The sequence below is a fragment of the Actinosynnema sp. NPDC004786 genome, from assembly GCF_053601135.1.
The window spans coordinates 57,672-115,342 of the sequence record NZ_JBSGBG010000025.1; the positions used below are offsets into that span (position 1 = coordinate 57,672).

The window sequence follows — 57,671 nt, forward strand, 5'->3', positions numbered from 1 at the left end:
CGGAGCCCGCCGGCGAGCCGCTGCGCAAGGCCGTGGTCGCCGGGTTCCGCTTCGTGCGCGGGGTGCCGTTGCTGCTGCGCCTCTCGCTCACGGTGGTGGCGTTCATGGCCGTGGTCGGCCTGCTGGAGACCGCGATCTTCGCCGCCAACGAGGGCCTGGGCCAACCGGCCGCGTTCCTGGGCGTGATCACGTCGTTCCAGGGCGGCGGCTCGGTCGCGGGCGGGCTGCTCGCGGGCGGCGTGGTGAAGCGGTGGGGCGAGATCCGGTCCACCTGCGCCGGTTACGCGCTGATCGCCGCCGGCCTGCTGCTGTGCCTGCTGCCGGGCGTGCCGTTCTTCCTGGCCGGCGTGATCCTGTTCGGGCTGGGCCTGCCGTTCGTGATGGTCGGCCTGGGCACCGCGCTGCACCTCTACACCCCCGCCCGCATGCAGGGCCGGGCCAACGCGGCGGTCAGCAGCGTCACCGACGCCGTGCAGGCGGTGTCCATCGCGGCGGGCGCGGCGCTGATCGGCGTCCTGGGCTACCAGGCCATGTACGCGATCATGGCGGCCGTCGCGGTGCTGTGCGCGGCCTCGCTGGTCGTGCGACGCCTGCCGGTGCCCGAGGTCGCCAAGTCCGTGGCGGACCAGGACGACGAGAGCGCGGACGACACGCCGGGCGTGCCCCGGGGGGTCGCGGTCACCGACGGCGTCGCCGTGGCCGAAGCCGCCGACGCCGGTCCGGGCCCCGAACCGAAGCTCAACCGGTAGGGGAGGAGGAACCGTGCACCCCACCGCACCCCGCCCGCGCGCCGGCGGCTGGATCGTCGGCCCGCCCGCCGGGCGACCGCCCGCCCTGCGGCTGTTCTGCCTGCCGCACGTCGGCGGCGCGGCCTCGGCCTACGAGCCGTGGCGCGGCGCGCTCGGCGAGGACGTCGAGGTCTGCCCCGTCGAGCTGCCCGGTCGGCAGACCCGGCTGCGGGAGCGGCCCGTCGACCGCCTCGGTCCGCTGGTGGACGCGCTCGCCTCGGCGCTCGGGGACGAGCTGGACGTGCCGTACGCGGTGTTCGGCCACAGCCTGGGCGCGCTCGTCGCGTTCGAGCTGGCCCGGGAACTGCGCCGGCGCGGCGCGGGGGAGCCGCGGGTGCTGTTCGCCTCCGGCGGCGCGGCGCCCCGGCTGCCGAGGCTGCGGCGACCGGTGCACGACGCGCCGGACGACCGGGTGATCGCCCTGCTCAAGACCCTGGGCGGGCTGCCGGACGACGTGCTGGACGAGCCGGAGCTGCTGCGGCTGTTCCTGCCGACGATCCGGGCGGACTTCGCGGTGTTCGAGACCTACGGGTACCGGCCCGAGCCGCCGCTCGCCTGCCCGGTGGTGGTGTTCACCGGCCGTGAGGACGTCGAGGTGCCCCCCGCCCGGGTCGCGCCCTGGTCGGCCGAGAGCACCGGCCCGTTCGCCTCGCACGTGCTGCCCGGCGGCCACTTCTTCGTCCACACCGCGCGGCCGGCGCTGCTGGACCTGGTCCGCGCCGCGCTGGCCGAGCACGCGCCGCGCCCGCTGGACGCCCACGGAGCCACCCACCAGTAAGTGCCCCGCACGGGCGCACGCGGAGGAGTCACCCAGATGCCGGACTATTCGATCACCCTCTCCCCGGAGGTCCCCGGGAGCATGGCGGAGGAGCTGGCCAAGCGCGTCTACTACGCCGCGGCCGAGATCCACCGGTTCAGCCTCGTGCGCGGACCGGGCGGCGAGGTGCGGGAGGTCGAGGTCTCCACCGCGGACGGCGCCGACCCGGACGAGATCGGCCGCAAGCTGAACCTGGTGGTGCGGCGGGACGTGCTGCCCCAGGGCGAGGTCGCGGACGTGCCGGTGGTGTGGCAGTCCATGGCGATGCCGCGCCCGTCGCGCGTCACCTTCGCCGACGTCGAGGACGCCGGGCTGGTGACCCGCATGGGCGACGGCGCCTACGCGGCGAGCGGCGCGCTGGCGCGGCTGCTGTCCGCGCTGGACGAGCGGGTCCGGGCGCTCGCCGTCGACCGGTTCGGCGCGGTCGAGAACCACTACCCGGCGCTGATCCCCACCGACGTGCTGCACAGGGCCGGCTACTTCGACTCGTTCCCGCAGTTCCTCATGACCGCGGGCCGGTTCCACTCCGACGCCGACGTGTACCAGGGGTTCGCGGCGCAGTTCGAGGCGGCCGACGACAAGGCGGCGTTCATGGACGGCCGCACCGGGCACACCGGCTACTGCCTGTCGCCCACGGTCTGCTACCACACCTACCACCAGCTCGCCGGGACGCGGCTGCCCGCCGAGGGCCGCGTGCTCACCGCCTCCGGCAAGATCTTCCGCTTCGAGTCCCGCTACCACCGCACGCTGGAGCGGCTGTGGGACTTCACCATGCGCGAGGTGGTGTTCCTCGGCAGCCGCGGCGCGGTCGCCGAGCTGCGGCAGGCCCTCGTGGACGCGGTGTGCGCGCTCGTGGACGACCTCCGGCTCGCCGGCCACCTGGAGGTGGCGAACGACCCGTTCTTCAGCAACGGCGCGACCGCCAAGCGGGTCATGGTGCAGCGGGCCCTGAAGATGAAGTACGAGCTGCAGATGCCGGTGGTCGAGGACCGGACGATCGCGGTCGGCTCGTTCAACCTGCACGGCGCCAAGTTCGGCGAGGCGTTCGGCATCACCACGCCGGACGGCTCGCCCGCGCACTCCGGCTGCATCGGCATCGGGATGGAGCGGATCGCCTACGCCTTCCTGTGCCGCCACGGCATCGACCCGTCCGGCTGGCCGGAGATCTGAGGCGCACACCCCCGCGCCCACGCCGATCACGTCATGGAGGACCCCGACATGGTGCACCCAGCGTCCCGGAGAGCACGCACGTCCGCGCGGACGGCGGGCAACGGCCCGACCGTGCCGTTCGTCGTGGCCGGGGTCCACGGCGCGATCGACCTCGCGGCCGGGATCCCCGGCCGTCCGGGGACCTCCGGGCCGCCGGTGGAGGCCGCCGCGCCGGCGCGGCGCGAAGCCGAACGCCGCACCACGGCATGACCGCGAACACCGCAGCGGAGAGGAGCACGCGAGTGGGACAGGAGCACGGTGTCGACCACCTGGGGCCGCTCCCCGCGTTCATGGCGCCGGGTGACGGCGGCGTCATCCCGATCGTCACCCCGGTGGGGGACAAGATGTGGCTGGTCCGCGACTACGCGCTGGGCCGCCGGCTGCTCGCGGACCAGCGGTTCAGCCGGGCGGAGGCGACCCGGCCGCACGCGCCCCGGTTCAACGACGCCCAGCCCGCCGCGGACGCGTTGATGAGCATGGACGGCGCCGAGCACGCCCGGCTGCGGCGGATCGTGAGCGGCGCGTTCAGCACCCGGCGGGTCGCCGCGCTGACCGCGTCCGTCGAACGCCTCGCCGACGACCTGCTGGACGCGCTGGCCGCGGCCGGGCCGGGCGCGGACCTGGTCGAGGGCCTGGCCAACCCGCTGCCGATGTCGGTGCTGTGCTCGATGCTCGGCGTGCCGGCCGAGGACGCGCCGGCGTTCCGCGACCGGGTCGAGGTGCTGTTCGACATCTCCGCGAGCACGCCCAGGGAGAAGTCCGGGCGTCGCCTGGAACTGGTCGAGTACATGGGCGAGCTGATCGCGCGCAAGCGGCGGGCCGACGACGAGGACCTGCTGACCGACCTCATCGCCGCGCAGGACGAGGGCAGGCTGTCCCCGGGCGAGCTGCTGACCCTGGGCCTGACCCTGCTGATGGCCGGGTACGAGACCACGGTCGGCCAGATCGCCCTGTCGGTCCTCGCGCTGCTGTCCGAACCCGGCGCGTGGGAGAACGCGCGGGACCGGCCGGACCTGCTCGACCCGCTGGTGGACGACCTGCTGCGGCTCACGCCCTCGACGCCGCTGAGCTTCCCGAGGGTGGCCGTCGAGCCGGTGCAGCTCGGGGCCGTCACCGTCCAGGCCGGCGAGGCGGTGGTCGTCTCGCTGCTGCACGGCAACCGCGACCCCGGGACCTGGGCGCGGCCGGACCGGCTGAGCCCGGAGGAGCACGGCGAGGTGCACCTGACATTCGGGCACGGCGTGCACCGCTGCCTCGGCGCGCCGTTGGCCAGGCTGCAACTGCGGATCGTCCTGCAACGCCTGCTCGCGCGCTTCCCCGCGCTGCGCGTCGCGCCCGGACCGGAGTCGGTCGTCTGGAAGGAAGGGCTGTCGATCCGCGGCCTGGCCCGGCTGCGGGTGCGGTGGTAGCGCACCCCGCGCCGGACGACCGAAGCGAGTGAGGAGTCAAGCCGTGAACACGCCCCACGTCCCCCAGCAGTCGGCCGTCGCCGTCGTCGGTTTCGCGTGCCGCTTCCCCCGTGCCGCCGGCCCGGCCGAGTTCTGGCGGTTGCTGGCGGACGGGGCGAGCGCCATCGGCGACGCGCCGAGCGGCCGGTGGGAGGGCGTCCCGGGGCCGCGGCGCGGCGGGTTCCTCGAGTCGGTCGGGGAGTTCGACGCGGAGTTCTTCGGCATCTCGCCCCGTGAGGCGGCGGCGATGGACCCCCAGCAGCGGCTCGTGCTCGAACTGGTGTGGGAGGCCGTCGAGGACGCGGGCGTGCCGCCGGAGGCGTTGCGCGCCACCCGCACCTCGGTGCACGTGGGCGCGTTGCGCGACGACTACGCGGCGCTGGTCCACCAGCGCGGCGGGGACGCCGTCACCCAGCACACCATGACCGGCGTCAACCGGGCGATCATCGCCAACCGGGTCTCCTACCACCTGGGGCTGCGCGGGCCGAGCGTGTCGGTGGACACCGCGCAGTCGTCGTCGCTGACCGCCGTCCACCTGGCCTGCGCCGGGCTGCGCGGCGGCGAGGCGGACCTGGCCATCGCCGCCGGCGTGAACCTGAACCTGCTGCCCGGCAACGTGGTGGCGGAGCAGCGCTTCGGCGCGTTGTCGCCGGACGGCGCCACCTACGCGCTGGACGCCAGGGCCAACGGCTTCGTGCCGGGCGAGGGCGGCGGCGTGGTGGTGCTCAAGCCGCTGGACCGGGCGCTGGCCGACGGCGACCGGGTGCACGGCGTGATCCTCGGCAGTGCGCTGAACAACGACGGCGCGACGCCGGGCCTGACCGTGCCCAGCGCGGACGCGCAGCAGGCCGTGCTGCGGGAGGCTTGCGCGAAGGCCGGGGTCGCCGCCGACGCGGTGCAGTACGTCGAGCTGCACGGCACCGGCACCCCGGTGGGCGACCCGATCGAGGCCGCCGCCCTGGGCGCCGCGCTCGGCGCGGGCCGGGCCGCCGGTGAGCGGCTGCGGGTGGGGTCGGTCAAGACGAACATCGGCCACCTGGAGAGCGCGGCCGGCATCGCCGGGCTGATCAAGGTCCTGCTGAGCATCCGCCACCGCACCCTCCCGGCCAGCCTGAACTTCGACACCCCCAACCCCCGGATCCCGCTGGACCGGCTGGGCCTGGAGGTGCAACGGGAGCGGACCGCCTGGCCGCACGACGACCGCCCGCTGGTGGCCGGGGTCAGCTCGTTCGGCATGGGCGGCACCAACTGCCACGTCGTGGTGGGCGAACCGCCTCCGGCCGGCGGCGACGCGAGGGCCGTCGAACGGCCGGCGTCGGCGCACGCTGCGACCGAACCGGCGACGCTCGGCCCGCAGGCGTCGGAGCCCATCGCGGGCGGCTCGGCGGCAGGGCAGCCCCCGGCGGTTCCGGGCGCGGGCCGACCCGAGTCCGCGGTGCCGGCGGCAGGGCAGCCCTCGGCGGAACCGGCGGTTCCGGGCGCGGGCCGGGCCGAGTCCGCGGTGCCGGCGGCGGGGCGTCCCCCGGCCGAGCCGGCGGCTTCCGGCGCGGGACCTGCCGTCCTGGTGTGGCCGGTGTCCGGGCACACGCCGGCGGCGCTGCGGGCGCAGGCGGAGCGGTTGCGGGAGTTCGTGGTCCGGCACCCCGAGCACTCGGCGGACGCCGTCGGTCGGGCGCTCGTCACCACCCGTGCGACGTTCGACCACCGCGCCACCGTCGTCGCGACCGACCGCGCCGGCCTCCTGGACGGCCTCGCCGCGATCGCGGCGGGCACGCCGGCGGCCGGTGTCGTGTCCGGCGTGGCCGAACCCGGACGGCTCGGGTTCGTGTTCACCGGGCAGGGCGCGCAGCGCGCGGGCATGGGCGCCGGCCTGTACGCCGCCTTCCCCCGCTACGCCGAGGCGTTCGACGCGGTCGCCGCGGAACTCGACCCCCACCTGCCCCGACCCCTCGCCGACGTGATCGCCGAAGGCGGCGCGGAACTCGACCGCACCGGCTACACCCAGCCCGCCCTGTTCGCGGTCGAGGTCGCGTTGTTCCGGCTCCTCGAATCCTGGGGCCTGCGCCCGGACCACGTCGCCGGCCACTCGATCGGCGAGATCGGCGCCGCGCACGTCGCCGGCGTGCTCACGCTGCCCGACGCGGCCCGCCTGGTCGTCGCCCGGTCCCAGCTGATGCAGGCCCTGCCGGAGGGCGGGGCCATGGTCGCCGTGCAGGCGACCGAGGACGAACTGCTCGACCTGCTGCACGCCGAACCGGACCTGGCCGTGGCCGCCGTCAACGGCCCCGACGCCGCGGTGGTCTCCGGTGACGAACAGGCCGCGCTCCGCGTCGCCGCCGCACTCGCCGCACGCGGCCGCAAGACGAAGCGGCTCGACGTCAGCCACGCCTTCCACTCGCCGCGCATGGACCCGATGCTCGACGCGTTCCGCACCACCGCCGCCACCCTGGCCTACGCCCCGCCGACCATCCCGGTCGTCTCCACGGTGACCGGCCGGGTGGCCACCGCCGACCAGCTCACCTCGCCCGACTACTGGGCCGAGCAGGTCCGCCGCCCGGTGCGCTTCCTCGACGCCGTCCGCACGCTGGCCGCCGAGGGCGTCACCACCCTGCTGGAACTGGGACCGGACGGCGTCCTCTCGGCGCACGCGCCCGCCGGGGTCGTGGCCGCGCCGCTGCTGCGCGCCGACCGCCCGGACGTCACGGTGGCGGTGGAGGCGGTGGCCCGCGCCCACGTGCGGGGCCACGCGGTCGACTGGACGGCGGTGCCGGGCGACCACCCGACCCCGGCCCGCGTCGAGCTGCCCACCTACGCCTTCCAGCGCCGGCACCACTGGTTCGACGCGGAGACCACCACCCGCCCGGCGGGAACGCCCCACGACGCCGGACAACTGGTCCGCGCCCACATCGCCGCCGTGCTCGGCAGCGGTCCGGGCGAGCGGGTCGCCGAGCACAAGACGTTCACCGACCTGGGGTTCAGCTCGCTGATGGCCACCGAGCTGCGCACCGCCCTGGCCGCCGCCACCGGCCTGCCGCTGCCCGGCGGACTCCTGTTCTCCTGCCCCACGCCCGCCGCGCTGACCGCGTTCCTCGCGGCCGAGTTGACCGGAGCCACGCCCGAGACCCGCCCCGTGGCCCGCGCCCGGGAGGACGACCCGGTGGCGATCGTGGGGATGGCGTGCCGCTTCCCCGGCGGGGTCGCCTCGCCGGAGGACCTGTGGCGGCTGGTGGCCGACGAGGTGGACGCGGTGGGCGACTTCCCCGCCGACCGCGGCTGGGACCCCGGCCTGTTCGACCCCGACCCCGGCAAGCCGGGCCGCAGCACCGTGCGGCACGGCGGGTTCCTGCGCGACGCCGGCGGGTTCGACGCCGCGTTCTTCGGCATCTCGCCGCGCGAGGCCGAGGCGATGGACCCGCAGCAGCGGCTGCTGCTGGAGACGGCCTGGGAGGCGGTCGAGCGGGCCGGGGTCGACCCGCGCTCGTTGCAGGGCACGTCCACCGGCGTCTTCGTCGGCGCGACGGCCCTGGAGTACGGGCCGCGGATGGCCGAGGCGTCCCGGCACGCGCACGGGCACGTGCTCACCGGCACGACCACCAGCGTCGCGTCCGGCCGCATCGCCTACCAGCTCGGCCTGCACGGGCCGGCGATCACCGTCGACACGGCGTGCTCGTCGTCGCTGGTGGCGCTGCACCTGGCCGTCCGGTCGCTGCGGTCGGGGGAGTGCGACCTCGCCCTGGCGGGCGGCGTCACGGTGATGTCCACGCCCGGCATGTTCGTGGAGTTCTCGCGGCAGCGCGGGTTGGCCCCGGACGGCCGCTGCAAGTCGTTCGGCGCGGGGGCGGACGGCACGGGTTGGTCCGAGGGCGTGGGCCTGGTCCTGGTCGAACGGCTGTCCGACGCGCTGCGGCAGGGCCACCGGGTGCTGGCCCTGGTCCAGGGCAGCGCGGTCAACCAGGACGGCGCGTCCAACGGCCTCACCGCGCCCAACGGCCGCGCCCAGGAAGCGGTGATCCGCACCGCCCTGGCCGACGCGGGCCTCGCACCGTCCGATGTGGACGTGGTGGAGGCGCACGGCACCGGCACCGTGCTGGGCGACCCGATCGAGGCCGAGGCGCTGGCCGCGGTGTACGGCGACAGGCCCGCGGATCGGCCGCTGTTCGTCGGTTCGCTGAAGTCCAACATCGGCCACGCGCAGGCCGCCGCGGGGATCGGCGGCGTGATCAAGGTGGTCGGCGCGTTGCGCACCGGCGAGCTGCCGCGCTCCCTGCACGCCGACGAACCCACCCCGAGGGTGGACTGGGACGCGGGCCGCCTGGCGCTGCTGCGCCGCGCGCGGCCGTGGCCCGAGGTCGACCGGCCGAGGCGGGCGGGCGTGTCCTCGTTCGGGATCAGCGGGACGAACGCCCACGTCATCCTGGAGCAGGCCCCGGAGCAGGCACCGGACCCCCGGACCGGCGACGCGCCCGGCACACCCGTCCCGTGGGTGCTGCACGCCCGCAGCGGGACCGCGCTGCGCGCCCAGGCCGCCCGACTGCGCGCCCACCTCGACACGTCCGGCGCGGACGCCGCCGACATCGGCCTCGCCCTGGCCACCACGCGCACCGCGTTCGAGCACCGCGCGGTGGTCGTCGGCCGCGACGCCACCGACCTGCGCGCCGGCCTGGACGCCCTGGCCGCCGGGCTCGACGCGCCGACCGTGCACCGGGGTTCGGCGGCCGACGCGGGCCGCACCGCCTTCCTGTTCACCGGCCAGGGCGCGCAACGCGTCGGCATGGGCCGCCGGCTGCACGCGGCGCACCCCGTCTTCGCCGCCGCGTTCGACGAGGTCTGCGCCGCCTTCGACGGCCTGCTCGACGTGCCGCTGCGGGACGTGGTGTTCGCCGAACCGGGCACCGACCACGCCGACCTGCTGCACCGCACCTCCTACACCCAGCCCGCCCTGTTCGCCGTCGAAACGGCGCTCGTCCGGCTGCTGGCGCACCACGGCGCCGTCCCCGACCTGCTGGCCGGGCACTCGATCGGCGAGGTCGGCGCGGCCCACGCCGCCGGTGTGCTGTCGCTGACCGACGCGGCCCGGCTCGTCGCGGCCCGCGGCAGGCTGATGCAGGCGGCCCCGGCCGGCGGCGCGATGATCGCGATCGAGGCCGAGCCGGACGAGGTGCGGGACTCGCTGGACCGCCTGTCGATCGCCGCCGTCAACGGCCGCCGCTCGGTGGTGGTCTCCGGTGACGCGGACGAGGCCGAACGCGTCGCCGCGCGGTGGCGCGAGGCCGGCCGCCGGGTGCGCCGCCTCACCGTCAGCCACGCGTTCCACTCGCCCCACATGGACGGCGTGCTCGCGGAGTTCCGCGCCGTCGTCGCCGGGCTCGACCTCCGCGCGCCCACCATCCCGATCATCTCCACCGTCACCGGTGAGCGCGCCACCGCCGACCGGATGACCTCGCCCGACTACTGGGCGCGGCAGATCCGCGACACCGTCCGGTTCGCCGACGCGGTGCGCACGCTCGCCGCGCTGGACGCCACGGTGTTCCTCGAGATCGGCCCGGACGCCGTCCTCGCCCCGGCGGCCGCGGGCCTGCTGGACGACGGCGTCACGGTCGTGCCGCTGCTGCGCGCGGGCCACGACGAGGTGGAGACGTTCGGCGCGGGCCTGGCCACGGCGTACGCGCACGGCGCGCCGTTGCGCGCGGACACCTTCTTCCCCCGCGCGACCCCGGCCCCGCTGCCCACGTACCCGTTCCAGCGCGAGCGCTTCTGGCACGTGCCGGCCGCGCGGACCGACGCCCGCGCGTTGGGCCTCGACCCGGCCGACCACCCGCTGCTGACCGGTGTGCTGGACCGCGCCGACGGCGTCGCCGACGTGCTCACCGGCCGGATCTCGGCGTCCGAGCACGCCTGGCTCGCCGACCACGCGATCGGCGGCGCCACCCTCGTGCCCGCCACGGCGCTGCTCGACCTGGCCGCCGCCGCGGGTGACCGGCTCGGCGTCCCCCGGGTCGGGGAGCTGACCCTGGAGACGCCGCTCGACCTGTCCGCGCACGCCTCCCTGCGGCTCCAGGTGGTGGTCGCCGAGGCGGACGCGCACGGCCGCCGCGCCTTCACCGTCCACGCCCGCCCGGACACCGGGGAGACGTGGACCCGCCACGCCACGGGGATCCTCGACCCGGCCGGCGACCCGACCGGCGCCTCCGACCCCTGGCCGCCCGCGGACGCGACGCCCGAACCCGTTGACGACGCCTACGCGCGCCTGGCCGAGCGCGGCTACCACTACGGCCCGGCCTTCCAGGGCCTGCGCGCGCTGTGGCGGTCCGGCACGTCCACGTTCGCCGAGATCGCCCTGCCCGAGCCGCTGCGCGCGGACGCCGACCGCTACCGCGTGCACCCGGCCCTGCTGGACGCCGCGCTGCACGCGCTGGTGCTGCACGCCGAGGCCCCGGACGACCGGATCCTGCTGCCGTTCAGCTGGAACGACGTGACCCTGCACGCGACCGGCGCGACCGGGCTGCGGGTCCGCAGCACGCCGAACGACGACGGCACCACGACCCTGGAGCTGGCCGACCCCGGCGGCGCGCCCGTGGCCACCATCCGGTCGCTGGCCCTGCGCCCCGTGCCCCGGGCCCGCCTCGGCACGGCCGGCGTGGCCGACGCGCTGTTCACGGTCGAGTGGCCGGTCGTCACCCCGGCCGAACCCGCCACCGCCGCCATCACCCCGGCCGAACCCGCCGCCACCGCCGGATCCGCCGCCACCGCCGCCACCTCCGGGACTGCCGGGACTGCCGGGACCGCCGTGACCACCGCCGCCGCTGGCGTCGACGTCGTGACCATCCGCGCCGACCGGCCCGACGCGATCCGCCACGTGCTGCACCGGGTCCGGGAAGGGCTGGCCGGGGACCGCACGCTGCTCGTGGTCACCCACAACGCGGTCGCGGCCCGTCCCACCGACGAGATCGACCTCGACACCGCCGGCGTCTGGGGACTCGTCCGCTCCGTGCAGTCCGAGCACCCCGGCCGGGTGCTGCTCGCCGACACCGACGACCCGGCGGCCGACGTCCTGGCCGCCGTCGCCGCGGGGGAGCCCCAGGTGGCGATCCGGGACGGCGCGATCCACGTCCCCCGCCTCGTCCGCCGCCGCCCGGCCACCACACCCGCGCCCCGGCTCGACCCCGCCGGCACGGTGCTGATCACCGGCGGCACCGGCGGCCTCGGCGCGCTCCTGGCACACCACCTGGTCACCGCGCACGGCGTGCGGCACCTGCTGCTGGTCAGCCGGAGCGGTGGGGCCGCGCCCGGCGCGGACCGGCTCACCGCCGAGCTGACCGGGCTGGGCGCGACGGTGACCACCGCCGCCGTGGACGTCGCGGACCGCGACGCGGTGGCCGCACTGCTCGCCGGCGTCCCCGCCGAGCACCCGTTGACGGCCGTGGTGCACGCCGCGGGCGTCCTGGCCGACGCAACGGTCGACACGCTGACCGACCGGCAGCTCGCCGACGTGCTGCGCCCCAAGGCCGACGCCGCCCGCGTCCTGCACGAGCTGACCGCGGACCTCGACCTGACCGCGTTCGTCCTGTTCTCCTCGGTGTCCGGCATCGTCGGCGCCGCGGGCCAGGCCAACTACGCCGCCGCCAACACCGTGCTCGACGCCCTCGCCCACCACCGCGCCTCCCGCGGCCTGCCCGGCGTCTCGCTGGCCTGGGGCCTGTGGGACGGCAGCCACGGCATGGGCTCCCGGCTGACCGGCGCGGACCTCGACCGGTGGGACCGGGCCGGTGTCCGGCCGCTGACCCCCGACCAGGGCCTCGCCCTGTTCGACGCCGCCCTCGCCACCGGCGACCCGCTCGTGGTGCCCGCCGCCCTGTCGCCGGCCCGGCTCGGGCGCGCCGGCACGCCGGTCCCGCACCTGTACCGGGCGCTCGTCCGCACCCCGGCCCCGGCACCGCCCGGCGGGTGGGCAGGCCGGGTCGCGGCACTGACCGGGTCCGCCCGGTCCGACGCCGTGCTGGACCTGGTCCGCGCCGAGACCGCGGCCGTGCTGGGTCACCCGGACGGGAGCACGGTCGACCCGCGACGCACCTTCAACGACCTCGGCCTCGACTCGATGGCGGGCGTGGACCTGCGCAACCGGCTGGGCACGGCCACCGGCCTGCGGCTCGCCGCCACCGCGATCTTCGACCACCCCACGCCGACCCGGCTGGCCGCGCACCTGCTGTCCCGCGTCACCGAGGAGACCCCGTCGCCGGCCGCCAGCCCCGCGACGCGGGCGCGGGAGGACGACCCGGTCGTGATCGTCGGGATGGCGTGCCGCTTCCCCGGCGGCGTGTCGTCGCCGGAGGAGCTGTGGCGGCTGGTCGCCGACGGGGTCGACGCGGTGGGGGAGTTCCCGACCAACCGCGGCTGGGACCTCGGCCGGCTGTACGACCCGGACCCGGAGCGGATCGGCACCTCCTACACCCGCGAAGGCGGGTTCCTGCACGACGCGGACCTGTTCGACCGCGAGCTGTTCGGTCTGTCCCCGCGCGAGGCCGCCGCCACCGACCCCCAGCAACGGCTGCTGCTGGAGACGGCCTGGGAGGCGTTCGAGAGCGCGGGCATCGACCCGGAGTCGTTGCGCGGCAGCAACACCGGGGTGATCACCGGCGCCATGTACGACGACTACGCGTCCCGGCTGCCCCGCACCCCCGGCGAGTTCGAGGGGTTCCTCCTCGCCGGCAACCTGTCCAGCGTCCTGTCCGGACGGCTGTCCTACACCTACGGCCTCCAGGGACCGGCGATCACCGTCGACACGGCGTGCTCGTCGTCGCTGGTGGCGCTGCACCTGGCCGTCCGGTCGCTGCGGTCGGGGGAGTGCGACCTGGTGCTCGCGGGCGGCGTGACCGTGATGAGCAGCCCGAACACCTTCGTCGAGTTCTCGCGGCAGCGCGGGTTGGCGCCGGACGGCCGCTGCAAGTCCTTCGGCGCGGGCGCGGACGGCACGGGCTGGTCCGAAGGCGTGGGCCTGGTCCTGGTCGAACGGCTGTCCGACGCCCGGCGTCGCGGTCACCGGGTGCTGGCGGTGCTGCGGGGGAGCGCGGTCAACCAGGACGGCGCGTCCAACGGCCTCACCGCGCCCAACGGCCCCGCGCAGGAAGCGGTGATCCGCGCGGCCCTGGCCGACGCGGGCCTCGCACCGTCCGATGTGGACGTGGTGGAGGCGCACGGCACCGGCACCGTGCTGGGCGACCCGATCGAGGCCGAGGCGCTGGCGGCGGTGTACGGCAAGGGCAGGCCCGCCGACCGCCCGCTGTTCGTCGGTTCGCTGAAGTCCAACATCGGCCACGCCCAGGCCGCCGCGGGGATCGGCGGCGTGATCAAGATGACGGCGGCCCTGGCGGCGGGTGTGCTGCCGCGCTCGCTGCACGCCGAGCCGCGGTCGCCGCACGTCGACTGGGACGCCAGTGGGCTGTCCGTGCTGTCCGCCCCACGGGAGTGGCCCGCCGTGGAGCGGCCCCGACGTGCCGGCGTGTCGTCGTTCGGCATCAGCGGCACCAACGCGCACCTCGTCCTGGAACAGGCGCCGGACGCCGACCAGGAACCCGCCGGGGTCGTGGGCGCGGTGCCGTGGCTCGTGACCGGGCGGACCGAGCAGGCCGTGCGCGCCCAGGCCGCCCGCCTCGCCCGGCACGTCGAAGCCCACCCGGAGCTGTCCGCCGCCGACATCGGCTACACGCTGGCCGCCGGCCGGGCCCTGCTCGACCACGGCGCCGCGGCCGTCGGCGCGGACCGCGCATCGCTGCTGCGTGGCCTCACGGCCATCGCCCGCGGCGACACCGCGCCCGGCCACCGCGACGGGGCGGCGAAGACGGCCTTCCTGTTCACCGGGCAGGGCAGCCAGCGGCCGGGCATGGGCGCGGACCTGTACGCGACGCACCCCGTGTTCGCGTCCGCGCTGGACGAGGTGTGCCGGCACCTGGACCCGCGCCTGCCCCGCCCGCTGCGGGAGGTGCTGTTCGCCGAGGCGGGCACGCCCGGGTCGGAGCTGCTGGCGCGGACGGAGTTCACCCAGGCCGCGCTGTTCGCCGTCGAGGTGGCGCTGTACCGGGTGTTCGAGCACTGCGGGATCACCCCGGACTTCCTGCTGGGCCACTCCGTCGGCGAGGTCGCGGCGGCGTGCGCGGCCGGCGTGCTGTCCCTGCCCGACGCGTGCGTGCTGGTCGCCGAGCGCGGCAGGTTGATGCAGGCGGCCCGCGCCGGCGGCTCCATGGTCGCGGTCGAGGCCGACGAGGAGGCGGTGCGGGACTCGCTCACGCCGCACGGCGGCCGGGTCGTCGTCGCGGCCGTCAACGGGCCGCGTGCCGTGGTGATCTCCGGTGACGCCGACGCGGCGGCGGAGGTCGCGGCGGCGTGGCGGGAGCGGGGTGTCCGCACCTCGGCCCTGTCGGTGTCGCACGCCTTCCACTCGCCGCACATGGACGAGGTGCTGGACCGGTTCCGCGCCGTCGTGCGCGGGTTGGCGTTCCACGCGCCGCGCATCCCCGTCGTCTCCAACCTGACCGGCGCGCCCGGCGCGGACCTGACCTCGCCCGACTACTGGGTGCGGCACGTGCGCGAGGCCGTGCGGTTCGCGGACGGCGTGCACCACCTCGCCGAAGCGGGCGTCACGACGTTCGTCGAGCTGGGCCCGGACGCGGTGCTGACCGCGCTGGCGCGGGAGTGCCTGGCCGGCCGCGCGGCGGAGTTCGTCCCGACCCTGCGCCGCAACCGGCCCGACGCCGAGGCCACCGCGCGGGCGCTCGCCGCGCTGCGGCTGCGCGGCGCCGACCCCGACTGGCGGGCCGTCTTCCCCGGCGCGCGGCTGGTGGCCCTGCCCACGTACGCGTTCCAGCGCGAGCGGTACTGGCTCCAGGCCGAGGAGGGCGCGGTCGACGCCGACGGGCTCGGCACGGGCCACCCGCTGCTGGGCACCGCGGTGCACCTCGCCGACCGGGACGTCCACGTCTTCACCGGACGGCCCGCCACGCACACCCACCCGTGGCTCGCCGAGCACGCGGTGGGCGGCGACGTCCTGCTCCCGGCGACCGCCGTGGTGGAGTTGGCCGCCTGCGCGGGCGGGCACGCCGGCACGCCGGAGGTCGCCGAGCTGACCCTCTCGTCGCCCCTGCTCCTGCCCGCCTCCGGCGCGGTCCAGGTCCAGGTCGTGGTGGGCGAGGCCGACGACGCCGGGCACCGCGGGTTCACCCTGCACGCGCGGCCCGACGACGGCCCGTGGACCCCGAACGCGACGGGCACGCTGGCCCCCGCGTCCGCCGACGCCGGCGAGTGGCTGACCTCCTGGCCGCCCGCCGACGCCGCCGAGGTGCCGCTGGACGGCCTCTACGACACCCTGGCGGACGCCGGGTACGGGTACGGGCCGGCCTTCCGCGGCCTGCGCCGGGTGTGGCGTGCCGGCGACGAGCTGTTCGCCGAGGTCGTCCTGCCCGAGCAGGTGCGGCCGGAGGCGCGCCGCTACGCCGTGCACCCCGCCCTGTTCGACGCGGCGCTGCACCCCCTGCTGCTCGACGCGGGCGTGGAGCCGCCTCGGGTGCCCTTCGCCTGGACCGGCGTGCGCACGCACGCCCGCGGTGCCGCCGTGCTCCGCGTCCGGCTCCGGGTGCGGGGCGACGAGGCGTCGCTGACGCTGGCGGACGGCACGGGAGCGCCCGTCGCCGAGGTCGGGTCGCTGCTGCTCCGACCGCTCGGACGCCGGGCTCCGCGCACCGACGGCCTGTTCCGCGTCGAGTGGGTCGGTGTCGACCTGCCCGCTTCGGACGCCGTTTCGGCGCACACCGACGACCTGACCGGGTTCTTCGCCTCGGTGGACGCCGGCGCGCCGGTCCCCGGGACGGTGGTGCTGGCCGCCGTCTCCGGTGAGGGCGACGTCCCCGTGGCGGCGCGCGTGGTGCTGGGCCGGACGTTGCGCGCGGTGCGGGCGTGGCTGGCCGACGAGCGGTGCGCCGGCTCGACGCTCGTCGTCGTGACGCGCGGCGCGCTGGCCACCGCCGGCGAGGACGTGACGGATGTGGCCGCCGCCGGTGTGTGGGGCCTGGTGCGCACGGCCCAGACCGAGAACCCCGGCCGGATCGTCCTGGCCGACCTGGACACCGACACCGTGCCCGCCGCGCTCGCCTCCCCGGGCGAACCACAGCTCGCCGTCCGCGCCGGCCGGGCGCTGGCACCCCGTCTCGTCCGGGCCGACACATCGCGCGAGGCGGTGCGTGACGGTCGGGCGCAGGTTCCGGCCGATACGTCGCCTGCGGCGGTCCGGGACGGTCGGGCGCAGGCGCCGGCCGACGCCTTGCCCGAGGCGGTGCGTGGCGGTCGGGCGCAGGTGTCGGCCGATGCGTCCCCCGAGGCCGTCCGATGGGACCGGGGCACGGTGCTGATCACCGGCGCGACCGGGGCGCTGGGCGCCGTCCTGGCCCGCCACCTGGTCGCCGCGCACGGGGCGCGCCGACTGCTGCTGGTCTCCCGGCGCGGCGCGGACGCGGCCGGAGCCGACCGGCTGGCCGCCGAACTCGCCGAGCTGGGCGCGGGAGTCTCCTTCGCGGCCTGCGACGTGGGCGACCGCGACGCGCTGGCGGCCGTGCTCGCCGCCGTCCCGGCCGAACACCCGCTCAGCGCGGTCGTGCACGCGGCGGGGGTGATCGACGACGCGGTGCTCACCGACCTGACCGAGCAGCGCCTCGACGCGCCCCTCGCCGCGAAGCTCGACGCCGCCTGGCACCTGCACGAGCTGACCCGGGACCTCGACCTGTCCGCGTTCGTGCTCTACTCCTCGGTCGCCGGCCTCCTCGGCACCGCGGGCCAAGCCGCCTACGCGGCCGCCAACAGCTTCCTCGACGCCCTCGCCCAGCACCGCACCGCGCTCGGCCTGCCCGCCCGGTCCCTGGCCTGGGGGCTGTGGGCGGAACGCGGTGAGCTGAGCGGCCACCTCGCCGAGACCGACCTGCGCCGGCTGGCCCGGATCGGCCTGCGGCCGCTGCCCACCGCCGACGCCCTCGCCCTGTTCGACGCCGCCGTCCCCGCCGGGGACGCCGTCCTGGCCGTCGCCCGCCTGGACACCGCCGCCCTCCGCGCGGGCGACCACCTGCCGCCACTGCTGACCGGCCTCGCGCCGCGGCCCCGCACCGCCACGTCCGACCCCGGCGCCACGGTCGCCGCCCTGCCCGAGACCGAGCGCGAGCGGGTGTTGACCGACCTGGTGCGCGGGCACGTGGCGACGGTCCTCGGCCACGGCGACCCCGCCGCGATCGCCGTCGACCGGCCGTTCCGCGACCTCGGCCTCGACTCGCTCACCGCGGTCGAGCTGCGCAACCTGATCGGCCGCGGCACCGGGCTGCGGCTGCCGCCGAGCCTGGTCTACGACCACCCCACGCCCGCCGCCGTGGTCGGGCACCTGCGCGAGCTGATCGCCGCCGGGACCACCGCCCCGGCGCGCGACTCGCTCGCCGCCCGGCTCGGCGACCTCACCACCGCCGTGCGGGAAGCGGCCGCGGACCCCGCCGGGTTCGAACGGGTCACCGCGGAACTGCGCGCCCTGCTCGACGCCGCCGAGGCCGCCGCGGGCCGACGCGCACCCCGCGACGAGGAGGCCGACCCTCGCGCACGCCTGGAGTCCGCGAGCGACGAGGAGCTGTTCGCCCTGGTCAACGACTTCACCTGACCCACGCGCCACCGACCACCGAACCCGGACGGGCAGCACGACGCCGGAGAGCTGAGATCCACATGGCTGACGAAGAGGAACTGCGGGCCTACCTGAAGAAGGCCATCGCCGACGCGCAGGGCTACCGCGCGCGGTTGCGCGAGGCCGAGGAGAGGGATCGCGAGCCGATCGCGATCGTCGGGATGGCGTGCCGCTACCCCGGAGGGGTCGCCTCGCCGGAGGACCTGTGGCGGCTGGTCGCCGACGGGGTGGACGCGGTCGGCCCGTTCCCGGACGACCGCGGCTGGGACCTGCCCGCGCTCTACGACCCGGACCCCGACGCCGTCGGCACGTCGTACGCGCGGGAGGGCGGCTTCCTGCACGACGCCGCCCACTTCGACGCCGGGCTGTTCGGCATCTCTCCGCGCGAGGCGCACGCGATCGACCCGCAGCAGCGGCTGCTGCTGGAGGTCGCGTGGGAGACGTTCGAGCGCGCGGGCCTGGACCCCGCGTCGCTGCGGGGCAGCCGCACCGGCGTGTTCGTCGGCGCGATGTACGACGACTACGCGTCCCGGCTCCAGCCCGCGCCCCGCGACTACGAGGGGTACCTGAGCGCCGGCAGCGCGGGCAGCGTCGCCTCCGGGCGGATCGCCTACACCTTCGACCTCAAGGGCCCCGCCGTCACGGTGGACACGGCGTGCTCGTCCTCCCTGGTGGCCCTGCACCTGGCCACGCGGGCGCTGCGGCGCGGCGAGTGCGGCCTGGCGCTCGTCGGCGGCGTGACGGTCATGGCCACGCCCACGTCGTTCATCGAGTTCAGCCGCCAGCGCGGCCTGGCCGCCGACGGCCGCTGCAAGGCGTTCGCCGAGTCCGCCGACGGCACCGGCTGGGCCGAGGGCGCGGGGCTGCTGCTGGTGGAACGCCTGTCCGACGCGCTGCGCAACGGCCACGAGGTGCTGGCCGTCATCCGGGGCTCGGCGGTCAACCAGGACGGCGCGACCAACGGCCTGACCGCGCCGAACGGCCCGGCCCAGGAGCAGTTGATCGAGCAGGCGCTGGCCGACGCGGGGGTGTCCGCCGCGCAGGTCGACGTGGTGGAGGCGCACGGCACCGGCACCCGGCTCGGCGACCCGATCGAGGCGGGCGCGCTGCTGGCCACCTACGGTCGCGCCCACACGGCGCAGCGCCCGCTGCGCCTGGGCTCGCTGAAGTCCAACATCGGGCACACCCAGGCCGCCGCCGGGGTCGGCGGCGTGATCAAGATGGTGCAGGCGCTGCGGCACGGCGTCCTGCCCGCGACCCTGCACGCCGACCGGCCGACGCCGCTGGTGGACTGGTCCGAGGGCACGGTCGCGCTGCTGACCGAGCGCGTCGCGTGGCCCGACCACGGGCAACCGAGGCGGGCGGCGGTGTCGTCGTTCGGCATCAGCGGCACCAACGCCCACGTCATCCTCGAACAGGCGCCCGCGCCCGCCGACGCCGAGCCGTCCGCCCCGCCGTCCGCCCCCGCCGACGCCGAGCCGTCGGCTTCGCTGCCCGTCGTGCCGGTCCTGCTGTCGGCGGGCAGCGCCGAGGCATTGCGGGCCCAGGCGGAACGGCTGCTGGACCACCCGACCGAAGACCTGACGTCGTTGGGCTTCTCCCTCTCGACCACGCGCGGCGGGCTGCGCCACCGCGCGGCGGTGCTCGCGGCCGACCACGCGGGCCTCACGGCGGGCCTGCGGGCCATCGCCGCCGACGAGCCCGCGCCCGACGTGTTCCGCGGCGCGGCCGGCGAGGGCAGGACGGCGTTCCTGTTCGCCGGCCAGGGTTCCCAGCGCCCCGGCATGGGCCGGGAGCTGTACCGGGCGTTCCCCGCCTACGCCGCCGCGTTCGACGAGGTGTGCGACGTCCTGCGCCCGCACCTCGACCGCCCGCTGCGCGACGTGGTCTTCGAGGGGGCCGCGCTGAACCGGACGGAGTGGACGCAGCCGGCGGTGTTCGCCTTCGAGGTCGCGTTGTCCCGGCTGCTGGGGTCGTGGGGCGTGCGGCCCGACGCCGTGCTCGGGCACTCGGTGGGCGCCATCGCCGCCGCCCACGTGGCGGGCATCCTCTCCCTGGACGACGCCGCCGCGCTCGTGGCCGCCCGGGGCCGCGCCATGGGCCGGCTGCCCGAGGGCGGCGCGATGGCGGCGGTGCGGGCGAGCGAGGAGCGGGCCGCCGCCCTCATCGCGGGCCGTGAGGACGTGCTGGCCGTGGCGGCGGTCAACGGGCCGGAGGCGACCGTGCTCTCCGGTGACCGCGACGCGCTCGCCGCCGTCGTCGCCGACTTCCGGGCGGGCGGCGGCACGGCGACGTGGCTGCGGGTCAGCCACGCGTTCCACTCGCCCCTGGTCGACCCGGTGCTCGCCGAACTGCGCGAGGTGGCCTCGCGCATCACTCCCCGCGCACCGCGGCTCACGTTCGTGTCCGACCTGACGGGGGAGCGTGCCGAACCCGGTGACCCGGACTACTGGGTGCGCCACGCCCGCGGCGCCACCCGCTTCCGGGACGGCATGGCCGCCCTGGTCGCCCTGGGCTGCACCCGCTTCCAGGAGGTGGGCCCCGGCGGCGACCTGGCCGCGCCCGCCGCCGAGTGCCTGGCCGCCGCGGGCGCGTCGGGCACCCCGGTGCCGTCCCTGCGCCCCAACCGGCCCGAGGTCGGGACGGTGCTCACCGCGGTGTCCCGGCTGCACGTGGCCGGCCAGGCGGTCGACTGGGCGGCGGTCTTCGCCGGCCGCGGCGCCCGGCGCGTGCCGCTGCCCACGTACGCGTTCCAGCGCGAGCGCTACTGGCTGCCCACGCCGAAGTCGTCCGGGCCCGCCGACGTCCGCGCGGTCGGCCTCACCCCGACCGGGCACCCGCTGCTGGGCGCGCTGGTCGAGCTGCCGGGGTCGGGGGACGTCGTGCTGGCCGGCCGGCTGTCGCTCGCCGAGCACCCGTGGCTGGCCGACCACCGGGTCGCGGGCGCGGTCGTCGTGCCCGGCACGGCCTGGCTGTCGGTGGCCGGCTCGGCGGCCCGGCAGGTGGGCTGCGACCTGGTCGAGGAACTGGTCCTGGAAGCGCCGCTCGTGCTGGACGAGGACGCGGACGTGCAGTTGCGGGTGACCGTGACCGCGTCGCGCGCGTTGACCGTGCACGCCCGCCGCGCGGGCGAAGCGGAGTGGACCCGGCACGCCACCGGCGCGCTCGCGACCGGGCCCGCCGAACCGCCCGCCGACCTGCGCGCCTGGCCGCCGGACGCCGAACCCGTGGCGCTGGACCACCTGTACGCGGACCTGGCCGCGAAGGGGTTGGCCTACGGGCCCGCGTTCCGCGGCGTCCGCGCCGTGTGGCGTCGCGGCCGGGAGGTCTTCGCCGAGGTGACCCTGCCCGCCGACCGCCCGCACGACTACCCGGTGCACCCGGCCCTGCTCGACGCCGCCCTGCACCCGGTCGCGCTGGGCGGGTTGGCAGACGACGACGGCACGCTGCTGCCCTACGCCTGGTCCGGCGCCCGCGTGGCGGCGCCGGCGGGCGAGACCCTGCGCGTCCGCCTGACCCCGGCCGGGCCGCGGGCGATCTCGATCGAGGCGGCGGACGACACCGGGCGCCCGGTCGCCTCCATCCGGTCCCTGGCGCTGCGCCCCATGCCCGGCAGCCGGGCCGACGGCCTGCTCTTCCCGTCCTGGACCGCCCTGCCGGACCTGCCGGCCGCCGCCCCCGGCCGGTGGGCGGTCATCGGGGACGACGGCCTCGCCGCCGCGCTGCGTGCCGCCGGCTGGACCGTGGACGTCCACGCCGACCACTCGACGGTGGCGGACTCCCCGACACCGGACGGCATCCTGCTGGCCTGCCCCGCCGCCGGCCCGGACGCCGTGCGCGAGGCGCTGCACCACGTCCTGCCGGTCGCCCACCTGATCACCTCCGACGACCGGTCGGCGGACGCGCGGCTGGTCGTGCTCACCCGCGGGGCCGTCGCCGTGCACGGCGACCAGCAGCGGGACGGGCTGGCGCACCGGGCCGTCTGGGGTTTCGTGCGGGCGCTACACGCCGAGCACCCCGGTCGGTTCGCCCTGGTGGACGTGGACGACGAACCCGCCTCCCGCCACGCCCTCGCCGCGGCGCTCGCGACGGGGGAACCGCAGCTCGCCCTGCGCGCGGGCACCGCCCACCGGCCGACGCTCACCGCCGCCGAACCCGGCGCGCTGCCGACACCGCCCACCGGGCACTGGCGGCTGGACCACGTCGGCCGGCGGACGTTCGCGGACCTGGCCCTGACGCCGTGGCCGGAGGCCGGCGAACCGCTCGGACCCGGCCGGGTGCGCGTCCGGCTGCGCGCGGCCGGGCTGAACTTCCGGGACGTCCTGCTCGCCCTCGGCGTGATCCCGCCGTCGGTCGACCCGGACGCCACGTCCTCCGGCCACGGCGGCGAGGGGGCCGGCGTGGTGCTGGAGGTCGGCGCGGGCGTCACCGGGCTGCGGCCCGGCGACCGGGTGATGGGCCTGTTCGCGGGCGTCGGCCCGGTCTCGTTCACCGACCACCGGCTGCTGTGCCGGATCCCGGACGGCTGGACGTTCGAGCAGGCCGCCGCGGTGCCCGTGGCCTACCTGACCGCCTATCACGGCCTGGTGGACCTCGGCGGGCTGCGCCGGGGCGAGTCCGTGCTGGTGCACGCCGCGACCGGCGGGGTCGGCACGGCCGCCGTGCAGCTGGCCCGCCACCTCGGCGCCGACGTGTTCGCCACGGCGAGCCCCGGCAAGTGGGACGTGCTGCGCGCCGCCGGGCTGCCCGACGACCACATCGCGTCGTCGCGGGAACCCGGCTTCGAACCGCGCTTCCTCACCGCCACCGGCGGCCGGGGCGTCGACGTGGTGCTCAACTCCCTGGCGGGCGAGCACATCGACGCCTCGCTGCGCCTGCTGCCGCGCGGCGGGCGCTTCCTGGAGATGGGCAAGACCGAGCGCCGCGACCCGGACGCCGTCGCGGCCGCCCACCCCGGCGTGGCGTACCGCGCCTACGACGTGCGCGACCCCGGCCCCGACCGGATCCGCGACGTGCTCGCCACCCTGCTGGACCTGTTCGAGCGGGGCGTCCTGCGGCCGCCGCCCGTGTCCACCTGGGACCTGCGGCGGGCGCCCGACGCCTTCCGCCACCTCGCCGAGGCCCGGCACGTCGGCAAGGTCGTGCTCACCGTCCCGGCCGACGACGTGTGGGACACCGCCCGCGCCGTGCTGATCACCGGCGGCCACGGGCAGCTCGGCCGGCTCGTCGCCCGGCACCTGGTGGCGGAGCACGGGGTGCGGCAGGTGGTGCTGATGGGCCGCCGCCTCCCGGAACCGGGCGACCCGGCGGCGGTGTTCGCGGAGGAGCTGGCCGGGTCCGGCGCGGACGTGCGCACGATCGCCTGCGACGCCGCCGACCGCGACGCCCTGGACGCGGCACTGCGCGACCTGGCCCGTGACGGCGTGCGGATCGGCGGTGTGGTGCACGCGGCGGGCGTGCTGGACGACGGGGTGCTGGCGTCGCTCACGCCGGACAAGCTCGACCGGGCGCTGCGGCCGAAGGTGGACGCGGCGCTCAACCTGGACGCCGCCACCCGGGACCTCGACCTCGACGCGTTCGTCGCCTTCTCCTCGCTGGCGGGCACCCTCGGCACCGCCGGGCAGGCCGGTTACGCGGCCGGCAACGCGTTCCTCGACGGCCTGGTCGAGGCGCGGCGCGCGGCGGGACGACCGGGCGCCTCCGTCGTGTGGGGCCTGTGGCAGGGCGGCATGGCGTCCGACCTGACCGCCGCCGACACCGCGCGGATGGCCCGCACGGGCGTGCTGCCGCTGTCCGACGAGCGCGGCCTGGACCTGCTCGACGCCGCCGTGCGCCGCAACGCGCCGGTGGCCGTGGCCGCCGAGTGGGCGCTGGACGGCCTGCGCGACATCCCGCCGCTGCTGCGCGACCTGGTGGCCGCTCCGGCCGCCCCCGCCGCGCCGACCGGGGGACCGACCCTGCTGGACACGGTCCGCCACGAGACCGCGATCGTCCTGGGCCACGCCTCCGGCCAGGCGATCGACCCGCTCGTGCCGTTCGACCGGATCGGCCTCGACTCGCTCGCCGCGGTCGAGCTGCGCAACCGCATCGACGCCGCGACCGGCATCCGCCTGCCCGTCACCTTCATGTACGACTGGCCGACACCGACCCACCTGGGCGAGCACCTGAGCGAGCTGGTCGGCCCCGCACCCGAGGACGTGACCTCATGACCCTGGCCGAGAGCACCCCGGTGCGCGCGCTGCGACCCAGGACCGACCCGACCGTCCGGCTGGCCTGCTTCCCCCACGCGGGCGGAGCCGCGGACGCCTTCACCGCCCTGTCCGCCGCCCTGCCCGAGGACGTCGAACTGCTCGCCTACCAGTACCCCGGCCGCCGCGAGCGCCGGGCCGACCCGGTGGCCGCGGACATCACGACCCTGGCCGGGGAAGCCGCCCGCTTCCTCGCCCCGTACACCGACCGGCCGCTCGCCCTGCTCGGGCACAGCATGGGCGCGCTCGTCGCCTTCGAGACCACGCGGCTGCTGGAACAGCGCGGCACGGTCGCCCGCCTGTACGTCTCCGCCGCCCGGCCGCCCGACGAGGACTGGGCCGAGCCGGACCTCGACACCCTGACCGACGACGACATCGTCACCGAGCTGCGCCGACTGGGCGGCGTGCCCGAACCGCTCCTGCGGGAACCGGACGTGGCCGCCGAGATCATCCGCCTGCTCCGCGCCGACCACCGCGCCCTGCGCCGCTACCACCCCGCTCCGGGCACGGGGGTGCGCGCCCCGATCACCGTGCTGCTCGCCGACGCCGACCCCAAGAACACCGCCGAGCAGACCCGCGGCTGGGCCCGCCACACCACCGGCGGCTGCCACACCGACCTGCTGTCCGGCGGCCACTTCGCCCTCACCGCCCGCGATCCGGCCGTCGGACACCTGATCACCCGCACCCTCACCCCGCCGCCGCCTCCCGCCACCCTGGTGCGGGATATCTACGTGTCCGGCGCCGCGCCCCGCCTCACCACCGACCTGACCGCCCTGGAGGCCGCGGCGAGCACCGCCATGACCCCCACCGCACGCGGCTACGTCGTCGGTGACGCGGGCGTGGGCGACACCGGCCGCGCGAACCGCGAGGCGTTCGCCCGCCACCGCCTGGTACCGCGGATGCTGCGCGGCGCGGCCCGCCGCGACACGACGGTGACCCTGTTCGGACAGCGACTGGCCGTCCCGGTCCTGCTCGCGCCGACCGCCGCGCAAACCGTCGTCCACCCCGACGGCGAACCGGCCACCACCCGCGCCGCCGCGGACGTCGGCGTGCCGTTCGTCCTTTCGACCGGCTCGTCCCACAGCATGGAGGACGTCGCCGCCGAATCCGGCCCGCAACCGCGCTGGTTCCAGCTCTACTGGCCCGCGGACCGCGCCGTCGCCGCCTCCCTGGTCCACCGCGCCGAGCGCAGCGGCTACACGGCGATCGTCCTCACCGTGGACGCCCCGACCTTCGGCTACCGCCCGACCGACCTGGACCAGGGCTACCTGCCGTTCCTGCACCGGGCCGGCATCGCCAACTTCACCAGCGACGCCGTCTTCCGCGCCGCCCTGCCCCCGGACGCGGACGACCGCACGGTCGTCCAGCACTGGGCCCGCGTCTTCGCCAACCCCGCCCTGACGTGGGACGACCTCCCCTGGCTGCGCACCGTGACGTCGCTGCCGATCCTCCTGAAAGGAATCCTGCACCCCGACGACGCCCGGCACGCCCTGGACCTGGGCGTGGCCGACGGCATCATCGTCTCCAACCACGGCGGTCGCCAACTGGACGGGACCGTCGCGGCCCTGGACGTCCTCCCCGCCGTCCGCGCCGCCGTGGGCCCGGACGTCCCCGTCCTCTTCGACTCGGGCGTCCGCACCGGCAGCGACATCCTCAAAGCCCTGGCGCTGGGCGCCGACGCGATCCTCTACGGCCGCCCGTTCCTGTACGGCCTGGCGCTGGACGGGCAACGCGGCGTCACCCACGTCCTGCGCTGCCTGCTGGCCGACCTGGACCTGGCCATGGCGCTCACCGGCTGCCCCACCATCGGCGACATCACCCCGGACCTGCTGGCCTGATGCGGCACGGGTTCACCGGTCGGGCCGACGGCCGCCCGTGACGTCGGCGGCTCGAACCGGTCAACGACCTGCTGCGCACCGCGTCCGGCCGGCCGGTTTCCCTCGCGGTGGCGGTGCGGCGGTGGGGTTCCGCGCGACCTGGGCGGAGCCCGACATCGGCGTTGTCCTGTCGAGCCGGCGTGGCGGTGCGGCGGGTTCCCCGTGCTCCGGCATCCTGTACCGCCATGGGATGGCTGACCTATGGCATGAACGTCTCGGTGGACGGCTACATCGCCGACGCGAACGGCGACCTCGGCTGGAGCACGCCGGACGAGGAGTTGCACCAGTTCTGGAACGACCGCACCGGGCAGGTCGCGCTGTCGCTGTACGGGCGCAGGCTGTACGAGCTGATGGCGGCCCACTGGCCGACCGCCGGCGAGGCGCCCGACGTGTCCCCGGTGGAGGCCGAGTACGCGCGGCTGTGGCTCGCGATGCCGAAAGTGGTCTTCTCCAAGACCCTGGACTCGGTCGGGTGGAACTCCCGGCTGGAACGGGGTGACGTGGTCGAGGCCGCCAAGAGGCTCAAGGCCGAGACCGACGGCCTGATGGAGGTCGGCGGCGCCACGCTCGCCGCGCCCCTGGTCCGAGCCGGTCTGGTGGACGAGTTCCACGTGCTCGTCACACCGGCCGCGATCGGCGGCGGCACGCCGTTCTTCCCCTCGCTGGACAGGTGGCTGACCCTGGAACTGGTGGAGAACCGCGCCTTCCGATCGGGCGCTGTCCTCCTGCGCTACAAGTCCGTCCGCGACTGACGGACACCGGCGACCGACCCCGCCGGGCCCGCACGCGACTGCCACCGCGCGTCCGCCGCTCCCGCGGTGACGCCGGCCGTCATCGGTGCGGGCCTCGGCGGTCGGGTCCATCCAAGACCAAGACGTGTGCACCCGCGGCTCTGGCGCACTTCCGGTGGTGACGGTGAGTGGCCGGTCGGTTCGTGATCCTCTTATGGATGTCGACCCTCTTGCGGGGACGGTATTTCCGACTGCCGGTTCCGGTCGTCGGGTGCATGGCGGAGGGCGTCGGTCGCGGTCCGCATCCGGGTCGTGGTCGTGCCGCCGGCGCTGCGATGACGAAGGCGTCGACAGCCCGAAAGCACCTCCCCGGCAAGCGGATCGATCTCCACCGCAAGGTCGAGGCCGCGACCGGCTACTCCGTCAGCACCGAAAGTGCGCCAGAGCCGATCACGAGGTAGACCCCTCTTCAGGGGCGTCCTCTGCGACCGTGGCACTGCCGTGGACATCGACGCCGATGTCCTTTGTGACTCCGGCGCCGATGTCCTCTGTGACTCCGATGCCGATGTCCTCTGTGCCGACGGTGATGGCGCCCGCGTACTCGTCGTCCTGGCCGCGACTGCGGTGGTAACCCGAACGGTCGGTCATGGCTGCTCACTTCCCGCGCTGGATACGGGACGTCCCTGCCCGACGTGACCGCAGGCATCGCGTCTCGTGTGCCCTTGATACCCGTCCGTCTCCCTGCCGTAGCGCGCGAATCCGAAAACCACTCGAAAGAGACGTCCACACCGTTCGGCGTGGGCCGCCGTCTCCGCTCGGCTCGTCGGGCCGGGCACCGGCGACCGCTCGATGGCCACCCGGATCGGACCGAGGGCACGGACGCGCCGGATTCGACCTCCTCCGCCACCGCATCCTCCTACCCTGACAGATACCGGCGTCACCACCGACTACGGGCCAGAGCCCACCCGCAGGTGTATTCGCGGGCGTTGAAGAGCGGACATCCGGCACGCTCGGTAGCTACGACGGCGACGGCCAACCGGTCTCAGTCCCCGATGGAGTCACAAGAGTGTCCTGTCGGGTCACACACCCTGCGGGAGCCTCGCGAGCACCCCCGTTCCTGCGAGCATCGACCGGTGGTCGGCGCCGGGTCGACCGGGACGGGGACGAAGAGCCTTGACGCTGCAGGAGTCGCGCACCGGGACAACGACGGACCTCGGCACCTCCGAGGCGCCGGACCTGTTCGCCGCCGAGGACGGTCCCGTCGGGCACGACGTGTGGCGGCACGTGCAGCGTGGGCTGATCTACCCGTCGCCGTACGCGGTGTTCGCGACGTTCTGGCGGGCCGGGGACGGTCGGGCGCCGACGCTGCCCCAGCTGTCCGCGGTCCTCGCGGAGTTGCGCCACGAGATCCACGCGGACTTCGGCAGCGCCCACACCACCGTCGTGGCCGGCGTGGGTTTCCGGCTGTGGCACGAGTGGTGCCTCCAGGAGGACATGACGCCGCCCAAGGGGATGGCGCTGCGCTTCCCCACCGGCGAGCGAGGGGTGGACGCGGGATTCGCCCCGTCCAAGGTGTTCGAGCGCTCCAACGGCACCTTCGTGGACTCCGGGGCGGACCTGTGGTTCCACATCAAGTCCGCCAACGAGGACCACTGCCCCGCGGTGTTCGCACGGCTCAGCGCGAAGTTGGCCGCCACCGGCGGCATCGACGCCACCAGGACCGTGAGCCAGCAGGCCGCGACGAAGTCGGTGCGCGAGGACAAGCGCGGCGGCAAGGTCGTGGGCTGCCGGTTCTCCGAGAACCTCAACAACCCCACCAGCCCGGTCAGCTTCCAGAAGCACACCCTCGTCGGCCTGGACGACCCCGACTACCTCGGCGCGTCGTTCGTGCTGGCCCAGCGCTTCACGATCAACTGGTCGAACCTGCTGAACATGAACCCCGACCAGATCGAGGACCTGGTCGGCCGCACCGCCGACGACATCATCATCCCGTCCCGGGACGACCGCAGCCACATCAGCCGCTCGCGGGCGCAGGACGAGGCGGGCGACACCACCCCGTTGTTGCGGCTGAGCCTCCCCTACGGCACGTCCACCGCCCTGGGCGACGAGGACCTGCTCGCCAAGGGCGCGAGCCGCCGTGACGAGAAGGGCATCTACTTCGCCGGCTACGCGAACTCGGTCGCGGTGCTGGAGAAGATCATGGACCAGCAGATCGGGTCGAACGACGGCTTCATGGCCGACCGGTTGCTGTCCAACGTGCGGTCCGACCTCGGCGGGTTCTACTTCGTCCCGAGCCAGCTCAACCTGCGGCTGGACCCCACCCCGGTGCCGGACCTGGCGCGGTCGTGGGACGACTTCCCCGGCGTGGACTGGGAGAGGTTGGACCGGCACTTCGACCGGCGCTCGCGCAACGGCTACATGTACTACAACCACCACGACTACCTGCACCGCATGTCCACGATCCCGGCCGACCAGCGGGAGCACTGCCGACCGCCCTCGGGCCGGGTGCTGCGGCTGCTGGAGAACATGTTCTCCCGGTGGCAGGACAGCTGGTACTTCGACCGCGCGCAGCAGGAGTTGGAGCACCTGTCGGTCTACCTGGACCGGTACGTCGGGGAGCAGCGGTCCCGCGAAATCATGGCCCTGCCGGTGGTCGAGCGCATGGGCTGGGCCATCAAGATCGGTCTGGGCAAGGTGTTCGCGGGTGACGACTACGGGTTCCGCGGCCGGCGGCACGAGCACGGCAGGACGATCAACGGCGCCGACACCTACCACGTCGAACCGGCCGAGCTGATCGTCGGCGGGATGCCCAACCTGGGGCTGGGCCAGGGCAAGTACGTCATCGACTACACGCGCGAGGACGAGCAGCTGCAGAACTTCTTCCGCGGCCTGAGCGCGGCCTCCGGCGTCGGCCACGTCGTCCCGGACTACCAGCGCCTGCTGGACAAGGGCCTGGACGGGCTGATCTCCGAGGTGAGCGCCAAGCTCGCCGCGACCGGCGACGAGGGCAAGCGGCAGTTCTACCGCGCCATCGTCCTGGCCCTGGAGGGGGTCGGCGACCACTGCCTCGCCTTCGCCGAGCTGGCCGCCCGGCTGGCCCACGACACGCCGCCCTCCCAGCAGGCCGAGCTGGAGAACCTGCTGGCCGTCCACGCCCGGATGCGCAAGCTGGCCCACCAGCCGCCGGACACGCTCCTGGAAGCCGCCCAGCTGATCTTCAGCGTGCACTCGTGCCTGCACCTGGTGGGCGAGCCGACCGCCATCGGCCGCCTGGACCAGCTCCTGGAGCCCTTCCGGCGACAGGACCGCGACCTCGGCCTGATCACCGACGAGCAGGCGCAGGAGATCATCGACTGCCTGTGGGTCAAGCTCGGCGAGAAGGTCCTGTGGAACCGGACGTTCGTGGAGGACCACCAGCCCTACGGCAACATGGCGATGGGCGGCTTCAGCGGCAACTACCCCCAAGGGGCCGCCACCAACCAGTGGGTCCAGCAGATCACCGTCGGCGGAACGCTCGCCGACGACACGCCCGACGAAGGCGCGCCGGCCTACAACGCCACCACGATGTTGTGCCTGCTCGCCGCCCGCCGGCTGCCGCTCAACGCGCCGTGCCTGTCGCTGCGCGTGCGGCCGGACATGCCCCGCGAGTTCGCCGAGGAGGCCGCCCGCGCGCTGCTCAGCGGTGGCGCGCACCCCATCCTGCTCAACGACGCCAAGATCATCCCCGGGCTGGTGCGCAGTGGCGAGCACATCGGCGACGGCGGGCCCGACCCCACCGAGTTCACCCCCGTGCGGGAGAAGGCGGGGGACAGGTGGCGCAGCGAGGTGCCGCTGGAGGTCGCCCGCGACTACGCCTGCGACGGCTGCTACGAACCCCAGTTCGTCGGCAGGAACTGGTTCACGCTCGGCCAGGTCAACATGCTGCACGTGCTGGAGGCCACCCTCAACCAGGGCAAGGCGTGGCTCACCGCCGGACCGATGTACTTCCGCGGCCAGCGGGTGTCGTTCACCTCGGCCAAACCGGTGGAGCTGACCACGTTCGAGCAGGTCGTGGAGCTGTACTTCAAGCACCTGCGGTGGATGTACGCCAAGCAGGTCGACGGCCAGCTGGCGGCGTTCGGCCAGATGAGCGACGTGTGCCCCTCACCGCTGCTGTCCTGCTTCATCGACGACTGCGTCGAGACCGGGCTGGACTACTACGCCGGAGGCGCCCGGTACAACGTCATCGCGCCCGGCCTGATCGCCCTGCCCAACGCCATCAACTCGCTCCTGGCGATCAAGCACCTCGTCTACGACCCCACCACCGCCGCCACCTCGCTGCCCGAATTGGTCGAGGCCCTGATGTGCGACTGGGGCGAGTCCATGGCCGAGCCCTTCGTCAACTCGACGGTGGGCGCCGGCCGCATCGCCGCCCGGGCCGAGCGCTTCCGCGACCTGCGCAAGGCCGCGCTGGCGCTGCCGCGCTACGGCCGAGGGCACGAGTCGGTCGACGACTTCGGCAACCGGTTCCTGCGCCGCGTCTCCGACACCGTGGTCTCGGTCCTCACCGACCCCGCCCCGCCCACCGCCCGCACCCTGGTCAGGCTGGCCAACGACATCGGCACCCCCGACCACCCGTTCGGCGTCCAGCTCCAGCCCGGCGTGGGGACGTTCGAGAACTACCTGGAGTTCGGCGCGGCCAACGGCGCCTCCCCCGAGGGACGACGACGCGGCGAAACCCTGGCCTCCGACCTCAGCCCCACCCCGAGCCCGGTCGACAAGCCCGTCGACCTCCAGGAGCGGGGGATCATCGCCTCGCTGCGGGGCTTCACCGGCGACGGCGCGGAATCACTCTGGGACGCCGCGCCCACCGACTTCAACATCCGCGAGGACTTCCCGCACGCGGCGCTGGTGGAGGTCATCGAGGAGTTCGCCCGCGGCACCGGCTCCAACCTGCTCACCGTCACCTGCGCCGACCCCGCGACCATGGCCGCCGCCCGCCGCGACCCGGAGCAGTACGACCTGCTGCGCGTCCGCATGGGCGGCTGGAGCGAGTACTTCATCACCCTGTTCCCCGACCACCAGCACCAGCACCAGCGCCGCCCGATCAGCACCCCCGACGTCACCCCGATGCCGACGCCCTCGGGGTGACGTCCCGGGCGGTGGCGAGGCGGCCCGACGACGGAGGGCCGCCTCGCCCGGAGGCGTTGCCGCGCGTGACCCGTTCCGGGGCGCGGCGGCGCCGTCCCGGGTTCCGGTGTGCCGCTCGGCGACCGCCCGGTGCTGCCGGCGGCAGCCGGTCACAGCCTCCCCGGTCCCGACCCGCGGCCGAGGCGGCCGAGGAAGCCCAGCACCTTGACCAGGACGACGATGACCAGGATGACGACGGCCACCCGGATCAGGACGTCGACCGGATCGGTGTCCTCGTCCGGGTTCGGGTCGAGTTGGCGGGGGCCGAACTCCTCCAGCAACTCGTCCCTCGTGGCGGACCGGGTGGTGCCGTTGAGGGTGATCGCGACCTGGTCCACCTCCTCCGCGTACGTATGCCAGACGAGGCGGGCTATCTCGACGCCGTTGTCGTCGGCCGCCGGCTTGGTGGCCTCGACCTGCACGAGGTCGTACCCGTTGGTGTTGACGTGGCCGACGCCGATCTCGGTGTAGCCGGCCTCCTGGAGACGTGCTCCCAGCGCTTCCGTCTCCGCGCCCCACGAGCACCCCGCGGCCAGGAGGACGCCGAGCAGCGCGGCGAGCGGCAGCGGCAATCGCGCACGGGCCCGATCCCTTGCGCGGTTCATCCGAACCCCCGTCGAAGCACGGCGGGGAACGGTGACGCCGGACTGCCCTCCGGCGTCGGCCCGCTTCCCCCGCCCGGTTCCCGCCACGTCGCCACCTTGCTCGACCGAACGAACGAAAACCTGCGGGAAACCTGCAACCGCCGGACGCCCCTGCTAGACCGGTACCTGGGGGCCGGTCGTCGAGGGGAGTCCCGTGGTGGCGGTCGAGTTCCGCGTGTTGGGGCCGGTGCGGGCGACCATCGGGGAACGACCGGTCGACCTGGGCCACGCCCGGCAGCGGTGCGTGCTGGCGGTGCTGCTGATCGAGGCCAACCAGTGGCTGTCCGCCGACCAACTGCTCGACCGGGCGTGGGGCGACCGGGTGCCGCACGGTGGCCGGAACACCCTCTACGGCTACCTGTCGCGCCTGCGCCGGGCGCTGCGGGACACCCACGAGGCCCACATCGTGCACCGGGCGAACGGGTACGAGCTGGTCGTGGACGAGGACGCGGTGGACGTGCACCGGTTCCGCCGGCTCGTCGCCCTCGCGCGCGCCGAGACGGACCAGGCGCGGGCACTCGAACTGGCCGAGCGGGCGTCGGCGTTGTGGCGGGGCGAGGCGCTGCTGGGGCTGGACACACCGTGGACCACCACGGTGCGCAACGCGCTGGAGCGGGAGCGGTTCGCCGCCGACACCGACCGCCTGGACCTGGCGCTGCGGCTCGGGCGGCATTCCGCGCTGCTGCCCGAACTCACCGACCGCACCACCGCGCACCCGCTGAACGAGCACGTGACCGCGCAGCTCATGCTCGCGCTCTACCGCGCGGGCCGCCAGGCCGAGGCCCTGGACCAGTACCGGCGCCTGCGCGCCCGGCTGGCCGACGAACTGGGCGCCGAGCCCGGGTCGGAACTGCGGCGGCTCCACCAGCGGATCCTGTCCGCGGACCCCGACCTGACCGCTCCGGAGGAGGACCGGTCACCGGTGACGCCGCGCCAACTGCCCGCCGCTCCCGCGCCGTTCACCGGCCGCGTCCCCGAGTTGGCCGCGCTCGACCGCGCGCTGCTCGGGGCTTCGGGCGACCCGTCCGGGGAGGTGGTGACCGGGACGGTGGCGATCGGTGGTGTGGGCGGGATCGGCAAGACCTGGCTCGCGCTGTCCTGGGCGCACCGCAACCTGCACCGGTTCCCCGACGGGCAACTGTTCGTGGACCTCCAGGGGTTCAGCCCCGCCGGGGACCCGGTCGACCCGGCCGACGCGCTGCGCGGGTTCCTCGCCGCCCTGGGCGTCGCCCCCGACCGCGCCCAGTCGAACCCGGAGGTCCTGTACCGCAGCCTGATGGCCGGGCGACGGGCGCTGGTGGTGCTGGACAACGCGGCCACCGCCGACCAGGTCGTCCCGTTGCTCCCGGGCAGCCCCACCTGCACCGTGCTGGTCACGAGCCGGACCAGCCTGCCGTCGTTGATCGACCGGCACGGCGCGCACCACCTGCCCCTGGGCGTGCTCACCCCCGGCGAATCCCGCGCCCTGCTGACGTCCCGCCTGGGCGCGCACCGCACCGACGCCGAACCCGACGCCGTGGACGAGCTGGTCGGGCTGTGCGGCCGGCACCCCCTGGCCCTGGCGATCACCGCACGGCACGCCGCCACCCGTCCCCGGCTGCCGCTGGCCGAGCTGGCCGCGGAACTGCGCGAACCGGGCCTGGACGCGCTCGACCACGAGACCGACGTCACCGCCAGCCTGCCCGCCGTGCTGTCCTGGTCCCTGCACCGCCTCACCGCACGGCAGCGCATGGTGTTCGTGCTGCTGGGCATCGCGCCCGGCCCGGACATCGACGTGCCCGCCGCCGCCTCCCTCACCGGCCTGACCACGGCCGAGGCACGCCGGGCCCTGCGCGTCCTGGAGGACCACTCGCTGCTCGACCGGCACCCGCACGGCCGCCACGCGATGCACGACCTGGTCCGCGCCTTCGCCGCCTCCGCCGCCGACCAGCTGCCCGAACCGGAGCGGGAGGCCGCGCTGGAGCGGTTGACGGACTTCCACCTGCACACCGCCCACCACGCCGAACGGCTCCTGAACCCCCACCGACCGGAGATCCGGCTCGACCCGCCCGTGCCGGGGTCCCGGCCCCTCCGGCTGCCCGACCGCGCGGCCGCCCTGGCGTGGATGGACGACCACCACCTCCACCTCCTGGCGGTCCAGCACACCGCCGCCACGCGTCGGCGCCACCGGGTCGTGTGGCAGATCGCGTGGAGCCTGGGGACCTTCCACCGCCTGCGCGGGCACGTCCACGACGACCTGGCCGTGTGGCAAGCGGCCGCCGACGCCGCCGCCCACCTGCCCGATCCGGCCGCCCGGATCCTCGCCCACCGCCTGCTCGGCCACGCCCTCGCCGAACTGGAGCGGCACGACCGCGCCATCACCCACCTGCACCGGGCCCTCGCCCTCGCCCGCGAGCACCACGACCTCACCCAGCAGGCCCACACCCAGCACGCCCTCACGTGGGCCTGGGAACAGCACGGGGACGACCACCGGGCCCTGGAGCACGCCCGGCACGCCCTGGACCTCTTCCGCGCCCTCGACCACCCGGTGTGGGAAGCCACCGCGCTCAACATGGTGGGCTGGTACGCCGCCCGGGTGGGCGAGTACGACGACGCCCGCGAGCACTGCCGGGCCGCCCTCGACCTCTACCGCCGCCACGGCGACCCCGACGGCGAGGCGGACACCCTGGACAGCTTCGGCTGGATCGAGCACCACACCGGCCACCACCGCGAGGCCATCGACCACTACCGGCAAGCGCTGGCCCTGTACCGCACGGTCGGCAACACCACCGAGGCCGCCGACACCCTGAACAACCTCGGCCACCCCCACACCGCCCTGGGCGACCACACCCGAGCCCGCGCCGCGTGGCAGGAGGCACTGGACCTCTACCGCCGGCAGGGCCGCCACGCCGACGCCGAGCGCGTCCAAGCGCACCTCGCCGACCTCGACGCGGCGGTCCGCCGGGGGACGACCTGAACCCGTGGTCGTGGCACGACCGGGACGTCCTTCGACCCGCGCACCACCACCTCCCGGCGCCACCCGGGGCCGGAATGGCTCAGTTGAACGGGTTGTCGTAGAACGCGCTGCGCTTGACTGTCTTCACCGTATTGGTCGCGCCGTCGTAGTACAGCCCTTCCAGGGTCAGCCGGACGTTTTGCACGGTGCCACCGTAGGGGAAATCACGGGCGATGGCGCCGGATTGGTAGACGGCGTCATAAGACGAGCCGTTCACCTCGATGTAGACCTTGCTGTCGACGTAGCTCGACTGCCGTTCCACGGTCGCGTCCACCCGGAAGAGCGAGTTGCCGCTGTCGAACCGGATGGTGCCGGTCATGCGCCCCACCAGGGTCTCGGCCCCGGTGGACGAGTAACCGCGGAGCTGGATGCTCACGGGTTGACCGGAATCGAGGGTCGCCTGCGCGGGGACCGCGGCCACCGTGACGGACAACAGCGCGGCACCGAGAACCCCGGCCAGGCGTAACAGCACCTTTGATGTCATGAATGCGCTCCAAGGGCGACGGAAGAGGACTCCGGGCCCTACTTTCGCACGGGAGCGCGCGTTTGGCAGTAAGCCGAACGGACGCGAAGGCGCAGCCGGTGGCGAAACATTTGCGTCGGCGCGATCGGACGAGCGGTGATCAATTCGTGGGCCACGCGGAATGCCCGGCCGTTCAATCGTCGTGGTCAGCCGGTCCGGCCGCCCGGACGTCAGGAGCAGCCCTTCCCGGGAGGCTCCGAGCGGGTCGCGTGCAAGGACGCCAGGAGTCGCAGGCGGTCGGCGTCGGCGCTGCCCGGTTCGGCGGTGAAGACGAGCACGACCGGGCCGGGGCTGCCCGGCAGCGGGTAGGTGTCCCAGTCCAGGGTGATGTCGCCGACCTCGGGAACCCGGAAGGTCTTGGTGCCGCTGACCGACTCGCGCACCTCGTGCCGGGCCCACAGCCGCCGGAACTCGGCGCTGCGGATGCTCAGCTCGCCGACGATCGCGGTGGCGCGCGGGTGGGTGGGGTCGGTGGCGACGGCGGCGCGCATCATGCCGATGTAGTCCAGGGCCTGCCGCTCCCAGTCCGGGCAGCTCCGCTCGCCGGTCAGCGTGTCCTCGAACATCAGCAGGAGCATGTTGAGCCGGTCGGGCGGATAGCCGTCCGGGCTGCCGAGCAGCGCCTCCGCCATCGGGTTCCAGTCGAGCAGGTCGAGGTGCCGGCCCAGGACGACCGCCGGGGTGTCCAGCACCCGCAGCAGGCGCCGCGTGCTGTTCGGCACCCGTTCCGGACCGCGGTCCACCGGCGCGGGCACCGGCCGTCGGGCGGCGTGGGCCAGCGCGAACAGGTGGCGGCGTTCCCGGTCGTCGAGGCCGAGCGCGCCGGCGAGCGCGTGCAGGACGTCGTCGGACGGGCGCACCTCCCGGCCCTGCTCCATCCGCTGGTAGTAGTCGGTGCTCAGCCCGGCCAGCAGGGCCAGCTCCTCGCGGCGCAGCCCGGTGACCTTGCGCCGGCCGCCCGGCTCCAGACCGACGTCGTGCGGGCGCAGCCGGCCGCGCCTGGCGCGCAGGAAGTCCCCGAACTCCCGGGCGTGCGGACGAGGGCTGCTCACGGCGCCAGTGTGCCCCGGCCCCGGCCGGCGAAGGTAGGACTCCCAGACCCGGGCAACCGCGAACCAGCGAGATGTCACGGATCGCTCCTAGCGTCGTCGGTCCGGAGCACCGACACGTCCAGGAGCAGCAGATGACCGAACGGACCGCCGACCACCTCCCCGACCTGCGCGGCCGGGTCGCCGTCGTGACCGGCGCGAACTCGGGCCTCGGCCTGGTCACCGCCACCGAGTTGGCCCGCCGCGGCGCCCGCGTCGTGCTGGCCGTGCGCGACCCGGCCGCCGGCGGGGAGGCCGCCCGCCGGATCGGCGGCGACGTCGAAGTGCGCGAGCTGGACCTGGCGTCGCTCGCCTCCGTGCGGGCGTTCGCGGCGGGGCTGGCCGCCGACCACCCGGTGATCGACCTGCTGGTCAACAACGCCGGTGTGGTGCTGCTCGGACCACGCCGTACCTCCGCCGACGGTTTCGAGTTGCAGCTCGGCACCAACATGCTGGGCCACTTCGCGCTCACCGGCCTGCTGCTCGGCGCCCTGGCCGCGGCGCGGGCGGCCCGGGTGGTCAACCTTAGCTCGATCACCCACAAGACCGCGCACCTGGACTTCGGCGACCTGATGTTCGAGCGCGACTACCGGGCCGCTGCCGCCTACGGCCGGTCCAAGCTCGCCACCACCGTCTTCGGCGTCGAACTGGACCGCCGGCTGCGCGCCGCCGGGTCGCCGATCGCCAGTGTGCTGGCCCACCCCGGCCTCACCCGCACCAACCTGACCCCGCGTGCCTGGGAGCACCGGGGGCGGATCGGCAGGGTGATCGCGCGGCTCGGGCTCCTGGGCACCCAGTCGGTGGAGCAGGGCGCGCAGCCGCAGGTGCGCGCCGCGATCGGACCGGGGGTGCGGGGCGGCCAGTTCTTCGGCCCGTCCAGGCTCTGGGAGACGCGGGGCCCCGTCGCCGAGGCGCGGTTGAGCCGGGAGGCCGCCGATCCGGAGGTCGGCAGGCGACTCTGGTCGGCCGCCGAGGAGCTGACCGGCGTCCGCTACCTCTGAACCCGGCGGTCACCGGTCGACGGGCGGCGACACCGAGGCCGGCGACCGTCTCCCGTGTCGCAGGTGAGCGCGGTGGCCGTCAGTCCCACCAGAAGGTCCACGAGTGGTCGTCCACGAGCCGGTCGGCGTAGGCGGCGAGCGTGTGGGGAGGTTCGCCCTGCCAGACGTTGTCCGGGCAGAACGCGAAGTGCTCGGCGGCGACGGCCAACGCGCCCTCGCGGGTGCGGGGAGGCGCGGCGACGCTCAGCACGAGCGTGGCGAACCCGACGCCCACGACCCGCGCGCCGAACCGCTCCTCCCAACCGCGCAGCACCGCCGAGATCTCGGCGGTGTCGCCGGTGTGGTTCGCCGGGCCGGTCCAACCGGCCGCGGTCACCGCGTCCGCGCCCCGGTCCGCCGCCACCAGGCCCAGGCGCAGTGACGGGTGACCGGCCAGGAGGTGCTGCGCGAGCCCGTCGGCGATGCGGTCCGGGTCCGCGGCGAGCGGCGGAGTGGGCGCCAACCCGGGCCAGGTGTGCCCGAACGGCGCGGTGACCGCGGCGCGTTCGGCCGGCGTCAGCAGGTCGTCGGGATCCCCTTCGGTGTTCCGGGCCCACCAGCGCGCCAGCACCGCGTCCGGATCGTGGTCACCCGGCGAGGACATGTCACCGGGCAGCACTTCGCCGTTCGCCCAGGGCCGGTACTCCTCGTCCTCGTCGTCCAGGGAGTCCAACAGCAGCGGCCACAACCCCGACCGGCCGTGCTCGGCACGCAACCGCGTCCACAGCCCGGCCGGCGCCGGCCCGTCGCCGAGCCAGAACGCGGGCCGCCCGGTGTCCTCCTCCTCGGGGACGACCGGGCGGCCGGGCGGCAGCGGAACCGACAGCGACCGACCGGCATCGGCCGCGTCGACGAACAGCGCCCGCAGATCGGCGGGCAGCGGCGGTTCGGAGATCATGACCGGATCGTATGCCCGGAGATCGCCAACCGTGCCCGTCGGTCGGCGGAGTCCGCGCCGGACGTCTTACCGGGGCACGTTCCCCTTGTTGCCGAACAGCCACGCACGACCCCACGGACGTCGGCAGGCTCATCGTTCAGGCTTGGGCAAGCCGACGTCCGCCGTTCGGCATGACAGCGCGTCCGGGCGCGGTACCCCCCCGTGCCGGGTCGTCGTCAGGTGTGTCCGCCGAGGGCGTCCAGTCGCTCTTGGATGTCGAGAGCTTCGCCGCGGAGGCCTTGTTCCCGGTAGTGCGCCGCTGCTTCCTCCCACGCGGCACGGGCTTGGCGGTGCCGGCCGAGTGCCGCATGCGCCCGGCCGAGGTGATCCAGTGTGGTCGCGGCTTCGGAGGTGCTGCCGTGGTCGCGATGGAGGGCGAGCGCTCGTTGGTAGTGGCGGATCGCCGCGTGGTGGTCGCCGGTCGTGTGGTCGATGTGACCGAGGACTTCCCGAACGGCTGCCTCACCGCCGCGGTTGCCGTGGCGGCCGTGGGTGGCGAGCGCCGTCAGGCAGTCGTCGCGTGCACGGTCGTGGTCGCCGAGCGCGAGCTTGAGCTTCGCCATCTCGTTCAGTGCATCGGCTTCCCAGATCGGTCGATCGATGCCCCGGTACAGCCGCCTGGCCCGGGTGGCGTGCTCCAGCGCTCGCGCGAGATGCCCTGCGCGCCCGAGCGTCCGTGCCAGTTGGTAGTGGACGTGCGCCTCGTGCACGGGATCGTCGAGACGCCGGCTCGCCACCAGTGCCCGGCTCAGGTGCGTGACGGCTTCGTCGTGCCGGCCCAGTCGCGCGTGCGCCCTCCCCAGGTGCCGGAGTGCCAAGGCCAGGACGGCCGGCTCGGACAGCTCCTCAGCCGCGGCGACGGCGGCTCGCCACAGCGCGAGGCGGTCCTCCGCGTGCCCCCGCCAGGCGTGGAACGTGGCGTGCGCCCACGCCAGCTGCCACACGGCGTGATGCCGGTCGAGCCGGGCGGCGGTGTGCTGGGCCGCGAGCAGGTTGGACCGTTCGGTGACGAACCACGCGAGGGCCGCCGCGGCGTCGCCCATGGGCTGAGGGCGGACTCCCGGCGTCGGCGGGTCGAGTCGTGGCTGCTCTCGATGGGGGTACAGCACGCGGTCGGCGGTCAGCGCGGTGTGCAGGTAGTGGTCAACGGAGCGCGACAGGGCCGCCCTCCTGACGTCTTCCGTCAACTCGCGTCGCGCGGTGAGGGCGGAATAGCCGCGGACGAGGTCGTGCATCGAGTAGCGCCCGTCCGGCTGCCGGTTGAGCAGCGATGCCTCGGTGAGGGACCGCAGCGCCCGTCCCGCTGCCGAGGCGGACAGCCCGGTGAGGCTCGCCGCTGCGGGCAACGCGATGTCCGGCCCGGGTGCGATCCCGAGCAGCGCGAACGTCCTCTTCTGCTCGGCGGTCAACACCCGGTACGACCAGGACAGGACGGCGGAGAGGTCGGCTGCGGGATCGTCGTCGGCCAACGCGTCGATCCCTTCGTCACGCAGTTCGGCCGCGAACTCCGCCAGTGGGATGTTCGCGTGGACGTGAGCGCGAGCGGCGATCACGCCCAGCGACAACGAGAAGCCCTTGCACGAACGGATGAGGTCCCGTACCGCGTACGGCTCGGCCGCGACCCGAGCGCCACCGACCTTGTGCACCAGCAGGCTGTGGGCCTCGGAATCGCTCAGGACGTCCAAGCCCATCAGGTGCGCGCCATGCCTGCCGACCAGACTGCCCAGCACTCGACGGCTGGTGACCAGGACGGCGCACCCGGCACCGCCCGGGAGCAACGGGACGACCTGGGCGGCGTCCCTCGCGTTGTCCAGGACGATCAGCACCTTCCGGTCGGCGGTGATGCTGCGGAACAGGGCGGCCCTGGTGTCGGTGTCGTCGGGGACGGCGTCGGGTCTCCCCGTCAGCGCGAGGAGGAACCCCCGCAACGCCGTCGCGGGCGACACGGGGTCGGCCTCGGGGCTGAACCCCCTCAGATCGACGAACAGGTGGCCGTCCGGGAATCGCGTCGCGCGGCGATGGGCCCAGTGGAGGGCGAGCCACGTCTTGCCGATCCCTCCCACACCTCCGATCACGGCGAGCGCCGGCGCCTCCCGCGTGGCGTCCTCACCGGCCGCGACGCCCAGCAGCCTGTCCAACGCCGCCAACTCGTCGCCCCTGCCGGCGAAAGGTCTCGGCGGCAGGGGCAGCTGACGAGGGACGACCACGTCGGAGGGCGTGTGCAGGTGCAGGCCGCCGTGAACGACACCCACCTGTGCGGCGACACCCACCGAGGTCGCGTTCACCGTGTTGACGACCCTCGAGGCTCCTTCGTCCGGCAAGGGCTCCGTCGACTCCGACATCGTGGATCACACCTCCGGGAACAATCCTGGCCCGGCCTACCGCGGAGCGGGTGATCCGGGGGCGATCCCCGTTCCGTGATCGCGTTCGTGCGCGGGATCCGGACCCCGGTGAGGACGACCTCGGCGGCCTCGTCGGCAAGGGCTCGGCGAGTGCGTCCAGCGGGATTCCTCGTGGCACGGGTGACGGGCCGGCCCGCCAAGCGCCCCACGGCTCGGTGAAAAATCGGCTCCCCGGTTTCCTCCGCCGGCCGGTGCTGGTTGCGTTGAGCCACGTCGTCTTGTCCCACGGGGGTGTCGTGCGCCGGTCGGCAGCTCGGGTCGCGGTCGCGGTGGTGATGGTTGCCGTGGTCTGCGGGGTCGCGCCGTCGTCGGTGCGCTCCGTGTCGGCGGGTTTGGCGCCGACTCCCCCGATGGGGTGGAACTCGTGGAACCGGTTCGGGTGTGACGTGGGGGAGCGGATGGTTCGTGAGACGGCGGACGCGATGGTCGAATCGGGGATGCGCGACGCCGGTTACACCTACCTGAACCTGGACGACTGCTGGATGGCGCGCGAACGGGACGAGCAGGGCCGGTTGGCGCCGGATCCGGCGAAGTTCCCCCACGGCCTGAAGCCGGTGGCGGACTACGTGCACGAGCGCGGGTTGAAGTTCGGGGTCTACGCCGACGCGGGGGCGAGGACGTGCGCGGGTTACCCCGGCAGCCTCGGGCACGAGCAGGTGGACGCGCGGAGCTTCGCCGAGTGGGGTGTCGACTACCTCAAGTACGACAACTGCAACAACGACGGCAGCCCCGCGGCCGAGCGGTACGCGAGGATGGGGCGCGCGTTGCGCGAGTCGGGCAGGCCGATCGTGTTCGCCATCTGCGAGTGGGGGCACGAGCGCCCGTGGGAGGGCTGGGGGCGCAAGGCGGGCGGGCACCTGTGGCGCACGACCCGCGACATCGCCGACTCCTGGGCCAGTTGGACGGCGTTGCTGGACCTCCAGGTCGGGTTGGAGGGGTACTCCGGGCCGAACGGCTGGAACGACCCGGACATGCTGGAGGTCGGCAACGGGGGCATGGCCGAGCACGAGGACCGGGCCCACTTCACCATGTGGGCGCTGCTGAACGCGCCGCTGATCGCGGGCAACGACCTCAGGGTGATGAGCCCGGGGACGAAGGGCATCCTCCTGGACCGCGACCTCATCGCGGTGAACCAGGACTGGGGCGGGAAGCAGGGGTTCCGGCTGCGTGACGACGGCGAGCAGGAGGTGTGGACGAAGCCGATGTCGGACGGGTCGGCCGTGGTGGTGCTGTTCAACCGCGGGGTGTCCGATCGCGAGATCGGCATCACCGTCGACGCGGTCGGCCTGCCGTCCGCGGCCGGGTACCGGGTGTTCGACCTGTGGAGCAAGGAGCAGAGCACGACCACCGACGAGGTGCGCGCCCGCGTGCCGGCCCACTCCGTCGTGGCTTACCGGGTCTGGCTGACGTGACCGCCCCGGCGCGGTTCACCAGCGCGGGTCAGCCCGGGAGCACGTGGCGTTCCTCGTGGTCGCCGACCAGGCCGTGGCGCGTGAGTTCCCAGTGGTGGCGCTTGCCGGGGCGCAGGAGCTGGACGAGTGCCTTGTAGGCGGCGGCGCTCATCAGGGCCCAGTACAGGGGGACGGTGAGCATGGTCGGCACGGCGCGCTGGAGGCCGCGTTGCATGCAGCCGGCCATGAACTGGTACAGCATGGCGAGGTTGCCGCCCAGCATGGCGGCGGTTCCGGCGTAGAGCACCGCCGGGCTGAACAGCGGTTGGATCGGATCCGGGCCGGTGACGAGGTACAGGCACGTCAGCGACCAGAACAGCGGGTTGACCAGCGTGGTGAGGGTGGTGAAGCCGAACGTCAGCTGGAAGGCGAGGAACCCCCGGGGTCCGAGGTCCCGGAGCAGGCGCCAGGGGTGGCGCATGTGCACCAGCCAGGTCTGGAGGTAGCCCTTGATCCAGCGGCTGCGCTGGCGCACCCAGTTGCCCAGCTCGCTGTTGGCTTCCTCGTAGGTCACGGAGTCGAAGATCCGCACCTCCCAGCCGCGGCGGGCGATGCGCACGCCCAGGTCGGCGTCCTCGGTGACGTTGTGGGGATCCCAGCCGCCGAGGGCGCGCAGGGCGTCGACCCGGAAGTGGTTGGACGTGCCGCCCAGCGGGATGGGCAGCCGGAAGCGGTCGAGGCCGCGCAGCGCCAGGGCGAAGTTCACGGCGTACTCGGCGGCGAAGTTGCGGGTCAGCCAGTTCGTCCAGGGGTTCCAGTAGGCCAGTTCGGCCTGCAGGCACACCACCCGGTCCGGTTGGGCGCGCAACGCCGCGGCGGCTTTGCGCAACTGGTCGGCTTCAGGCCGGTCTTCGGCGTCGTAGATGACGCACAGCTCACCGGTGGCGCGGGCCAGGCCGGCGTTGCACGCGTGGGGCTTGGTGCGGGGGCCGCCCTCGGGGACGAGCACCACCTCGAACGCGGGCGGCAGGTCGAGGTGGTCCAGCGCGGCACGGGTGACGTCGTCGTCCTGTTCGACCAGCAGCAGCACCTGGAGCCGTTGGTCGGGGTAGTCGAGCCGGTGGATGGTCTCGACCAGCGCGGGCAGCACCACCTCTTCGCGGTGCACGGGGAGGAGGACCGTGTAGGGCGGCAGCTCGTGGTCGGCGGCCGGGTCGCCGTCCCCCGCCCGGATGATCCGGGCGCCGGGGCCGGCCACCACCAGCAGGCACCGGAAGGAGATCAGGGCCACGTAGACGGTCGTGACCGCGGCCACCGACGCCTGCGCCCACCACAGCGGACCCGGCGCGGCGGTGGTCACGGCGCCGGCCACGACCGCACCCGCCAGGACGACGGACGTCGCCACCAGGGCGACCTGCTGGCCGTGGCTGAGCAGCCTGCGCGCGCTGAACCGCTCGGGGAGGACGGGCCGGGCCACGTCGTGCGGCGGGAGGTCGGTCGTCATGCGCGACGGGCTCCCGCGCTCCGGTGGTGCACGAAGTCCTCCTCGTCGGGACCGATCACCGTGACCGCGGCCCATCGTCGTGGTCGGAAGGCGACCTCGCGGTGGAGGACGTGGGGTGTCACCGGTTGAGCATCCGTTCGCCGGGCTGCGCGGACCGGTCCGGCGCGGTCGGCGTCGGCGTGCGGGGAGGGGCGGCGGTGCGCACCGAGGAGACGGTGTAGAGCGGTCGTCTCTGCGCTTCGGCGTAGGTGCGGCCGATGTAGCTGCCCAGCACCCCCTGCATCGTGATCTGCACCCCGCCGAGGAAGAACAGCGCGATGGCGGTGAAGGCCCAGCCCGGCACCGCGGTCTCCGGCGCCAGGACCTTCACGCCGACCGCGTAGAGGATCCCGAGGAAGCTGAGCAGGGAGATGCCGTAGCCGAGCCGGCTGATCAGCTTGAGCGGCGCGACGGAGAAGCCGAGCAGGCCGTCCGCGGCCAGCCGCACCATCTTGCCCAGGGGGTAGCCCGTGGCGCCGGCGTACCGCTCGTCCCGGTCGAACAGGACGCCGGTCTGGCGGAAGCCGATGTAGCTGACCAGCCCGCGCAGGAACCGGTCGCGCTCGCGGAACTTGCGCAGCTCGTCGACCACCTTGCGGTCCAGGAGCCGGAAGTCGCCGGTGTCGCGCGGGATGTCGACCGAGGCGATCGCGCGCAGAACCCGGTAGAACGCACTGGCGGTGAGCTTCTTGAACGTCGAGTCGCGGCGTGAGCGGCGTTGGGCGTACACCACCTCGTAGCCCTGCTGCCACCGCGCGATCAGCTCCAGGCTCACCCGTGGCGGGTCCTGCAGGTCGCTGTCCATGACGATCACCGCGTCGGCGTCGGCGAGGTCCAGGCCCGCGGTGATCGCGGTCTGGTGGCCGAAGTTGCGGGCCAGTTCGATGACGGTGACGCGGTCGTCCGCGTCGGCCAGCGCCTGCAACCGGCCGGCGGAGTCGTCCGTGCTGCCGTCGTCCACGTAGATGAAGGTGAAGTGGTAGCGGTCGGCGAGGTCCCGGGTGACCCGGCACACCGTGTCGTGGAGCAGCTCGATGTTCTCCGCCTCGTTGAAGACCGGGAACACGTAGGCGATGGATCGTTGCGTCCCGTTCATGCGTTGTGCCGCTCCGGTGCTCGGGGTTCCACGTGCCGGTAGATGACGTGGTGGTCGTCGGCGTAGGTCTGCTCGTAGCCGGCGTGGACCGACGGGCTGTCGTGCAGCCGCCGCCACACCTCGTCCTCGCCGCCGGGTGTGCGGCGCAGGTGGATCCAGCGGACGGCCTGGCCGGCGGGGTCGGCGAGCGCGGCCTCCCACTGGCGGAAGCTGCCCTCGTAGATCACCTTGGCCGTGGGTATCCGGGAGGCGAAGGCGACGGTCTCGTTGCCCCACGACTGCATCAACACGCGTCCGCCGTCGTAGTGCTCGCGCAGCCACGCCGCGGCGCGGGCGTTGACGCGTTCGGTGGCGCCCGCGCGGAAGGCCGCGGCCTCCTGCAGGGTGGCGGTCCCGGTCAGGGCCAGGTGGGCGCAGCCCACGAGCGCGGCGACTGCGGGCAGGAAGCGGATCGGCGACCGGTGGGCCGGCGCGACGAGGTACCCGGTGAACACCGCCGCGGGCAGCACCAGGACGAGTGCGAAGCGCACGTTGTAGAGGTCGCCGCTGATCTCGGGCACGTGCAGCGGGCGCTGTCCGGAGTGGAGCGCGACGACGAAGAACGGCAGGAACACCAGCAGCGGCAGCAGTGCCGGCGCCTCGTCGCGCAGCCTGGTCCGCCACGTGAAGCAGAGCAGTCCGATCACGGCCGCCGCCGGCACGACGGGGCCGAGGACGTGGCGTGCGGCGTGCAGGTAGGTCTGCGACGACACGGCCCAGTCGCCCACGGCGCGCTCGTCCGCGCCGACCCACAGGGCGGGTCTGGCGAACTCGCCGCGCACGAAGTTCAGCGGGTCGCCGAAGATCGCGGCGTTCCACAGCGCCCACCCGACCGCGCCGCTGACCGCCAGGCAGCCGAAGAACACCAGGTCGGCCCGCACGAGGACGGAGGGTTTCGGCCGCACCCGCGCCCGCCGCCAGGAGCACACACCGACGACCACCGCCACCGCGACCAGGAAGACCCAGCCCTCGTAACGCACCAGCGTGGCGCCGAGGACGGCCACGGCCGTGGCCAGGAGGTGGCGGTAGTCGCCCTCCCGGCACCAGCGCAGCAGGTGCCAGGTCGCCGCGGCCAGGCAGGCGAGCAGCAGCGCCTCGGTCATCGGGGTGCTCTGCAGGTACAGGACGTTGGGGTTGGCGCAGAACACCAGGACCGTGGTCACCGCGCCCGTGCGGCGGCCGGTGAGCGCGAAGCCGATGCGGTACAGCCAGGACGCGGTGGCGACGTAGGCGCACATCGACACGGCGCTCGGCACGACGCCCGTGTGGTACCACGACTCGTGGCCGACGAGCGGCAGGGCGAGCACGTGCGACAGCGGCAGCCAGACCCCGCCGAGTTGTGCGGCGCCGGGCGTGGACGCGTCGAGCACCCGGCGGCTGATCAGCAGGTGCGACACCGCGTCCGGGTACGCCAGCGTCATCCCGCTCGCGGCCACCGCGGCGCAGGCGCCGACCGACAACGCCACGGCGACCACCACCACCGCCCGCAGGAGCGGGTCGCGTGGCGCGACCACGCGGGCGAGGCCCCGGCGGACCAGGCCCTTCCGGGCCGCGGGCGTGATCACCGGGGGGCGGTGCCGTCCGGGCACGTGCTCGACGAGGATCCTCGCGTCACGCCGGCGCAGCTCGGCGAGCAGTTCCCCGCGTGCCGCGGCGGACCGCGGGACCAGGTCCAGGTCGGTCAGGGTCCGCCGGTCGACGAGGTAGTGGCCCGGACCCGGGCGGCCGGTGCGCGACGCGGCCGGGGGCACCACCGCCCGCAGCCACGACATCCGTCGCGGCGGTCGGTCGCCGGGGCCGCGCCGGTACGCGACGACGAGGTCGGCCCGTTCCGTCCGCGCCGTCGCGAGCAGGGGAGGCAGCCGTGCGGCGGGGATGCGGCCGTCGGTCAGGAAGATCCGCCGGTGGTCGGTCTCGGCCAAGGCCGCCGCCAGGCCCGTCGGCTCGCCGTTGCCGGGTCCGCGGCGGACGGCCCGCACCCGGTCCGGGTAGCGGGTGGCCAACCCCTCGGCGACGTCGCCGGTGGTGGCCGGGCCGTCGTCGGGGAGCACGAGGAGCACGCAGTGGCGTTCCCCGACCCGGTCCAAGGTGGACAGCAGGTCGTCCACGGCGACGGCCAGGTCGCCCCGATCCCCTTGGACGGACACGACCACGGCGACGCCCTCGGCGATGCGCGGCGCGGATGGACCGGGGCTGGGCATGGACGTGGTCACTCCTCGTGGGAAGGCCGGCTCGTCGCGTGACGCGGGGAAGCGACCGGGCCACGATCACCCGACGGCCCTCTTCCGCGACCGAGCATGGGTGCCACGATCCACTCCCGCAAACGGAACGAGTCCGGTCGTCCGCTCTTGCACCCGTGCAGGTGACGGACCCGGTGCGGCGCCGACGTACCGCGAGCCCGCGACGTGGGGCGGGCCGCCGAGGAGCGTCGAACGGCGGCTACTCGGGGTTCCGGTTCAGGTCCGCGGCGAGTTGCAGGTAGGCTAGCCGGTACGGGTTCGTGCCGGGCGTCGTGGCGGCGTCGGTGACGGCCCGGCGCAGGACGCGGTCGGCGTGGTCCCTCGTCGCCCCGAGCCGTTCGGCCTGCTCGTGGTAGCCGTCCTCGGCCTCGATGGCGTAGGGGTTCGTCACGCCGTCATGCTGCCTGGTGGCGGGCTCGTCCGCCACTCGTGTGGCGCGAGGGGCCGCCTGTCGGGCGCTGCGCTCGCGCCCCGCCTCGATCCCGGTCACGATGAACACCCCGTCGGTGCCGGAGGTGGTCGAGGTGGAACACGCGGCGATCGCCGCCGGCGACCAGCCCGTCATCGCGCCGATGCTGGCCACCCTGGGCGAACCGCCCACCGGACCGGGGTGGGCGGTCGAGTTCAAGTGGGACGGCTACCGCGGGATCGCGTACTGCCAGGGCGGTCGGGTGCGGGTGCTCAGCCGCAACCAGCTCGACCTCACCGACCGCTTCCCGGAGCTGCGGGTGCTGTCGGAGGTGGTGGGCGGGCGCACCGTGGTGCTCGACGGCGAGATCGTCGCCCTCGGCCCGGACCGGCGTCCCAGCTTCCAGCTGCTCCAGCGGCGCACCCGCCACGCGCTCGGTGTGCGGGCGCTGCGGGTGGCGCCGGTCGCCTACTACGTGTTCGACGTGCTCGTAGTGGACGGTCGCCCGGTGTGGAACCGGCCTTACCTGGAGCGGCGGGCGGTGTTGACCGCGTTGCAGTTGCCCGGCGAGCACGCGATCCAGGTGCCGCCGAGCTTCCCCGACACCGAACCGGCGACGATCCTGCACGTCGCCGAGCAGCACGAGCTGGAAGGCATCGTCAGCAAACGCGTCACGTCCCGCTACGAGCCGGGGCGGCGTTCGCCGGCGTGGGTCAAGACGCCGCTGCGGCGGACCCAGGAGGTCGTCGTCGGAGGGTGGAAGCCGGGCCAGGGGCGGCGCTCGGGCACGGTCGGGTCGCTGTTGCTGGGGGCCTACGACGAGACGGGCCTGGTCTACGTCGGCCACGTCGGCACCGGGTTCACCGACCAGGCGCTGGTGGACATGCGGCGACGCCTGGCCCGGCTGCGGCGCTCCACCAGCCCGTTCGGCACGCCGGTCCCGCGCGAGTTCGCCCGTGACGCGCAGTGGGTCGAGCCGGTGCTCGTCGGCGAGGTCGAGTTCCGGCACTGGACCACCGACCACCGGCTCCGCCACCCGTCCTGGCGCGGCCTGCGCGACGACCTCGAGCCCGCGGACCTCCGCCACCCCGGTCCCTGACCGGGGCGATTCGCCTTGACAAGGAATCGAACACGCGTGCGATGATCCTGGCGCGGCTCTTCCCCGGCCGCCGTGCACCCGTCCGTGACCGCGGCGGGTCGTCGGTGGGATCGAGGGGTGGGTCGCGTGCAGCGGCGCGAGTACGAGCGGGCGGTCGACCGGTTCCGGTGGTTGGTGGCGCGGTTGCCGGGCTGGCGCGTCGAGGAGCACGACGGGACGCCGGCGCTGGTCGACGCGCTGCACGGCGGCGGTGTGCTGCTGCGCCTGGACAGCCGCTGGAACGCCTACCTGGTGCGGTACTTCGAGGCCGTGGACAAGGACCGCCTCCTGGCCCTGGTCGCGCTGCTGGAGGTCGTGCCGCCGGAGGGACCGGCGCACCGGGCCGCGGTGGCATTCCTGAAATCCCTTCGGCTCGCCGACGAACCCGGGGCCTCGCCCCGACAGGTGGCAACCGGTCGCCCGACGGCGTCGGAGCCGGTCGAGCCGTCCTCTCCGGACGGTGACTGCGGCAGAGGGGGAAATTCACCCCCGTTGTCTCCCGAGGTCACGCACCTGGTGGAGTGAAGTCCCCGTGACCCCCTGCCGGTGTTCCGCCGTGCAGCGGGGTTCGCGGGGTCCTGTCGGGGAACTCGTGGGTTCCAGAGTCGCGTGGCACTGACCGCGCACGAAGGACGGAGGCGGGGATGGGCGGCACGGGGGCACGGGGCGGGGGCGAGGACTCGTCGGCCCCTCGAACCGCGGCGTGGACCGCAGTCGGCGGCTCCGACCGGGCGGCGGAGCGGGTCCCCGGGGACCGGTGAGCCATGAGCGCCGAGGGCACCGCGCGCGGGGCGTCCACCGTGCTGTCCGAGGACGCCGGCGTGACGGTCGGGGTGGAGGAGGAGTTCCTGCTGGTCAGCCGGGAGACGTTGCTCCCCGTGGGCAGCGCCGCGGCCGTGCTGGACGGGCTGGCGTCCACCGGGTTGGCCGGCGGCGGTCGGGCGACGCGCGAGCTGTGGGACACCGAGGTCGAGGCGAGCACCGGGGTCTGCTCGGACCTCGCGCGGTTGCGGGAGCAGCTCGCCGGCAACCGCGCCGCGCTGCGCCGTGCGGCCCGGGCGCAAGGGCTGGAGCTGGTCCCGGTGGGGCACCCGCTGTTCGGCGCGGAGACGGCGCCGCCGAGGCGTGACGGCCACTACGCGTGGATGAGCGACGCCTACGCGGGAGCACTGGCCGACCAGGAGGTCTGCGGCTGCCACGTCCACGTCGGGCTCGGGGACCGCGACACCGGGGTGGCCGTGCTCAACCACCTGGCGCCGTGGCTGCCGACCCTGCTGGCGCTCACCGCCAACTCGCCCTTCCGCCGGAGCCGGGACACCGGGTACCACAGCTGGCGGATGATGGTCCTGGCCCGCCTGCCCGCCTGCGGCATCCCCCCGTGGTTCGGCTCGGCCGCCGAGTACGACGCCGACCTCGCCCGGCTCGGCGAGTGCGGGCTGATCCCGCCCGGCCACGGCGGCTCGCGCCTGGCCCGCCTGTCGCACCACCTGCCCACCGTCGAGGTGCGCGTCGCCGACACCACGGCCACGACCGACGAGGCGGTGCTCTACGCCGCCCTCGTCCGCGCCCTCGTGCGCACCGCGCTGGACGACCTGGACGCCGGCCGCGAAGCACGGCGGTCCGGCGACGCCGTGCTCGGCGACGCGCTGTGGGCAGCCGCCCGCCACGGCCTCGACGGCCCCGCCGTGGACCCGTGGACCGGCACCCGCACGTCACCGCACGCGATGACGTCGCGCCTCTACCGGCACACCGAAGACGCCCTGGCCGCCACCGGCGACCTGAACCGGACCCGCGCACTGCTCCGCACGCTGCTCGCCCACGGCAACGGTGCCACGCGACAACGCCTCGCCGCCGCACGGCACGGCGTGGCGGGCGCGCTCGCCATGCTGACCGGGGACACCCTGGAGCGGGATCCTGCCGGGGGACTGCGTTCTGCGGACGGTTGACGCGACAGCCCCGTGCTCGGCAGGCACCCGCGAGATCCGCCCCGAACGCGTTCGTCAGGATGGCGGTCGGTCGGGGAGCGGGAACGCCTGGAGCACCCCGGGGCTCGCGTGCCGGGATCCGCCCGTGGCCGGTGGAACGACCGCCGGCCACGGGCGGACCGGGTCACCTCGACTCGACCGAACCCGCGAGGACCGGGACGGGGATCTCGAAGTGGACGGTCTGGTGGTGGTCCGGGTCGCCGTCGCGGGCGTCGCACACCTCCACCGCGACCGAGCGCCAGAACGCCTCCGCGCCGGGCACGCGGGTGTCGGTGTGCAGGTAGATCCGCTCGTAGCCCGGCGTCTCGGCGACGAACCGGACCGCGGCGTCGACCAGTGCCCGCGCCAGCCCGCGACGCCGGTGCGCCGACCGCACGTACACCCGGAACAGCTGCGCCGTCGCGTCGCCCGAGTAGCGCCGCGCGATCCACTCCGGGTGCGGCGGGCTGGCCGGTCCCTGCGCCCGCACGGCCGTGGTGCCCACGACCTCGTCCCCCGTGACGGCGACGAACAGCGCGTGCCTCGGGGTGTCGAGGTAGGTGCCGGCCAGGTCGACGACGTCGGTGTGCCACTGGGGGCGGTAGCCGTGGCCGAACTCGTGGTAGAAGGTGTCCAGCATGACGCTGCGGGCCCCGGGCAGGTCGGCGTGGGTCGCCAACCGCACCTCGTAGGGGTGGTGCTCGTTCACTTCATCCTCTCTTTCGCGCCGTCCAGGGTCGTGGCGACCGGACCGTGCGCGACGACGCGTCCTTCGTGGAGCACGACGACCCGGTCGGCGAGTCGGGCCACGACGTCGAGGTCGTGGCTGATCAGCACGAGCGCGCACGGCACGCCCGCGAGCAGGTCGAGCAGCCCGGCGCGGGTGACCGCGTCCAGGCCCGAGGTGATCTCGTCGCACACGAGCACCTCGGGTCCGGCGAGCAGGGCGCGCACGAGCGCGGCCCGCTGGAGCTCGCCGCCGGACAGGCCGCGCGGCCGTCGCAGCACCGCTTCCCCGCCCAGCCCGACGCGGGCCAGCGCGGTGAGCGCCGCGGCACGGGCCTCGGCCGGCCGCGCCCCGCGCAGCCGCACCGCCGTGCGGGCGACCTGGTCCAGCACGGGGCGGTGCTCGTCGAACGACCCCCGCGCGTCCTGGAACACGTACTGCACGGCGGCGAGGTCGGCGCGCGGGCGGCGGCGCAGCGACCGCGCGAGCGGCCGGCCGTGCAGCAGCACCTCGCCCGTTGCCTGCTGGTGCAGCCCGGCCAGGCAGCGGCCGAGGGTGGTCTTGCCGCTGCCGGAACGCCCGACGACCGCCAGACGCTCGCCGACCTCCAGGTCCACGTCGTGCAGGACGGTGGCGTCGCGGTACCGGGCGGTGAGGCCGCGGACCCGCAGGCGGGGCTCCCGCCCGGGCGCCTCGGCGGGGACCGGCGGCACGGCGTCGAGCAGCGCCCGGGTGTAGTCCTCCCGCGGCGTGGTCAGCAGCTCCTCCGCGGGTCCGGCTTCGACCACGCGCCCGGCCCGCAGCACCACGATCTCGTCCGCGAGCGCCCGCACCGTCTCCACGTCGTGGGTCAGCAGCACCAGCGCCACGCCGTGCGCGACGACGCCGGCCAGCTCCCGCACCACCTCGGCGCGGGTCAGGGCGTCCTGCCCGGTGGTGGGCTCGTCGGCCACCAGCACCGCCGGGTCGCCGACCAGGGCCTGGGCGAGCACGACGCGCTGCTGCTGGCCGCCGGAGAGCTGGTGGGGGTAGCGGCGCAGCAGGTCGACCGGCACGCGCGCCCGGCGCAGGGCCGTGGCCACCAGGTCGTCGGGGTCGCCGTCGTGCAGGGCCGCGATCTCGCGGAACACCGCGCCCAGCCGGCGTACCGGGTTGAGCGCGGACGCCGGCTGCTGCGGCACGAACGCCACGCGCCCGTTCACCTCGACGTGCCCGCGGACGGAGACGCCGGGGCCGTGCTCGCCGAGCAGGGCGAGCCCGGTGGTGGTCTTGCCGCTGCCCGAGGCGCCGACCAGGGCCAGGACCCGGCCGGCCGACAGGGCGAAGCCGACGCCGTCGAGCAGCACGTGCCCGCCCGCCTCGGCCCGCAGGTCCGTCACGTGCACGACCGGCGTCATGAGCGCACCTCCCGCAACGCGCGGTCGAACACCAGGTTCACCCCGACGGACAGGGCGACGATCAGCAGCGCGGGCACCACCACGGCCCAGGGCTGGAGGAACAACCCACTCCGGTTGCGGTCCACCATCACGGCCCAGTCCGCCGCGTCGGGCGGCACGCCCACGCCGAGGAAGCTGGCCGACGCCACCAGGTAGAGCGCGCCGGTCAGCCGGACGCCCAGGTCGGCCGCGAGCGTGCGCCGCATCGACCGGCCGGTGTAGACGATCGACGTCCGCCACCACGACTCGCCCTGCACCCGCATCGCCTCCAGCGCCGGCCGGCCGGCGATCTCCAGGGCCGCCGCGCGCGAGAGCCGGGCGACGTCGGGGAAGTTGACCAGCGCGACGATGCCGACGAGCACCCACAACCCCGGGCCGGTGATGGCGGCCACGAGGATCAGCACCAGCAGCGAGGGCACCGCCAGCAGCACGTCGAGCGGCCTCATCAGCACCTCGTCCACCAGCCTGAGCCGGGCGGTGGCCGCGATGACGCCGTAGGGCACGCCGACGACGTAGGTGAGGGCGGTGGCGAGCAGCGCCACCAGCACGACCGTCCGGCCGCCGGCGAGCACCTGGTGCCAGGCGTCGCGGCCCACGAAGTCGGTGCCCAGCGGCCCCAGCGGCACGAACGGGGCGGCGCGGGTCTGCTCCTCCGGCACGAACAGGGGACCCAGCAGCGCCAACGCCAGCGGTACCGCGATCAGGACCGCGCCGAGGCCCGCCCGCTTCACGCGACCACCTCCGCGCGTGGCGCGAGGCGGAAGGCCACCAGGTCCGCGACCAGGTTCACGGCCACCGTCGTGACCGCGAAGACCACGGCCAGCCCCTGCACCACGGGCAGGTCCCGCCCGGCCACGGCGTCCACCAGGACCGTGCCCAGGCCGGGGACGACGAACACCGCCTCGACCACGATCACGCCGCCCAGCAGCCAGTCCGTGGTGCGGGCGACCTGCTGGACGGCCGGGGCCAGGGCGTTGGGCAGGGCGTGGGCGAACCGGACCCGCGTCTCGCCGAGCCCGAGGCGGCGGGCGTGCCGCACGTAGTCCGACGCCAGCGCGTCCACCATCCCGGCGCGCACCAGGCGGCTGATTGAGCAGATCGGCCGGGCCAGCAGCACCACCAGCGGCAGGACCAGCGCCGCGGGCTCGGCGAGCAGGTCCACGCCCACCGCGGTGGGCGGCAGCCACCCCAGTCGTACCCCGAACAGCGCGATGAGCACCACGGCCAGCGCGAACTCGGGAATCGAGTGCAGCGCCACGCCGACGGACGTGAGCGCCCGGTCCAGCGGGCCGCCCTCGCGCAGCGCGGCCAGCACGCCGACCAGCACCGAGATCGGCAGCAGCAGCACCAGCGTCAACGTCGCCAGCACGACCGTCGGGCCGATCCCGGCGACCAGGGAGTCGGCGACCGGCCGCCCCGACACCAGCGACACGCCGAAGTCCAGCCGCGGCAACCCGGCCAGCCAGTCCAGGAACCGCTCGGGCACGGGGCGGTCCAGGCCCATGGCCGCGCGGATCGCCGCGATCCGCGCCGGGTCGGGGTTGTCGCCCGCCAGGGCCACCGCCGCGTCCCCCGGCAAAGCCTGCACCAGGAGGAACACGGCGGTGACCACGGCGAGCACCTGCACCAGCCCGAGCGCGAGCCGCCGGACCGCGTAGGAGGCGAGGTTCACCCCAGCCACACCTCGTCGAACCGCGCCCAGTCGAGGGTGTTGGCGGGCGCGGTGGAGATGCCGCCGACGTTCGGCTTCGCGCCCACGATCCAGTCGGCGAAGCCCCACATCAGGTAGCCGCCCTCGGCGTGCAGGGAGTGCTGCATCTCCCGGTACGCCGCGGCCCGCGCGGTCGGGTCGGAGGTGGAGACGGCCTTCTCGTAGAGCGCGTCGAACTCCGGCCGGGCCCACTTGGTCACGTTGGTGCCCGACCCGCTCAGCAGGCGTTGCGCGATGTGGGTCTCGATGGGCATCGCACCGGACCGGAAGCTCGACAGCGAGCCGTTCTTGAGCGTGTCGGCCCAGTAGCTGTCCTTGTTGCCGGTGACCACCTCGATGGTCAGGCCCGAACCCCTGGCCTGGTCGGCGAACACGGTGGCGGCCTCGACCATGCCCGCCGCGGCGGTGGAGGTGTCCAGCTTCACCGTCAGGCCCTCGGCGCCGGCGCGCTTGACGAGGAACCTGGCCCGGTCGAGGTCGCGCTCGCGCTGGGGGAGGTCGTCGGCGTAGTGCTGGTAGCCCTTGCCGAACAGGTCGTTGCCGACCTGCCCGCTGCCCGCCAGCACCGACTCGACCAGCTGCGGCCGGTCGGCCAGCAGGAACAGGGCCTCGCGCAGGTCGCGGTCGTCGAACGGCGGCCGGTCGAGCTTCATCGCGAACGCCTGCACGGCGCTGTTGGGCGCGCGGTGGACGGTCATGCGGTCGCTGCCCGCGTGGCTGCGCGCGGTGGTCGGCGTGAGGTCGTGCGCGTACTCGACCTGGCCGCCGAGCAGCGCGTTCACCCGGGCCGACTCCTCGTTGGCGATGAGGAACTCCAGCTCGTCCAGGTGCGGCGCGCCCTCCCAGTAGTCGGGGTTGCGCTTGAGCAGCACGGACTTGCCCGGCTCGAACGACACGAAGGCGAACGGCCCCGACCCGACCGGTCGGCTGAAGTCCTCGGCGCCCGCCGGGACGATGTACGCGCCGAACGCGGCCAGCGCGTTGGGGAACTCCACGAACGGGCGCTTCAGCGCGAACTCGACCGTGCGCTCGTCCACCGCGCGGCTGTTCGGCAGGTCGATCAGCGCGAGGCTCGACTTGGCCCGGAACGCGCGGTTCGGGTCCAGGATGCGGGCGTAGCTGGCGAGCACGTCGTCGGCGCGCACCGGTCTGCCGTCGTGGAAGGTGGCCTGGCGCAGGGTGATCCGCCAGCGGGTGAGGTCCGCGGCGTGCTCCCACCTCTCCGCCAGGCGGGGCTGCGGCGACACGTCGGCGCCGAGGTCGGCGAGCTTGTCGAACATCGCCTTGGACCGGGCCGCTTCGACGAACAGGTTGGCCAGGTGGGGGTCGAGGACCTCCTTGGCGCCGCCGCCCGCGAACGCGGCGCGCAGCCGGCCGCCGGCGCGCGGGGTGGCGGAGGAGGCGGCGGGTGCGGCGGGGCTGCCGCACCCGGCGAGGGTGACGACCGCCAGACCGGAGGCGAGGCCGAGGAAGCCGCGGCGGTTCAGGGTCATGCTGGTTCCTTTCACTGGTGCCCGCGGGGGCGGAGGCGGGCCACGACGTGGAGGCGGTCGCCGGACAACGCGCCGCTCAGCGGGGCGTCGGCGGTCCACGGCGGGTCGGTTCGGGGGCCGGGGGAGTCGAACAGGGCGAGCACGTCGAACCCGGCGAGGTCGAGCAGGTGCCGCAGCTCCTGCGGGAACAGCAACCGCCAGGCCGAGTGCTGCACGAGCGGTTCGGCGCGTCCGGCCCACTCCCAGGCGCGGCGGCGGCGCAGCAACTGGGCGGCGTGGTCGATCCACAGCTCGGTGTGCGAGGTGTACTCGACGCCCCGCCACGTCACCGAGCGGGTGCGCACGCCGTCGAGCAGTTCGGTGTTGCCGAGGAAGAACGCGCCGTTGCGCATCTCCGCCACCAGCAGCCCGCCCGGGACCAGGTGCGCGCGGCACCGCCCCAGGAAGGCGTCGAGGTCGGCGTTGGTGTGGCAGTACAGCATCGCGCTGTCCAGGCAGGTGACGACGTCGAAGCGGCGGCCCAGGTCGAACGAGCGCATGTCGGCCAACGCCACGTCGACCGCCGGGTGGTGCGCGCGGACGTGCGCGAGCATGTGCTCCGAGCTGTCGATCCCGGTGACGCGGTAGCCGTTGCGGGCCCACCAGCCCGCGTCCCGGCCGGTGCCGCAGCCGACGTCGAGCAGGTCCCGCCCGCCGCCGAACCGGGTGACCACGTCGTGCGCCCAGCGGGCCGCGACGTGCCCGGGGTCGGGGAACCGGTGCTCGTACAGCTCGGGGTTGTCGGTGAGCAGGTTCATCGCACGACCTCCGGCCGCGGTGGGGTGAGCGCGCCGCGGCGGTGCAGCCAGAGCACGCCCCCGGCGCAGGTGAGC

Annotated in this window: 33 protein-coding genes and 1 pseudogene (2 of these 34 cut by a window edge); 17 read left to right on the forward strand and 17 right to left on the reverse strand. The window is 74.9% G+C overall.

The window, feature by feature from the left end; genetic code table 11:
* From ACWEFJ_RS22660 to ACWEFJ_RS22705, 10 genes and pseudogenes are all read left to right on the forward strand, one after another.
* Positions 1-749: the 3' portion of an MFS transporter gene (locus ACWEFJ_RS22660; RefSeq protein ID WP_449714941.1), read on the forward strand. 568 nt of this gene lie to the left of the window's left edge; the window shows 749 of its 1,317 coding nt (coding positions 569-1,317); the start codon falls outside the window, past its left edge; its stop codon occupies positions 747-749.
* A gap of 13 nt (positions 750-762) precedes the next feature.
* A complete protein-coding gene (locus tag ACWEFJ_RS22665) occupies positions 763-1,566 on the forward strand; it encodes a thioesterase II family protein (RefSeq protein WP_449714942.1) in 804 nt (267 codons plus the stop codon).
* A 36-nt stretch (positions 1,567-1,602) separates the two neighbouring features.
* Complete coding sequence (locus ACWEFJ_RS22670; RefSeq protein ID WP_378094623.1) at positions 1,603-2,775, forward strand: class-II aminoacyl-tRNA synthetase family protein; 1,173 nt, start codon at positions 1,603-1,605, stop codon at positions 2,773-2,775.
* 48 nt (positions 2,776-2,823) lie between these two features.
* Entirely contained in the window at positions 2,824-3,024 is a 201-nt protein-coding gene (locus tag ACWEFJ_RS22675; RefSeq protein ID WP_449714943.1) for a hypothetical protein, read from the forward strand.
* A gap of 32 nt (positions 3,025-3,056) precedes the next feature.
* On the forward strand, positions 3,057-4,223 hold the full coding sequence (locus ACWEFJ_RS22680; protein ID WP_449714944.1) for a cytochrome P450: 1,167 nt from the start codon (positions 3,057-3,059) through the stop codon (positions 4,221-4,223).
* 43 nt (positions 4,224-4,266) lie between these two features.
* Positions 4,267-17,937 carry an SDR family NAD(P)-dependent oxidoreductase gene (locus tag ACWEFJ_RS22685; RefSeq protein WP_449714945.1) on the forward strand — a complete coding sequence of 4,557 codons (13,671 nt, stop codon included), beginning with the start codon at positions 4,267-4,269 and terminating at the stop codon, positions 17,935-17,937.
* A gap of 56 nt (positions 17,938-17,993) precedes the next feature.
* Entirely contained in the window at positions 17,994-24,167 is a 6,174-nt protein-coding gene (locus tag ACWEFJ_RS22690; protein WP_449714968.1) for an SDR family NAD(P)-dependent oxidoreductase, read from the forward strand.
* A pseudogene (locus ACWEFJ_RS22695) lies at positions 24,164-24,859 on the forward strand (thioesterase II family protein); the annotation flags it as partial. The gene ACWEFJ_RS22690 and the pseudogene ACWEFJ_RS22695, both read left to right, overlap by 4 nt.
* Positions 24,860-24,919: 60 nt before the next feature.
* Positions 24,920-26,044, forward strand: coding sequence for an alpha-hydroxy-acid oxidizing protein (locus ACWEFJ_RS22700; RefSeq protein WP_449714969.1), 1,125 nt, complete (start codon positions 24,920-24,922; stop codon positions 26,042-26,044).
* Positions 26,045-26,268: 224 nt separating this feature from the next.
* On the forward strand, positions 26,269-26,835 hold the full coding sequence (locus tag ACWEFJ_RS22705) for a dihydrofolate reductase family protein (RefSeq protein ID WP_378097408.1): 567 nt from the start codon (positions 26,269-26,271) through the stop codon (positions 26,833-26,835).
* Between the two features lie 429 nt (positions 26,836-27,264).
* Here the strand turns inward: ACWEFJ_RS22705 and ACWEFJ_RS22710 are convergent, their stop codons facing one another.
* Positions 27,265-27,462 (reverse strand): hypothetical protein, encoded by a 198-nt coding sequence (locus tag ACWEFJ_RS22710; RefSeq protein ID WP_378097405.1) that lies wholly within the window; start codon positions 27,460-27,462, stop codon positions 27,265-27,267.
* A gap of 525 nt (positions 27,463-27,987) precedes the next feature.
* Here ACWEFJ_RS22710 and ACWEFJ_RS22715 point away from each other — a divergent pair.
* Positions 27,988-31,944, forward strand: coding sequence for a Dyp-type peroxidase (locus ACWEFJ_RS22715; protein ID WP_449714946.1), 3,957 nt, complete (start codon positions 27,988-27,990; stop codon positions 31,942-31,944).
* 149 nt (positions 31,945-32,093) lie between these two features.
* Here the strand turns inward: ACWEFJ_RS22715 and ACWEFJ_RS22720 are convergent, their stop codons facing one another.
* On the reverse strand, positions 32,094-32,555 hold the full coding sequence (locus ACWEFJ_RS22720; RefSeq protein WP_449714947.1) for a hypothetical protein: 462 nt from the start codon (positions 32,553-32,555) through the stop codon (positions 32,094-32,096).
* Positions 32,556-32,784: 229 nt separating this feature from the next.
* Between ACWEFJ_RS22720 and ACWEFJ_RS22725 the strand changes: the two genes are divergently transcribed.
* Entirely contained in the window at positions 32,785-35,583 is a 2,799-nt protein-coding gene (locus ACWEFJ_RS22725) for a BTAD domain-containing putative transcriptional regulator (RefSeq protein WP_449714948.1), read from the forward strand.
* 79 nt (positions 35,584-35,662) lie between these two features.
* Here the strand turns inward: ACWEFJ_RS22725 and ACWEFJ_RS22730 are convergent, their stop codons facing one another.
* A complete protein-coding gene (locus ACWEFJ_RS22730; protein WP_378090153.1) occupies positions 35,663-36,106 on the reverse strand; it encodes a hypothetical protein in 444 nt (147 codons plus the stop codon).
* A gap of 209 nt (positions 36,107-36,315) precedes the next feature.
* A complete protein-coding gene (locus ACWEFJ_RS22735; protein WP_378090152.1) occupies positions 36,316-37,197 on the reverse strand; it encodes a helix-turn-helix transcriptional regulator in 882 nt (293 codons plus the stop codon).
* Positions 37,198-37,328: 131 nt separating this feature from the next.
* Between ACWEFJ_RS22735 and ACWEFJ_RS22740 the strand changes: the two genes are divergently transcribed.
* A complete protein-coding gene (locus tag ACWEFJ_RS22740; protein WP_449714949.1) occupies positions 37,329-38,234 on the forward strand; it encodes an oxidoreductase in 906 nt (301 codons plus the stop codon).
* A gap of 79 nt (positions 38,235-38,313) precedes the next feature.
* Here the strand turns inward: ACWEFJ_RS22740 and ACWEFJ_RS22745 are convergent, their stop codons facing one another.
* Together ACWEFJ_RS22745 and ACWEFJ_RS22750 are read right to left on the reverse strand one after the other, a co-directional pair.
* Positions 38,314-39,171, reverse strand: coding sequence for a DUF4253 domain-containing protein (locus ACWEFJ_RS22745; RefSeq protein ID WP_449714950.1), 858 nt, complete (start codon positions 39,169-39,171; stop codon positions 38,314-38,316).
* 215 nt (positions 39,172-39,386) lie between these two features.
* Positions 39,387-41,552 carry a tetratricopeptide repeat protein gene (locus ACWEFJ_RS22750; protein WP_449714951.1) on the reverse strand — a complete coding sequence of 722 codons (2,166 nt, stop codon included), beginning with the start codon at positions 41,550-41,552 and terminating at the stop codon, positions 39,387-39,389.
* A 410-nt stretch (positions 41,553-41,962) separates the two neighbouring features.
* Here ACWEFJ_RS22750 and ACWEFJ_RS22755 point away from each other — a divergent pair, with 410 nt between their 5' ends.
* Entirely contained in the window at positions 41,963-43,024 is a 1,062-nt protein-coding gene (locus ACWEFJ_RS22755) for a glycoside hydrolase family 27 protein (protein WP_449714952.1), read from the forward strand.
* Between the two features lie 28 nt (positions 43,025-43,052).
* Here ACWEFJ_RS22755 and ACWEFJ_RS22760 read toward each other — a convergent pair whose 3' ends face one another.
* From ACWEFJ_RS22760 to ACWEFJ_RS22775, 4 genes are all read right to left on the reverse strand, one after another.
* On the reverse strand, positions 43,053-44,507 hold the full coding sequence (locus tag ACWEFJ_RS22760) for a glycosyltransferase family 2 protein (protein ID WP_449714953.1): 1,455 nt from the start codon (positions 44,505-44,507) through the stop codon (positions 43,053-43,055).
* Positions 44,508-44,625: 118 nt separating this feature from the next.
* The gene (locus tag ACWEFJ_RS22765; protein ID WP_378090143.1) at positions 44,626-45,642 is read right to left on the reverse strand and encodes a glycosyltransferase family 2 protein; all 1,017 of its coding nucleotides are present in this window, start codon (positions 45,640-45,642) and stop codon (positions 44,626-44,628) included.
* Entirely contained in the window at positions 45,639-47,882 is a 2,244-nt protein-coding gene (locus ACWEFJ_RS22770; RefSeq protein WP_449714954.1) for a glycosyltransferase family 39 protein, read from the reverse strand. Before ACWEFJ_RS22770 ends, ACWEFJ_RS22765 begins: the two co-directional genes overlap by 4 nt.
* Before the next feature lie 238 nt (positions 47,883-48,120).
* Positions 48,121-48,312: a hypothetical protein gene (locus ACWEFJ_RS22775; RefSeq protein ID WP_449714955.1), complete on the reverse strand. Its 192-nt coding sequence runs from the start codon at positions 48,310-48,312 to the stop codon at positions 48,121-48,123.
* A gap of 100 nt (positions 48,313-48,412) precedes the next feature.
* Between ACWEFJ_RS22775 and ligD the strand changes: the two genes are divergently transcribed.
* The 3 genes from ligD to ACWEFJ_RS22790 all read left to right on the forward strand — a co-directional run bounded on the left by ligD (position 48,413) and on the right by ACWEFJ_RS22790 (position 51,414).
* Positions 48,413-49,429 (forward strand): non-homologous end-joining DNA ligase, encoded by a 1,017-nt coding sequence (ligD, locus tag ACWEFJ_RS22780; RefSeq protein ID WP_449714956.1) that lies wholly within the window; start codon positions 48,413-48,415, stop codon positions 49,427-49,429.
* 126 nt (positions 49,430-49,555) lie between these two features.
* Positions 49,556-49,993 (forward strand): hypothetical protein, encoded by a 438-nt coding sequence (locus ACWEFJ_RS22785; protein ID WP_449714957.1) that lies wholly within the window; start codon positions 49,556-49,558, stop codon positions 49,991-49,993.
* 239 nt (positions 49,994-50,232) lie between these two features.
* Positions 50,233-51,414, forward strand: coding sequence for a carboxylate-amine ligase (locus ACWEFJ_RS22790; RefSeq protein ID WP_449714958.1), 1,182 nt, complete (start codon positions 50,233-50,235; stop codon positions 51,412-51,414).
* A gap of 163 nt (positions 51,415-51,577) precedes the next feature.
* Here ACWEFJ_RS22790 and ACWEFJ_RS22795 read toward each other — a convergent pair whose 3' ends face one another.
* The 7 genes in view from ACWEFJ_RS22795 to ACWEFJ_RS22825 are tightly spaced (at most 11 nt apart) and all read right to left on the reverse strand, a layout consistent with a single transcriptional unit that may run on beyond the window.
* On the reverse strand, positions 51,578-52,141 hold the full coding sequence (locus ACWEFJ_RS22795; RefSeq protein ID WP_449714959.1) for a GNAT family N-acetyltransferase: 564 nt from the start codon (positions 52,139-52,141) through the stop codon (positions 51,578-51,580).
* Positions 52,138-53,556, reverse strand: a complete 1,419-nt coding sequence (locus ACWEFJ_RS22800; protein ID WP_449714960.1) for an ABC transporter ATP-binding protein — start codon at positions 53,554-53,556, stop codon at positions 52,138-52,140. The genes ACWEFJ_RS22795 and ACWEFJ_RS22800 overlap by 4 nt, the downstream gene beginning before the upstream one ends.
* Positions 53,553-54,326 carry an ABC transporter permease gene (locus ACWEFJ_RS22805; protein WP_449714961.1) on the reverse strand — a complete coding sequence of 258 codons (774 nt, stop codon included), beginning with the start codon at positions 54,324-54,326 and terminating at the stop codon, positions 53,553-53,555. The genes ACWEFJ_RS22800 and ACWEFJ_RS22805 overlap by 4 nt, the downstream gene beginning before the upstream one ends.
* On the reverse strand, positions 54,323-55,267 hold the full coding sequence (locus ACWEFJ_RS22810) for an ABC transporter permease (RefSeq protein ID WP_378090125.1): 945 nt from the start codon (positions 55,265-55,267) through the stop codon (positions 54,323-54,325). The genes ACWEFJ_RS22805 and ACWEFJ_RS22810 overlap by 4 nt, the downstream gene beginning before the upstream one ends.
* Entirely contained in the window at positions 55,264-56,799 is a 1,536-nt protein-coding gene (locus tag ACWEFJ_RS22815; protein ID WP_449714962.1) for an ABC transporter substrate-binding protein, read from the reverse strand. Before ACWEFJ_RS22815 ends, ACWEFJ_RS22810 begins: the two co-directional genes overlap by 4 nt.
* An 11-nt stretch (positions 56,800-56,810) precedes the next feature.
* Positions 56,811-57,596, reverse strand: coding sequence for a class I SAM-dependent methyltransferase (locus ACWEFJ_RS22820; protein ID WP_449714963.1), 786 nt, complete (start codon positions 57,594-57,596; stop codon positions 56,811-56,813).
* Positions 57,593-57,671, reverse strand: partial view of an MFS transporter gene (locus tag ACWEFJ_RS22825; protein WP_449714964.1) — the end only. The gene runs 1,094 nt beyond the window's last position; only the last 79 of its 1,173 coding nucleotides appear in the window; its start codon lies beyond the right edge, outside the window; it ends in the stop codon at positions 57,593-57,595. The genes ACWEFJ_RS22820 and ACWEFJ_RS22825 overlap by 4 nt, the downstream gene beginning before the upstream one ends.

Bases quoted from the DNA above. Each gene is read 5' to 3' on its own strand.
- ACWEFJ_RS22670 (WP_378094623.1), top strand. From the start codon at position 1,603: ATGCCGGACTATTCGATCACCCTCTCCCCGGAGGTCCCCGGGAGCATG.
- ACWEFJ_RS22675 (WP_449714943.1), top strand. From the start codon at position 2,824: ATGGTGCACCCAGCGTCCCGGAGAGCACGCACGTCCGCGCGGACGGCG.
- ACWEFJ_RS22705 (WP_378097408.1), top strand. From the start codon at position 26,269: ATGGGATGGCTGACCTATGGCATGAACGTCTCGGTGGACGGCTACATC.
- ACWEFJ_RS22710 (WP_378097405.1), bottom strand. From the start codon at position 27,462: ATGACCGACCGTTCGGGTTACCACCGCAGTCGCGGCCAGGACGACGAG.
- ACWEFJ_RS22730 (WP_378090153.1), bottom strand. From the start codon at position 36,106: ATGACATCAAAGGTGCTGTTACGCCTGGCCGGGGTTCTCGGTGCCGCG.
- ACWEFJ_RS22740 (WP_449714949.1), top strand. From the start codon at position 37,329: ATGACCGAACGGACCGCCGACCACCTCCCCGACCTGCGCGGCCGGGTC.
- ACWEFJ_RS22745 (WP_449714950.1), bottom strand. From the start codon at position 39,171: ATGATCTCCGAACCGCCGCTGCCCGCCGATCTGCGGGCGCTGTTCGTC.
- ACWEFJ_RS22750 (WP_449714951.1), bottom strand. From the start codon at position 41,552: ATGTCGGAGTCGACGGAGCCCTTGCCGGACGAAGGAGCCTCGAGGGTC.
- ACWEFJ_RS22755 (WP_449714952.1), top strand. From the start codon at position 41,963: ATGGGGTGGAACTCGTGGAACCGGTTCGGGTGTGACGTGGGGGAGCGG.
- ACWEFJ_RS22760 (WP_449714953.1), bottom strand. From the start codon at position 44,507: ATGACGACCGACCTCCCGCCGCACGACGTGGCCCGGCCCGTCCTCCCC.
- ACWEFJ_RS22765 (WP_378090143.1), bottom strand. From the start codon at position 45,642: ATGAACGGGACGCAACGATCCATCGCCTACGTGTTCCCGGTCTTCAAC.
- ACWEFJ_RS22770 (WP_449714954.1), bottom strand. From the start codon at position 47,882: ATGCCCAGCCCCGGTCCATCCGCGCCGCGCATCGCCGAGGGCGTCGCC.
- ligD (WP_449714956.1), top strand. From the start codon at position 48,413: ATGAACACCCCGTCGGTGCCGGAGGTGGTCGAGGTGGAACACGCGGCG.
- ACWEFJ_RS22790 (WP_449714958.1), top strand. From the start codon at position 50,233: ATGAGCGCCGAGGGCACCGCGCGCGGGGCGTCCACCGTGCTGTCCGAG.
- ACWEFJ_RS22800 (WP_449714960.1), bottom strand. From the start codon at position 53,556: ATGACGCCGGTCGTGCACGTGACGGACCTGCGGGCCGAGGCGGGCGGG.
- ACWEFJ_RS22815 (WP_449714962.1), bottom strand. From the start codon at position 56,799: ATGACCCTGAACCGCCGCGGCTTCCTCGGCCTCGCCTCCGGTCTGGCG.
- ACWEFJ_RS22820 (WP_449714963.1), bottom strand. From the start codon at position 57,596: ATGAACCTGCTCACCGACAACCCCGAGCTGTACGAGCACCGGTTCCCC.